Source organism: Candidatus Acidiferrales bacterium, from assembly GCA_035934015.1.
Classification (GTDB): Bacteria; Acidobacteriota; Terriglobia; order Acidiferrales; family UBA7541; genus DAHUXN01.
Genome location: DASYYH010000026.1, coordinates 115,343 through 173,013, shown reverse-complemented (window position 1 = coordinate 173,013; position 57,671 = coordinate 115,343). Strand labels below are relative to the sequence as shown.

Here is a 57,671-nt window from a genome sequence, read left to right as displayed (position 1 = left end):
AGAGGTCACTCCAGCCAGCGTCATTTGCGTCAGCTTGTAAAAAATCGGCAGGATTGACCGCACAGCCGGCGGATTCAGGCAAATGGGCCCGTTCTGCTTCGGACTCCAGACATCATAAAAGTCAATGCTGGCCGCCCACGACGGTCCCGCCATGCACACAAAACCGTTCGTACCTTTCACTGCTGTCTCCCAGCCTTTGGCCGTCAGCACTAAAACAGTCGCATCCTTTGAAATGTCCGGGGGAGCGGCGCTTCGCGCCAGTGCGATTGCCGCATTTCGATCCATTAGATACTGCCCAATCGGCAGCATCTTCGGATAGGGTCTCTCATCCTGCGCCCGCGTGACCACCGCCGTCGCTGCCAGTACGACCACCGCAACGGCCCCCGCTAGAATTTTCCCCATAGCTCTTCGTGCGATTTTTCTCGGCATCTTCAAGCGCTCCATAGTTGCCTCTTCCCTCACAGCAATGCTGTTCCTGCATCCAGTATCAACATACCGACTGGTCGGTACACTGTCAACACATTTCTCTGCCTCTCGCGATCAACTCATCTCAAACTTCTAGGCATTTGTATCGAGAAGTAATGACATCCCAACCTGCCTATCATGCCGTTGCTTTGCCAATCCAGAAGTGCCGTCGGGCCACCGTGGCACCGCAGAATTGAAGTAAGCGGATAGCGCGCCGCTTCTATTCCAGTGGAGTGATAGAGGGGCAAGCGAGAAATTCGCTGGGGAGCACCTAATTCTTCCCCTAGTTTGATTTTGGTGAAACAGCAGCAAAGCGTTCCACCAGTTTTGCCAGAGCATTGGGTGCCTCGTCAGCGACGTAATGTCCTGCGCCTTGAATCGTCTCCACGTCCACGTTCGTGCATCCATGCGCCCGCATCGCAGCGGCAATACGCGGCAAGAAGGTTTCGACGACGTCATGTTCGCCTGCGCCGATGACGAGCGGAATGTCCGTGCGCCCGGTTTGCGCGGCAAAAAACTTCGCATCTGCGGGAAACGCCCGATAGGTCTCAAACGCAGCCGGCAGGTGATCGGGATCCCTGTAAGCGTATGCGTAGTGGTCCACGTCGGCGTCGCTCAGCTCTCCAAGAAAATATCGGAAATACTCCGCTTGGCGGCCGCTCACCAACTTTTCCGCCACGTCACTCTGATTAAAGCGCACGTGCCACGCGCGATCGACAAGCTCCTGCCACGGGTCGAGGCCAGGAAACGCCGAATCCAGAATCATCACCCCACGCGCCGTCTCCCCATACCGGCGTGCAAACGCGTAGGCCACCATTCCTCCGACGTCGTGCCCGACGACATAGACGTGCCCCAAGCTCAGGCTAGCCACCAGCTGATGAAGATCTTCGGCAAGGTTCGCTGCATCGTAGCCATTGTCGGATGGCGCGGATTCGCCCACTCCCCGCAGGTCTACCGCGATCACCGTGAACCGCTGCGCTAAAAGAGGCATAACACGACGAAACTCGTACCAATCCTCGGGAAATCCATGCAGCAAGACAACCGCAGGGCCGCTTCCTCCGCGGACATAGTGGAGTTCCGTGCCATTCACCTTCGCAAACTTCGACTCAAAGCCACTTCCCAATGGCTCGTCAGGTGCTGTGGTGACAGGCTTCATGGGTTCATCATCGTTGACTCTTGGGAAGAACTTCCGTATATCGGCTACCAGAAGATCGGGTTGCTCAAGCGCCGCGAAGTGCCCGCCTCTGGGCATCCTCGTGTATTGCACAACGTTATAGCTCTGCTCGATCCAAGAGAGTGGCGTAGAGTACACTTCCTTCGGAAAATCCGCGAATGCCACAGGAGTTTTTAGATACGGAAGTGGCGCTGCTTCTCTTTCCTCGAGGCGATTCTCGCGGTATATCCGCATCGCGGAACCTATCGTACCGGTCACCCAGTAGAGCGTGACATCTGTCAGAAATGTGTCGCGGTCCACGGCGGTAAGAAAATCGCCGTTGTTATCCGTAAGGAATTGGAATTTATCGATCATCCAGGCCAGCCATCCAACCGGTGAGTCAGTCAGGGCATAGGCAAGAGTCTGGGGTTCACTGGATTGCAGGTTGAAAAAACTGCTTTCTTCCGATTGGAAATAGGAATAGCGCCTCCGCTCAAAGTCGCTCATTTTTGCAACCGCTTCTTGGTTCGGAGGATCTGCGTACAAAAGGTTCAGGTGCAGCCCGATCACGTGTTCGGGTGCCTGGCGAGCGATGTCGCGGGCTATCTCAGAGCCCCAATCGCCACCCTGAACACCGTAGCGGGAATAGCCTAAGCGATCCATGAGCGCGATAAGAGCACTCGCCATGCGCTTTGGGCCCCAGCCTCGCGCTGTCGTTGGTCCGGAAAATCCAAATCCGGGAAGCGAGGGGATGACCACGTCAAACGCCGGCGTGCTGGCGTTCTTCGGCTGTGTGAGCGGCTCGATCATTTTCAGAAATTCGAGGAACGAACCGGGCCATCCGTGAATCAGCAGCAGCGGAATTGCGTCGGCGCGGGGCGAACGCTCATGGATAAAATGAATTCGCTGCCCGTCAATCTCCGTCGTGAACTGATCGAAGCTGTTGATGCGCGCCTCTTGTGCGCGCCAGTTGAATTGTTTCTGCCAGTAGTCCGCCAATTCGCGCACTTTCTTGATATCCACTCCGTACTCCGAAGTTGTGCCGGGGAGCTGGTCGGGCCACCGGGTGGCTGCCAAGCGACGATCGAGATCCTCAAGAACGGAATCCGCAACATGCACCTTGAACGGCTGAATATCTGACGCTTGGGATTGCTGCTTCGCATTCGACGTTCTTGCATCCGTGTGAGCTGAGGCTTCCGTCGCCGGCGCTGGCTGCGATTGTGCGCTCGCTTGAGTCGTCACCAGCAGCAGAAGTGCCAATATCCCCGCTATGATTCTGCCGAAAGTTCTCCACGCAATCCTGGTCGGATGATCCGGGTCACGCAATATCTTGTCGGTGTCAATCACGCCGTCAAAGGCGCCGCTGGACCGTATCCATTGGTTGATCTTCTGTCGAACGGCTTCCTTCGCATCCGAGTAGTATCCGGGCATCGTGAAATTCGCTCCCTCAAGTGGAATCACCGTGCAACCGAAAAAAACGAGAATTGACAAGGCCGCCTCTCAGACGAGGAACTGCACCTCGAAGTAATTCAGTTGTCGTAAAAAGAGCTTATTTCTTCGGCCGCTCGCACACAAAGTTCGAGGCGTCATTCGGATCGCCGCTGCCTTTGTACTTCGCTGCCTGCGGATACGGGCACAGAGGCCGCGTCATCTTTGCATGCGTTTCGTCCTCGCCTTCAAACTTCGACGCAATAATTGTTGACGGCACCGTGCCCTTTTCCACCCACTGTTCCAAAGATGCGTCCACGCTGTGCTGCGGGTCGTCGAACTTCAGATCATAGAACGCGCCGAACGAATCCGGCCCCGGGCCTCCCAAGCAGTGTTGCATGCCCGGCACCATGTAGAGACGGACGAAAGAGTCGACATCCTTTTGCGCCATCTTCCTGACGACGCTCTCGTAATAGTTGATCGTGCTCAACGGCGTGATTGCCGGATCATTCCAGCCTTGATAGAGAATCAACTTTCCTCCACGGGCTTTGAATGGGTTGAGGTCGGGATCGGTAGCGTTCAGGATCTGCGCAAATCTCTCATTGGCTGCTTTCAGGTCCGCATCAACCTTGAACGTCTTGTAGTCCCAATCGGACTTCCCGAATACAAAGTCGGAAAAGAATCCGTTGGCGGAAGACGCAATGGTACTCTTCCCGGGCGCCGGGCCGGTGATCCAAACGTCCCAGCCGCCTGGACCCCCGCCTTGACTCTCTTCGCCGCCGGGCAGATAGCCGGGGTAAACTACGCGCCCTTTGGAATCGAGCATTCCCGCGTAGAGTTTCTTCAGCGCAGTGACCTGCGCGGCTGTCAGGCATTTATCGGAATCCCCTCCCTTGCACTGGATCGTCGCGGGATCGAAGTGACACTGCCGCGGATCGTTCAGAATGCCATCGTGCACCCCGTCCGCCACGTCGCACGCGGCGTTCACTGCCGCTGCAATCGTGGGAACCTTTGCCGGAGGAATGAAGCTGGCCGGATCCATTGTCAGGACCTGGGCGTCATAAGCAAAACTCACGAACAGAGCAGTGAGGTCGGTCACCGGAGCGCCGGCTAAGATCCCGTCATAATCCTCGGGATAACGCTGGGCTTCGATCAACGCCTCGCGCCCGCCGTTGGAACATCCGGCGAAGAATGAGTGCTCTGGAGGCTTGGAGTAATAAGCCGCGATTACTGTCTTGGCGACGCTCGTCATCTCATGAATTCCTCGATAGGCGTAATCGATAATCTTTTCCGGGTGCCCCAACGCCCAGCCCGCATCGAAGGGGGATGATCCCGTATGTCCCGTGTCAGTCGCCGTCGCGGTGTACCCCGCCTTCATCGACGTTGCGAGTTGCACAATGTCAATCTGTCCGGCGAATCCGCCACCGCCGATTCCTTGCAGCTTGCCATTCCATCCCGAGACCGGAAGCCAGACTTCGATTTTAATGTCGGAGTCTGAGGTCGGCTTCGCCTCGGCAACGACGCGGCAGAATGCCGGAAGACTCTTATAAAAAAGTGCGAGTTCGCTGCCGCTCTTCGGTGTCGGAGGGCCGTTGAACGTGCCCGCCGCAACCGTCTGCGCAAACGTAATCGTGGTGTTGGGAACCTCTGCCGCAGTCAGGCGTTCGCACGCGTCCTGGGCGACCGCTCGCCGTGCCGCACCCAGCACGGCAACCAAGGTAACGGTCGCCAATATGATGGTTGGGATTGTCTTTTTGTCCATCGGTGTTCTCCTTATGAATGCGTAATAAATAGGTATCTCAACGAGCCGCCAGCTTCGAGAGCCCGCAGCTCCTTTTCATGACTTGAATCGCACTAAGATCGGCCGTCAGCGAGAATGATCGCCCCCCATCGAGTCCGCCGGCGTGCCGTCGGACCACGTCAGTACCGCGATAACGAGTGTGCGCATCGGAGGCATCTTCTGAGCCGCCACGAAAGGCATCACATGGCAAAGGTTGTTCGAGGTGCCGTCAGCAAGGTATGATTTCTTGGACATCATGTAGCCCATGGCTCCCGGTTCCACAGGGAGCAGTTCTTTCTTCGCATACGCCGCCTGAATGCCGGCTATGCGCTCCTCTTCAGAATCGCCAGCTAGCGCCATTTGTGTTAGCTTGTAATAAGTGGGTAGAACGGACCGCACCGCGGCGGGATTGAGGCAATCCGCTCCTCTTATCTTCGGATTCCAAACCTCCGGAAAGTCAACGTGACCTGTCCAGCCTCGCTCGACTAGGCACACAAAACCGTTTGTACCCTTGACCGCCGTCTCCCAACCCTTGCGCGTCAGCACCAACACACTCGCATCTTTTGAAATCGCCTCCGGTGCCGCCGATCGCGCCAACGCGATTTCCGCGTCTCGGTTCATCAAATACTCGTCAATCGGCGCCATTTTCGGATATTTCTTCTTCAGATCCTCTGCCGATTGCGCGGTGGCTCCAGCCGCCGCCAATATCACCAGCACCAACACCGCCGCCACGATTCTTCCAGAAGTTCTCCCCGCAATTCCCCGCCGCACGTCCAAGATCTCCATGGCTTCGTCCTTCCCTCCTCTGGTTGTAAAGTGCCGAACCATCGAAAACATACCGACTGGTCGGTTTATTGTCAACTGGCTTTTCCCTCCCTTTCCATCCTTCCTCTTCTCATCCCTCCTCCAGTCGCCCCTCCGTTTTTTCCGAACTTCGCTCACCATCCGTGTTTTTCGCCCTAACCGATGCCCCAACAGCCTCCTAGTCCTTCGTACAGGTTTCCGCTTGGGCACGTCACACGCCCCCGATTCTTGTGCGCCACCCGTGCTGGCGCTACGCTCGAATTTGCGCCCGCGGGAAAGCTGGTTCTGCAACGCAGCCGCAACTTTTGTTGTTTCCGAGTGTTTGAATATTTGCAGGGCAAATTGCATGGCAAAGGATGCACTGAGGTGACAACGATGCGTAAATTCCGTTTCTTGCCGTGGTTTCTTTTGGCGTTTTTCGCGCTCGCGATTCCCCGTCCTTCGCTAGCGCAGGTCGCTGTCGGAATCTCTGTTCATATCGGCCCGCCGCCGCTGCGCGTTTACGCCCAGCCGCTCTGCCCCGGCCCGGACTATATCTGGACGCCCGGTTACTGGGCCTACGGCGACGATGGTTACTATTGGGTTCCCGGCGCTTGGGTGATGGCGCCTCGTCCGGGCTTCCTCTGGACTCCCGGCTATTGGGGTTTCGCTGGCGGCGTCTATGCTTGGCACGCCGGTTATTGGGGCCCGCACGTCGGCTTCTACGGCGGCATTAACTATGGCTTCGGTTACGGAGGCGTCGGCTTTGGCGGCGGCGAATGGCGCGGCGGACATTTCTTTTACAATACGGCCGTCTCCCGCGTGAACGTCAACATCATCCACAACACGTACATCAATCGCACCGTGATCGTTCACAACGACGACCGCGTAGCCTTCAATGGCGAGGGCGGCGTGCGCGCGTTTCCGAATCGCGAGGAGATGGCAGCCGAGCACGAACGGCACTTCGACGCCACTCGCGATCAGATGGATCATCGCGACATGGCCTCCCGCGACCGTGGCAACCACGACGATCGCGGGCAGCGTAACAACCAAGGGTGGGGACACCAAGACAACGGCCGTGGGCGACAAGATAACGGTCGCGCATTTCAGGACAATGGGCGTGGCCGTCAGGATAACGGTCGCGCATTCCAGGACAACAACCGCGGGCGTCAGGATAACGGTCGCGCGTACCAGGACAATGGCGGTGGCCGCCAGGGTAATGGCCGCGCACAGCAGGACAATGGGCGCGGTCGACAGGGTAATGGTCGCGCACAGCAAAACAATGGCGGTGGGCATCAGGATAACGGCCACGGACGGCCGCACAAGCCTGACAACCATACCCGTTCGCGCTAGCTCTTAACCTTTTTCCCGGATCGGCCCGGCCAGGGCTTTGCACTCGCCCTGGTCTGGCCTCCGGAAGTTCTCCCCGGCTCTCTTCCTGCCTTGACAACTCTCGTTCGTGAACCTAATCTCGCGCCCGCAATCATTTGAACAATTCCGCCGTTCCGAGGGCGACCATGCTGCGAAAAATCTCCGCACTCAGTCTCGTCCTGCTTTTTGTCCCATTGGCCGCATGTCAATTCGCCACCGCTCAAGCGCAAACTTCAGCCGCGCCCGCCACCACCAGCCTTGATTCTCTGAAATTTCTTGTCGGTAAATGGATCGGCGAAGGCACTGCCGAGACAGGACAGGGCGGAGGAGGCCATTGCTCTTTCGAGCCGGGCCTGCAGGGCAAAGTCTTAATCCGCAAAAACCATTCCGAATATCCAGCTGCGAAAGATCATCCCGCGATTGTGCACGACGATCTGATGATCATTTATGCCGACAACTCCAAACACCAGCTCCGCGCCTTTTATACCGACAACGAGGGCCACGTGATTCACTACACCGTATCCGCCGCGCCCGGCGGAAAAAGCGCCATATTCCTCGGCGACATCGAGCCTGGAGCTCCTCGCTATCGCCTTACATACACCATCACCACGCCCGGCCACATGACCATCGACTTCAAAATGGCTCCGCCCTCATCGCCCGGACAATTTCAGAAGTTCATCTCCGGCAAACTCCGCCTTTCCTCCTCCAACTGAACGCAATTCCTTTTGTGTGCCGTTCTCCACGATCTCCGCTCAGCCCCGGTTTCCCGTCATCCGCCGTCCCCTATGGCTCCTCGCTGCCTTTCCCTCGCCTCTACTCCCCAGCTGTGCTAGGGTAATTTGAGGGCATCATGCCGATGCAGGCTATAGCACTGAAAACGACACGCCAATTCGACGCAGCGTCCCAGGGGGACGAGTCGCTCACGACATCTTCGGGCAAAGCGATGGGCGCTCTTCCCGCATTTCTAATCGGGACACAAAAGCTCAGTGATTTCTCGCTAACCACCAACAAAATCAATCACTTGCCCTTTTCTAATCGGGACAGATTTCGACGCGTCTCGTTCGCGTTTGCGCGCGTCTTTATTGGCTCGCGATCAGAATTCATCGCTAATCACTCGCCACTCGCCACTAGCCACTGTCATTTTCTAATCGCCACACTTTCGAGATTAGAATCGCCCGTAACTCACACAAAACAAAACCTCGCCCAATTTCTAATCGCAACATTTCGCGTCATATTTCGTTGTCGCTGGCCAATCGCGGATTGCCCCATCCCTCTCCTTGGATCCCTCTATGACTGAATTCACCCCTCCCTTCGCCACTGTCGAAGAAGCCGCCGAGGAAATCCGCCAAGGGCGCATGGTCATCATCGTGGATGACGAAGATCGCGAAAACGAAGGCGACCTCGCCATGGCCGCCGAAAAAATTACGCCTGAAGCCGTGAACTTCATGGCCCGCGAAGGCCGCGGCCTCATTTGTCTCGCGCTCACTGAAGAACGCTGCGACGCCTTGAATCTCACGCCCATGTCTCAGCGCAACACTTCTCTCTTCGGCACGCCCTTCTGCGAATCCATCGACGCGCGCCGCGGCACCACCACCGGCATCAGCGCTTCCGATCGCGCCACGACAATTCTCACTGCCATCGATCCCAATGCGCGCCCCGAAGACCTCGCGCGTCCCGGCCATATTTTTCCTCTGCGCGCTCGTCGCGGCGGCGTCCTCGTTCGCGCCGGCCAGACGGAAGCCTCCGTTGATCTCGCACGCATCGCCGGTCTCGAGCCTTCCGGCGTCATCTGCGAAATCATGAACGACGATGGCACCATGGCGCGCGTTCCGCAGCTCATCGAATTCTGCCGCCACCACAATCTGAAATTGCTCACCATCGCTGAACTGATTCGCTACCGCATGCGCCACGAGCGTTACGTCAAGCGCATCGCGGAATCGCTTCTCCCTACGCGCTTCGGCGAATTTCGCATGCTCGCGTATTCCAGCGAAACCGACGACGAACAGCACGTCATCCTGGTTCGCGGCGAACTCTCCGGCGATCCGCCGCCGCTCGTGCGCGTCCATTCGCAATGCCTCACTGGCGACGTTTTCACCGCGCTCGCTTGCGATTGCCGCGAAATCATTGACCGTTCGCTCGAAGCCATCGCCCGCGAAAATCGCGGCGTCTTCGTTTATCTCCATCACACCGGCCGCGGCTTCCGCATCGATTCGCAGCCAGGAGAAAATGACGCTCTCCCGCGTATTCTTTTCCATTCACGCGGTGAACTTGATCAGGATTTGAATCGCCAGCGCCAGGTATGGCGCGAAAGCGGCGTCGGTTCGCAGATTCTGATTGATTTGGGATTGCGGCGGATTCGCGTGCTCACCAATCATCCGCGCAAACTCGCCGCGCTCGAAGGTTACGGCCTCGAAATCGCCGAGCAAGTTCCTCTCGCCCTGCGCAGCTCTTCAGCGTCTCATCAAGCTTTCTAATCCGATAAAAATCGCGCTGGGTTCAGGGGACGGCGGGCACAACGCGCCGCAGGCGAGACACCCCTCCCTTTTGCGTTTCTGCGGCGTCAGTGATTTTTCGCCCCAGGCCCTATCGTGATGTACGGCCGCATCTTGTCGAGTTTGCGTTTCGAAATTCGCGGAACCGCCAGCAGATCGTTGACGCTCTTGAACGGGCCGCTCTTCTCTCGAAAATTCAAAATCGCCTGCGCTGTCGCCGGCCCCACTCCCGGCAATTCTTCGAGTTGCTTCAGCGTCGCCGTATTCAAGTCAATCGGATGCGCCGGCAACTTCTTCTTCGCGGCGGCCGCTGTGAGTGTGGCAAGAAGCGCGGCACAACAAAACGTCGTAAGCCTGAACAGATGAGCGCGACCATGCGCACTACGCAACCTCACCACTTCATCCGTTCCAACACGTACCAACCAAAGAACAAAGCGAGAAGAACCGCCATCGCCAGTTCGTATCGAAGACGCGTTTTCGTGAACGGCTTGCCTTTGACCCACTGGCGCCATAGTAATCGCGCCCAACTCCAAGAAAGCTCCGCGGCGGCAAAACAAACTGCTGCACCCCAAATTAAAGCAATGTGTAGCGTTGTGCCGCGAGGGAATCGAGCCTGCAACGTCCAAAGCCAAAAAGCTAGGCCAAGCGAAACGAACCCTGCAAGAACGCGGTTTCGAACACGTGCGCCGTACAGTTCGTGCCCTTCGCGAAGAGTTAGAGGTTTGCTTCGCGGCGCGGGGGTAGCAGGCGAATTAGCTGGCCAGCTCATGGCCGTGAGTATCCCATACTTTTACGTCACCGAACAGTACAGCCTGCGGCTCGACTTGCGCACGATCGCCGACGATAACGATGCTGGCATTCGCGGAGTCGAAATACTTTCGCGCGGCGAGCAACACATCCTCGATTTGCAACGCGCGGATTTGTTCGCGGAACGTTTCGAGATAATCCTCCGGCAAGCGATCCAGATATTGCGTCGAAAGCTGGCCGAGCAAGCCGCCTTGCGTCGCGATGCCCAGCGAAAATACGCCGGACATGTAATTTCGCGCCGCGTCCAGCTCCGCTTCGGTCACGGGCAGAGCGCGCATGCGGTCGAGTTCATAAAACATTTCCGTCAGCGTCGCCGCGACCACTTCGCTGCGCACCGCCGCGTGCACGGAGAAATAGCCCTGATGCTTGAGCGGATGAAAACCGCTGCGCGGGCTGTACGTATAGCCCTTCTGCTCGCGGATATTCGCCACCAAGCGCGAATTGAATGCGCCGCCGTAAATCGTATTGGCAAGCAGTGCACGGCGCCAATCCGGGCTTTGCCGGTTGATGGCGAGATTGCCCACCAGCACCTCGGCCTGCACCGTTCCCGGCATGTGCACGACGTGAACGCGGCGGCCATGTGCGACCGGCGGAGCCGCGCCAGAAAATGCGGGCGCTTCGGCAGCGCGCCACGCACCGAAGGTTTTTTCGATCAGATCCATCATGCGATCGGACTCGAAGTCGCCTACAGCAATCAGCAGCGCATTCGACGGGACATAATTGGCGCGATAAAAATCCGCGAGCGCTTCGCGGCTATAGGATTCGACCTGCGCTTCCGTAGGCGCAATCACGGCATACGGATGCTCGCCGAAAAGCACGCGGCGAAAACGCTCTTCGGCGATAAATCCCGGCGTGGTGCGATCGATGCGCAATTCTTCCAGCCGCTCGCGGCGCTCGCGCTCGAATTCATTTTGCGGAAATGCGGCATTGCGCGCGAGATCCGCGACCATCGCGAGCAGCGGCTCGGCAAATTCGGACAATCCCGAAATCGAAATCGCGCTTGTGTCGGCGCCTGCCGAAGTGCCGAGGCTGGCGCCCATTCCTCGCAAATCTTCTTCGATTTGGCGGCTCGCTCGCGATTGGGTTCCCGTGCGAACCACGCGCGCGGCCATTTCCGCAAGACCTGGAGAACGATGGGCGACGAGCGAATTGCCGGAGCGAAAGAAAAGCTCCAGGCTGATTTTTGGAAACGCGTGTTGCTCGGCGAGCACGACCTGCATGCTGTTCGCGAGCGTGCGCGTCGCGCGGCGAGGCCATGCGACGGAGCGTTCCGCGCCGAGAGAGGGCACAGCGGAAGGAAAGGACGCTTGTGAACTCGCGCCGCTCATTATGCCACCTCCTGCACTTGCGGCTGTACAACCGGCTGGCGAAAGACAATCGAGCGATTTTCGGGCGTCAGATATTTTTGCGCCGCGGCGTGAATTTCAGCGGGAGTGACCGCGAGAAAGCTATCGAGCACCGTGTTGATGCGCTTCGCGTCGCCATCGAACAGCGCGAAGCACGCCAGCGCGTGCATCAATCCAAATCGCGGCACGCCCGCGCCGCCCGATTCCAGCATGGAATAAAAATCGGAGCGGCATTTTACTTTCACCTGCTCCAGCTCCTGCGCGTCCACGGCCTTCTCGCGAACCGCGCCGATGACCTCATCGAATGCGGCGACGGTCGCATCGGCGGAATATTCCGGTTTGTGGTAGATCACCGTGGTCTGCAAAGTCGGTCCGTTGTATTCGAAGACGTCCGGAAATCCCATGCCGCCATCCACGCCGACGGCGATCTGCTTTTCCAAAACGAGAGTGCGGTACATGCGTCCGGCGCGGCCGGCGTGCAGGATGCGGTCGAGCATCGAGGTCGCATACCAATCGCGTTCGTGGCGCTGCGGGACGTTGTAGCCGATAGCCATCGCGGGAAGCTGGCCGAATTTTTCTTCGACTTTTCCGCGGCGCTCCTCGCGCTGCGGCACTTCGCTCGTATCTGCCTTGGGCAAGAGCGTCTGGCGCGGAATATTTTCGAAATAGCGCCGCGCGAGAGCGAAGCCCTCCTTCGGGTCCACATCGCCGACCATCAGCAGAACAGCGTTGTTTGGCGCGTAGTACGTATGAAAAAACTGGCGGACATCGCCCAGCGTGGCGGCGTCGAGATCGGCAAAATCACCATAGAAATTATGCGCGTTGGGCCAATTGCGAAAAGCGATGGGCGGGAGATCGAGCCACGGAAAGCCACCGTAGGGCTGATTGAGGACGTTCACGCGGACTTCTTCTTTCACGACATCGCGCTGATTACGCAAATTGTCGTCATCAACTTTCAACGCGCGCATGCGATCCGCTTCGAGCCACAGCACGCGTTCGAGCGCGTTCGATGGCACGACTTCGAAATAATTCGTGATGTCGTAGTTCGTGGTTCCGTTCAAAACGCCACCGGAAGAATTGATCAGGCGGATGTGCTCCATTTTTCCGGCGTGCTCGGAGCCCTGAAACATCATGTGCTCGAACAAATGCGCGAAACCGCTGCGGCCGCGCGGTTCGAGACGAAATCCGATCTGATAATAAACACCGACAAGAACGATTGGTGCGGAGCGATCTGGCGAAATGACGACGCGAAGGCCGTTCGCGAGCGTTTCCGTTTCCACGGGAATCTGCAATTTGGACAAATTTCCTCCTTACCTTTTCGAAAGAACTCGATTGAGCTGCTGGAATGTTTGCTTCGGCCGCGCTGCGAGCACACGCGCCGAAAGGCGCGCGAGCGCCGCATAGGCTTGCTGATATTCCTTCGGGAACGCGGCAAGGGAATGCGCGTGGCGCGAGACGGTGGCGAAGTCGCCGCGCGAAATCGGCCCGGTCCAGGCGGCATGAGCGCCGAAACGCTCGAAATTGGCAAGCGTTTGATGAATCAACGGCAGAACAGCCATCTTGGCACGGCGGCGCGAAAATCCAAGGCTCATCAGGACGCGAATGGCTGTCTCGATCACGGTCAATAAATAGCCGGAAGCGAAATTTCCTGCCGCGTGGTACGCAGGCTTTGCGCTGGGCGCAAGCGCGATAGGCACGCCTCCGAGAGCATGCACGATTTTTCGAGCGGCGGCTTGCGCGCGGCGATGGCCCTGAATCACGAAGGCCACGCCGTCCAGCGGCGGCGCACCGCGGCCTCCGAACGTCTGCATAGGATGCATCGAGGCGGTCGCGGCTCCGGCACGCGCGAGAGGATCGAGGGTAGTGTTGTCCAGCGCGCCGCTGGTGTGAATTGCGACCTTGCCGCGGCATTCTTCCCTGCCAAATTGCGCGAGCTTCGCGGCGACGGCATGGATCTCATCGTCAGGCGTGGCGATCAGGATGATGTCCGCTTCAAAGACATGCCACGACAATCCGTGCTGGGGACGGCCGGCGCCGATTGCGCGAACGGCGGAGCGCGCGGAGGATTTCGAACGCGCCACGACAGCGGCAATCGTCCATCCCGAGTCGCGGAGTTTTCGGCCGAGTGCGCGCCCGACACGTCCCGCGCCCACGATCGCAATCGTCGAAGTCATGACATGATAGGATATCTTCTTCGCAATCTTTGTGCCTGGAAAAATCGACTTGCACATATTCGCGATCATTTTTTTCGCAGCGCTGGCGCTGGTGTGGATCGTTTCGACGGTGGTGACGTGCCGCGGAATGGCGAGCATTCCTTCGCTGGCGGATGCCGCGCCTTTCGACGGGCCGGATTTTCCTCGAATTTCGATTTTGCTGGCGGCGCGCGATGAAGCGGAAAAAATGCCGGCGGCGCTCGCTTTGCTGATGAAACTCGATTATCCGAATTATGAAGTGATTGCCGTGGACGACCGCTCGACGGACGCGACGGGAAAAATTCTGGATGAGTGTGCGGCGCGCGATGCGCGGTTAAAAGCGATCCACGTCGCGGAATTGCCGAAAGGATGGCTGGGAAAACCGCACGCGCTGGCATCGGCGTATGAAAAAGCCAACGGCGAATGGCTGATTTTCACGGATGCGGATGTGCATTTCGCGCCGGATTTGCTGCGGCGCGCGGTGACGTACATGACGCGCGAGCGGCTGGACCATTTGACGCTGCTCGTGCGGCTGGACCTGCGCGGATTCTGGGAGCCCGTGGCGCTGGGATATTTGGGCGTGATTTTTGCGATGGGAACGCATCCGTGGAAGACAAGCGATGCGAAATCGAAGGCGTACATGGGCGTGGGCGCGTTTCAAATGATCCGGCGCGCGACATACGAAGCGATTGGAACGCATCGGCGGCTGGCGATGGAAGTGGTGGACGACATGAAACTCGGAAAACTCGTGAAGATGGGCGGGTTCCGTTCGATGGCCGCGCCGAGCGAGCATTTGCTGAACGTGCGATGGCAGGAAGGATTTGGGAACATCGTCAAAGGGCTGACGAAAAATATGTTTGCGGGATTTTCGTTCAGCGCAGCGCAGGCGTTCTTCGGGGGAATTTGCGGAGTTTTTGTGCTGAGCATTGCTCCGGTGCTCGGCGTGATTTTCGCGCGAGGCGCAGCGCAGATTGCGGCGGCAGTTGCGGTGATTGCGGCGATGATCTTCGAGGCGCTGCTGATGCCGCGCGCGCGAGCGTCGAGATGGTTTGGAGTCACGCACGCGCTGGGCGCGCTGGTGATTGTGTATATTATTTTGCGGTCGATGATTGTGACGCTAGGACGCGGCGGAGTGGTGTGGCGCGGGACGTTTTATCCGCTGGAGGAATTGAGGAAGGGGCAGGTCTAGCAATACGTCTAATTGAGAAAACGGATGCATCGCACAAAAGACGTGCGAATAGGTAAAAACATTTCACAAAGCGTTTTTCCGGCATGGCTGAAGCCTGCCTGCGGCAGGCAGGCCAGCCCTGACGGAGCAACAGCGAGCAAACGAAGGGAGCGGTTTGTGAACCGCGCCCGGATGTGTGCACCACTACGACAAAGCAAAGCGGCGAATGAATGGGCCGAGGCCGAGCAGGCCGGTGCCGAGCAGCAGCAAGGAAGATGGCTCGGGCGTGGCAGTTGGTGTTCCTGTGATTTGGAAGGCACCCGCAGCGAGGGCGCTGTTGCAAGGGACCGGACTGCCATTTAAGAAATCGCAGCCAGGGCTTATAGCGAGCGCGGGGTTAATCCACCAAAGCCCTTCTTCTGCTGGGTTCGTTGTGGTGACTCCGAACCAGTACCGTTGGCCGTTATCTAGTATAACGACCGATGTAGAGGCTACTGTCTCGAGCATAATTCCAGAGGTTGCGGTAATCCCACTCCATGATTCCAGTACCGCACCTGGGGAATCGCTGCCAGAGTCACCGTACAAAAAGAGGGTGAACCCACTTGGAGTTCCGACTGGATTTCCCAAATTCCCTTGGGATTCGAGGAATCCAACAGTATCGAGCAAATAGTTTCCGCCGCTAACGGTGAACGAAAACGCATCAATGAAACTGTTTCCCGCGGAGATTGTTCCTACTCCGTAACCGCAGCATACTTGGCTTATGGGATTCGTGTTGTCGAAGATGGTGACGGGTCCGGCGATGCAAATGCCGGGAACGAAAAGAATAACCGTCGCGAGAACAATTCCAAAGGCTGCCTTGCGCATGGAGTTCCTCCTCAATAGCGTAGCTTGTGGCAAACCGACCCCGGGCTCCTGGAAGGGCCTAGGACTCATCTCACAAATGGCTGTTGGGCGACTTACCTACGCCCAAAACCATTTCTGAGAAAACTTCTAAGCCGGAAAGAGGAAATGACGGACAATACCCGCATTTCTGCTAGCAACTGAGATACCGTTCTGTTCTGTTCTGTTCTGTTCTGTTCTGTTCTGTTCTGAAAGGACTTAGCCGCTGGGAATGAAGGTGGAAAGTACCGAGATGCGCAATGCCTGATGCCGAATGCGCAGGCACTTGCGCAAGCGTCGAGGACTGGCGGGGTAAACCCGCCGCTACGAGAGCGTAAGGCCAATAAAGCCTACCGGCCCCTACAAAGGCAAAAACCGAAACAGACGCCCGCCTAACGAGGTCATTTTTTTCGGAGGCGGCGTCGGGGGAGCCGACGATTACGGCAAAGCGGCATCAAGATGCCGCACTCCAAAAGTGCAAAAGCAGATCCCTGTCTGCGGCAGGCAGGCTTCGCTGCGCGAAATGCGCTTCGCTCAGAATGACAAGCTCTGCGGTTTTGCGTTCTGCGTGGAAGTATCAGTCGGATGCGCGGGCCACCGGGCCTCGGCGGGGGCGAGGACGACGGGGCTTCGCCGTGCGTCTTGCGCGACTCAGAGAGTCGCGCCCTCCCTTCGTCAGGACATGCGGGCGGGGCAAGCCTCGCCCCTACGTAAACACAAAGACCCACGCTCAAAAGGCGAGCGTGGGGCACCCGCAAAAGCACACAGCGTGAGAGCCCGCGAGTTGCGATGAGGTTTCAAATGGAGCGGATACGAAAATTCGTCGAGGCGAGATCCCTGCCTACGGCAAGCAGGCTTCGACTTCGCAAAAAACGCTGCGCTCAGGATGACAAAAATACGCCTCAGGTGATTCGGAATGGGACGTAAGGAACACGATGCTTCGCGTTCACCAGTCTTGACTGAGGTCTTTCCAGTCGCGATTGACTGACTCAATCAACGCGATTTTTCTTTTGCGCAACCAGCCTTTGATCTGCTTTTCACGGCGAATGGCGCTTCGAACATCGGCAAACGTTTCGTAATACACGAGTCTGTTGATGTTGTATTTCGAGGTAAACCCTTTCGGCTGTTTTTGACGGTGCTGCCACACGCGACGCGGTAAATTGCCGGTAATTCCCGTGTACAGATTTAGCGACGCGCTGGACATCATGTATACCGAATAAATTTTGGCTGTCATTCTGAGGAGGCGGTTCCTGCCGACGAAGAATCTTGCCTTGATGCTTTTGTAATTACAAGGCAAGATCCTTCGCTACCGCTTAGGATGACACCGTGAAGACAAATACCGCGTAACGCCGCCGTCTATGGTTTGGCGCTTTCGGTACGAGGCGGCAGACGCGACTCAGAGAGTCGCGCGTTTCCTCCGTCAGGACAATCAAGAGGGGCAAGCCCCGCCCCTACGAGAACAACGTTAAACCCTGCAATGAAAAGTTAGGGCTTTGCGTTTTGTGCAGAGGCAGTGTTGCCGGGCAGCGAGGGGGCTTTGGAGTGCGCGGCGGGCGCTTGCGTTTCTGAGGCAGCAACTTCCGAAGCGGAGGCGGGGTCAAAGAGGGGACGGCACGCCCTTCGCAAAGTGCGCTCAGGATCAATCCGTCGCGGGAGGCACAGTGGGTTGGGCGGGCACGGATTCGAACAAAGGGCCGAGGTCGCGCTGCTTCATGAGGCGGATGCGGTCGCGAATCGTCGCGGCGCGCTCGAATTCGAATTTCTTCGCGGCTTCGCGCATCTGGTTTTCGAGCTGCGCGATGGCGGCCTGCAACTGCTCTTCACTCTGAATGTCGCCGAGGGCGGCGTCTTCCACGGGAACCGTGGAGTAATCCGCTTCGACAATCGCGGCGAGCTGCATATCGACGGACTTGTTGATGGATTGCGGCGTGATGTTGTTTTCGCGGTTGTAGGCCATCTGTTTCGCGCGGCGGCGACTGGTTTCGCCGATGGCCTGACGCATGGAGTCGGTCATGACGTCGGCGTAGAGAATCGCGCGAGCTTCGAGATGGCGCGCGCAGCGGCCGATGGTCTGAATGAGCGAGGTAGCGCTGCGAAGATAGCCTTCCTTGTCGGCGTCGAGAATGGCGACGAGCGAGACTTCGGGAAGATCGAGGCCTTCGCGGAGAAGATTGATGCCGATGAGGACATCGAATTCACCGCGGCGAAGATCGCGGAGAATGCGCACGCGTTCGAGAGTTTCGATTTCGGAATGCAGATAACGGCAGCGCACGCCGACCTCGCCGAAGTATTCGGCCAAATCCTCGGACATGCGTTTGGTGAGTGTGGTGACGAGAATGCGCTCGTTGCGTTCAGCGCGGACGCGGATTTCCTCGAGCAAATCATCGACCTGACCTTTGATCGGGCGGACTTCGATTTCGGGATCGACGAGGCCCGTGGGACGAATGACTTGTTCGGCGACAACGCCGCCGGATTTTGTGAGTTCGTACGGGCCGGGCGTGGCGGAAACGTAGACGGCCTGATTGACGCGATGCTCGAATTCCTCGAAGGTGAGCGGGCGATTATCGAGTGCGGAAGGCATGCGGAAGCCGTAGTCGACGAGATTCTGCTTGCGCGAGCGGTCGCCATGATACATGCCGCGCAACTGCGGAATCGTCTGATGCGATTCGTCGACGACGAGGAGATAGTCGCTGGGAACGTAATCGAGAAGCGTGGGCGGCGCTTCGCCGGGCAGACGGCCGGAAAGATGGCGAGAATAATTTTCGATGCCGTGGCAATAACCGATGGTGCGCATCATTTCAATGTCGAAACGCGTGCGCTGCTCGACGCGCTGCGCTTCGACAATTTTTCCCTGACGGGCGAGTTCGCCGCGCCACCATTCGAGTTCTTCGAGAATGCCTTGAATGGCGCGTTCGCGCTGCGCGGCGGGGAGAACGTAGTGCGTCTTGGGATAGATTGGCAGGCGCGTGATTTCTTCGCCTGAGGAGCGGATTTCTCCCGTCAGCGGATCGATGCGGCGAATGGCTTCGATTTCGCTGCCCCACATTTCGATGCGCACGGCGAAATCGTCATAGGGCGGATGGACTTCGATGGTGTCGCCGCGAACGCGGAATGTGCCACGGCGCAAATCTTCGCCGCGGTCGTAGAGGATTTCGACGAGTTTTCGAAGAATCGCGTCGCGGGAAATGGACTGGCCTTTTTCGAGCATGAGCATCATGCCGTAATAGGCTTCCGGCGAGCCGAGGCCGTAGATGCAGGAGACAGAGGCGACGATGATGACGTCGCGGCGCTCGAAAAGAGAACGCGTGGCGCTCATGCGCAGCTTGTCGAGCTCGTCATTGATAGTGGCTTCTTTTTCGATGTAGGTGTCGGAAGAAGGCAGATAGGCTTCGGGCTGATAGTAATCGTAGTAGCTGACGAAGTATTCGACGGCATTGCGCGGGAAAAATGACTTGAATTCGTGAAAGAGCTGGGCGGCGAGCGTCTTATTGTGCGCGAGAATGAGCGCCGGGCGATTGATCTGCTCGATGACCTTGGCCATCGTGAAGGTTTTGCCCGAACCTGTGACGCCGAGGAGGACCTGGTGCTTGTCGCCGTCGCGCACACCGTGAGTGATCTGGGCGATGGCTTCGGGCTGATCGCCGCGCGGCTCGTAAGTGCTGGAAAGCTTGAAATCCATGGTGTGGACGCTCTGCGCCGAATTTTGGAGGCGCGTAAAATCTCCATTATAGCGCAAACTGAGTGCTAATCTCTGGCCGCGACTGTTGCGCAGCAGACGCGCCTCAGCGACGGAGGTGTGGGAGCCAAAGCAAGTTGCCAGCAAACAATCAACCGTACATCGGATTCGAAGGGCCTATCGGCGCGGGCAAGACAACGCTGGCGCAACTGCTGGCGTTGAAACTTGGCGCGACACTGATTTTGGAAGATGTGGACGGAAATGCATTCCTGCCGGACTTCTATGCGGACCGCGAGCGCTGGGCGCTGGGAACGCAACTGACATTCTTGATTTCGCGGTATGAGCAACTGAAGACGATTCCGCCGGCGCGAACGAGGCCCGTGATTTCAGATTACACGCAGGCGAAGGACCCGATCTTCGCGCGAGCGCTGCTGCACGATCGCGAAGTGGAATTGTATGAGCGGCTAACGCTCGGGCTGGACGTGAGCGTGCCGCGGCCGGACGTGACTGTGTACGTCGACGCGCGGAATGATGTGCTGCTGGACCGCATTCGCCGAAGAAACCGGCCATACGAGGCAACGATCGATGGGAAATATCTGGATGCGCTACGCCGCGCGTATGCGCGCCATCATAACTCCACGGGAAATTTGCGAGTCTTGAGCTTCGACACTTCCGAACTCGATTTGCGCTCCGAAACGCAGCTCGAAGGTTTGTACAAGGGAATCATTACAGCAGCTTCCACGCGATAGACCTTCACGAAAACTTTTGCCAGCGCGCAGGATGCGCCGAACGAACTTTTCTCTGCGCTGAATGCGGCCAAAATGGATTCTTTCCTCGCCTATGAGCGCTGCGTGCCATGCAAGCGACGCGGCGGCGGAATTGTTAGAGTGATGAGAACAACTCAACATGGAAACTCGAAGCGATCGCGCGAACTGGAAAACTTTGCTGGCTTTCTCGATCATTTATTTCGTGTGGGGATCCACGTTTCTGGCAATTAGCATCGGCGTGCATGAAGTTCCGCCGTTGCTTTTCGCGGCGATGCGCTTTTTGGTGGCGGGGCTGGCGCTCTATGGCTGGATGATGGCGAGCGGCGAGCGAACGCCATCGGCACGCGAATGGATTTCGGCATCTCTGCTGGCGATCCCGATTTTTGTGGTTGATTACGGATTGCTCTTCTGGGCTGAGCAGCGCGTGCCTTCGGGAATCGCGGCGGTGATGCTGGCCACGATTCCGGCGTTCATGGCGCTTTCGGAAATTATTCTACTGCAAACGCAGAAACTGACGCTTCGGCTGGGGCTGGCGCTGGCCGTCGGGATTTTGGGAGTCGCGACGCTGGTGAGCCGGTCGCTGAATCTTGGCGGAGCGCCGATTGATAAAACGGGGGCAGCGGCGCTGATTGTGGCGGCGATCAGCTGGTCGGTGGCGTCGGCGCTCTCGCGCAAACTGCCGCTGCCTGCATCGAAGGCGATGAGCTCGGGAGTGCAGATGCTCGTGGGAGGAGTGCTGCTGGCGGTTGTTGCAGCCGCGCTCGGGGAATTTCACAATTTTCATCCGGGGAATGTTTCGCGCGGGGCGTGGCTGGCGCTGGCTTATTTGATCGTCGCGGGATCGATTGTCGGGTTTACGGCGTACGTCTGGCTGCTGCATCACGAATCGCCGACGAAGGTGGGAACTTATGCTTACGTGAACCCGGTCGTGGCAGTGCTGCTGGGATATTTTTTCGGCGGCGAAACGCTGGGATTGCGGACGATCGTGGGGACAGCATTCATTTTGATCAGCGTGGTGGCGATCCGGACGACGCGAACGAAAAAGCAACCGGCTGCTTTGCCGGCGGAAGATGCGGCGTAGTTCTGCGAGGAGTTACGGATTGGCCGATTGCGATACGAGCGTGATGTCGGATTGACTGTGCGTACCACCGGCGTAACGCATGCGATTCTGAGCCACGTCGGTCATGATGGTGAAATCCATTTGCGTCGCGCTGGACTGCGTGACACTGACGACCATCCCCGTGTGCAGCGAAATCGAAGTCAGGCCCTCGCCTGAGCCAGTCCACTTGCCGGAAGTTCGCAGGCCGTTCTGCCGAAAGACATCCGGCGTGCGGTCTTTGTCGGAGCCGGAGCTGACGATTTCGGATTTCGTGAGGATGACCGCGCATTCGTCCACTGATGGAGTTGGTGATTTCGCACCGGCAACAGGCGACGGTTCGACTGTGGCTTCGCGGCAAGGCTCGTTGCGCAGATAGCTTGAGTTTGTGCGCCAGGCCAGACCCTTGAGAGGCATGTTCTCGAGCGGCTGTTCGGAAGACCACTTTTCGCCGACGGCAATTCCCTTCTGCGGCAAAGAAGCACCCAAAGTCAACTGGCTGAGCCACTGGCTGACGATTGCGGCGCGGGATGGATCTGTTGTTGTGTCCTTGAGACCCGTCGCATCGCTGATTTTGCCATCGGGTTCAAGAGTGAATTCCAGAGACTGACCTTCGAGCCGCTTGAATTGATCTGCGACGGCGGCCGTATCAGGGTCGTAGGAATCGCTGCTGGTTGTGGCGACGGCCTTTTCATAAGTGGCGCGAATGCGGGCCTGGCCGAGAGTCGCGGTAGCGTTTGAAACGCTGAGGACGTCGATCCGCAGCGTGACGTTGACGGATTCTTCAATTTTTTGGGCGCCTTCGGGATTGACTATGGGGCCGGTGGATTGTGAATTCGTGTCCAAAGTCATCTGGACAGAGTAACGAAGGGTCTGGCCGGGAGAGAAATGCGGAACAAGGCGAATGCGCTTAGCGGATGCAGATTGGCGCGAGAAAATGGGAGGCGAAAAAAGGAGCAGCTCCAAAAGCACGAGAACGAACGGAAATGTGGGCCGTGAGCGAAGGTGATTCTTCATGGCGCGAGGCCGATACTGCGCTGTCCGCGGCGAAATTTGCGATGCGACGCGTTCATCGAGATGGCGGATGAAGTCCGGCGCGGGAGAGCTGGGGAGATTTCAAAGTGCCGGACAATTCGAAGACGTGTGCAGGATCGGGAGCTTTCAGATTTTTATTTTCGTCCTGGACATTGTCAACTGGGTGCAGCTCGAATTTCAATTGGCGCTGAAAATCGACGTAACCCGCGGCCTCGATTTGATTCTTCGAGCCAGTGAGAAGCAAGCGAGAAAACTGAACTTTGCCGCCGGAGCACGAGAAATCCGCGGAAGCTGCCGGAAAGAGCGTGGTTCCCGGGCGGCGCGCGCCAGCACTTATGGACTCGAGCAAATCCATTCCCGCGTAACCAGCATTGCTCATCTGCGCAGCGCCCTGGCAGGAGAGCGAACGCAAGAGCGCTTCGCGGCCAATGCCCTTTGCGGAAATGCGCAGGCTGCCCGAGGCGCTGCCCGAAAAAAGTTCGGCCAAAGAAAATGTATGAGCCGCGAGCTGGCTTAAATTCACGCCGCGGAATTTTGCATTCACTTCATACGTTGGCTGCGAGACGAGATTGAGAGCAATCGAGCCGAGCAATTTGCCACCGTAAAAACCGGTCTCCGCGTTGGTGAGACGGAGTTCGCGGCCGTCTACTGCGGCATCGGCGTGCAGTTGATGCAGGACGAAGGGAGCCAAATTGAATTGACCCAAAGCGAGCGTGCCGCGGGCGCGGAGCCACACGGGCATCGGCTGTGGCTGCGGCTGCGTGGCGAGAAACGGCAAGAGGCGCGTCAGAAAATTTTGCCGGCGCTGAGGGTTCAGCCAGCGATCCATCTCCGAGGCATTGAGTTCATTTGCCGCGAGAGCAAACTGCCACTCCTGATTTCGATTGGGACGCTCGAAGGTCCCATGCCAGTTCGCGCCAAAGGCATCCGCTGCGCCGACTTGAACTTTCCAGCCGGAAGACGATAAGTCAGCAGTTGCCGCCACGCGCGAGATTTCGCGATTGAGGAACGGAGCCTGAATTTTCAAGCCGTCCACGGCGATGACTCCCTGCGGAAAGCCGTGGCCCGGCCACTGCAAATGCGCTTGCGCAGGCCCCGCGATAATCCATCCGGGCGGCAAACTGAACCCTAACGCAGCGGCGGAAGCGGTGAGAATACGCACATCGGCAGTCTGGCCGTTGAGAGTCCACGCGGGTTGAGAATGAGAACCGCGCATCATGGAGCCAGCGAGTTCGAATTTGCCCAGACCCGTTCCCAGATAAATATTTACGGGATTGAGACTGGCTCCCGCTTTGGAGAAATTGAAAGATGCATCGCCAATTCGAATGGGAGCGGGCGCTGCGCCGCCATCGATTTCGGCTCCAGAAGTACGAATGAAGCCACTGCGAACGCGAGGAGGCCAGCCGGAAAGAGAAAGATCAAGTGAGGCCGCGCCCTGAAGCGTGATCTGATCCGCGACGCCAGGGTGAAAGCCGCGATACCAGGTGAGGACATCAGCGAGATCGACTCCGTCGGAGGAAATTCGGAGCTGGGTGTCTTTCACGGCGGCGCGAGCGGGATTCGCGCCGAGAACCCAAGTCAGATTTCCTGCGCCGTGAATGTTCGAGCGAGGCGCTTCCAGGACAGCCTGCGTGACACTAAGCTGAGAGCTGCCGGGCGTCCAATGTGCGTCGACATTCAGATTAACCGCCAGGTCATCAGGGCGCAGGGCCAAATCCCAACGATGCAAGCGACGCAATTGCGTGCGCGACGAAAAATTCCAATCCGTTCCCGTGGTCCGCGCAGCGAGCTGCAAAGAGAGAAGGCCGCGCACGCCGTAATCCCACCCCTTCACGAGCCTCAGAATGTCCGAGAGAGATGCGGCGTTCCAATCAAGCTCGAGCGCAGCGGGACGCAGGCGCGAAGAAGTGCCTCCAACGGTTCCGCGAAGACTGAGCAATCCAGCCTGCTGCACGACAACAGAGGAGCGAAAGGGCTGCGCTTCGAGGGCGATGTTCCACGTGCCTGGACTGAGCTGCTCGACGCTGCCCTTCACGTCCACAAAAGCGAAAGGCAATTTGTCATCGCTCTGCTTGAAATCGACGCGGCCCTCGGAGACGTCAATGCGCGAAATGCGCGCGGAGGCGTGTCCGCGCGCTGGCGAGAAGCCGCCGCGCGGGGCCGGGAGCCATGATTCGAGGTTCCACTGACCATCGGGGAGATGAACCAGATTGAGATGAGGCCGCACAAAGGAGAGTGCGCCGAACTCCATGTGGCCGCGAAGCAATTCGCTCCAGCGCGCGCCGACGGCCAGCTGATCTGCGCGGAGGAAATATTCGTTGCCGAAGCGCGGGTCTTCGGCGACGGTGATGTAATTCGCTTCGAGGCGCGGCCCTTCCAGCAGACTGAAGGAATAGTTGCTGACTTCGACGGGGCGTCCAAATGCGGCTTCGAGCCTGAGCGTCAAAGCGCGGTTCAGCCAGCCAGCTTCCAGAAGGAGCGAAAGGCCGAAATCGAGGATGAGGCATGCGGCGAACGCGAGGATGAGAATCCTGAACCAGCGAGGAATGCGGCGCGCATGAGCGGGCGCGACAGGCAGCAGCGGACGACTGCCGAAGCTTTTGGACTGGTTAGGACCGATTGTTGGGGCGAGCGCCATCAGCGAGCCTTGCCGTCGCCTGCATGTTCGGCGAGCAGCGCTTTTAAGGCCAGTCCTGCCGCGGCCTGCTCGGCCGATTTTTTGCTGCGTCCCTCTCCTTCGGCCAAAGAACGCCCATCGACGCGGACGGAAACGCGAAATATTTTCTGATGTTCAGGGCCCGACTCCTTGACGACGCGGTATTCCGCGGGCGGTATTCCGCGGCCTTGCAGCAATTCTTGCAAAGCAGATTTGTTGTCTTCATCGTCGAGCAAGGAATCCGTGAAGCGGGTGTCATGGAGAAGCGTTCGCTCGACGAATGCGGCGGCCGGTTCGAATCCCGCATCGCGGAAAATGGCACCGACGACAGCCTCATAAGCATCAGCGAGCAGATTTCGTTTTTTGCGGCCGCCCGTTTTTTCCTCGCCGGGGCCAAGGCGCAAGTGGTCACCAAGACGCAGTCTGTTTGCGGCGACCTCCGCACTGGCGGCGCTCACGAGGCGAGCACGCGCTTTCGAGAGACTCCCCTCTTCCCAATCCGGAAAGCGAAGTACGAGGACCTGGCTTACAGCCAAGCCAAGGACGCTATCCCCCAAGAATTCGAGGCGCTCATTGTGATGTTCCTCAGAGAGGAAGGTATGAGAACGATGAGTGAGCGCGCGCTCCAGCCATCCGATCTTGTGAAATCGGTGGCCAAGTCTGGCTTCGAGATCTTCCCTTTCCGGATCGGTCATTGGGTACCGTGTTTCGCTCGAAAAACCTCAGGGTTTGCGAGGTGCTGGCTGAGAGCCGGCTTTCGTCTTGGCCGCAGCGCCATTGCGCTTGCAAGTGTCCTGCAGGGTTGACGTCAGTGCGGCACAGGAATCATACGCCTTGGAAGCGTCGGCGAATTTTTGCAACTGATCGAGATCCAGACCGAGGATAAAGAAATCGGTCGGATCGCTATCGGTCGTGACTTGCGTTGCCTGCTGAAGTTCGTCAGACGACTGCTGATATTTGCCTTCGCGGAAATAGACCAGACCAAGACCGCTGTGGGCCTGGGAGACAGCGTCAGCCTTGCTCTGAGCAAACTGCTGATCGGTGACTTGTGCCGGCTTGGGCAGAGTGGGAAGGAGCTCGAGAGCATGCTTCTCATACTGCTCGGCCCTGGCGAGCCGGTCCGGAAAATCCGGAGCGTTAGCGTCAACCCGCGGCAAAACCCAGCCGACCGGGACGAGAACACTTACATCGTTAGGATTCAACTGGAGGGCAAGCGTAGAGGCGCTGAGCATTTTGGTTATGTCGCGCTTCTGGAAATAAAGATTCGTCAATCGGGAGGCCACCCAAGCGCGATAGTGGCTCTGCGGAAAATTCTTCAAAAAATCCTCGGAGGACTGAATTTCCTTGTCGAGGTCCGGTGTGGGAGACTGCATCATGTCGAATAACGCTTTGTAATCGGCCTCCTCTTTCGGATCCACCTTGGGCGCTTGCTGGGCAGGAGCCTGCTGCGCTTGCTGGCCAGCCGGGTGAAGCAGAGAGGGCGGCTGAGACTGCTGCCCGGATTGCTGACCCTGCTGCTGCGACTGTCCTTGCTGCGCAAACAGCGCGGGCGACAATGCCAGGCAAGCCAGCGTCGCGAATCCCATCAGAATTCCTGTCTTTCGTTTCATCGAAATGTCCTTTCCTTCCGTTTGCGCCGCGTCCCACAGCGATTTCTTCAGGAGCTATTGCTTTTGTGCCCCGGCCGGAGGCCGGTACGGCGAATCAATTCCCTGCTGCGCCGCAGCGCGCGCGGCTTCCGGCGCGCCATTGACGACCAATGCCGCTCGATACTCGTTCATGGCGCCATCTCGATCGCCTTGAACGTCATGCATTCGGCCGAGGTAAACATGCGACCATGCCAAAATGTCCGGACTGGGAGGCAGCTGCTTCGAGCCCGAATTCGGAGGCTGGATGAGCTTTTCAAAAATATCCTCAGCCTTTTGCCCCTGGTTTTGCAAGAGCGAAGCAAGAGCCAGCCCGTACAAAGCTCGCGGGAGGTTGGGATGCTGGTCGAGGACGCTCTGAAATGTGGCCGCTGCGCCAGAGGCATCCTGCAAAGCGATCTGGCGATCGCCGCGCATCAGCGCATTGTTGACAACGGCTTCTCCGACGGCGTTGGCGGATGCGCCCTCACCGCCGATTCCACCGGACTGAATTCGCTCGCCGGCGGGCGCGAATTGAACGCTCTGCAGGCGCTTCTGCTCCTGCGCCACTTTGATGGAGCGGATGAGATCCGGCATATAAAGGCGCATGGAGGACTGATCTTTCTCAAATACCGCCAATTGCTCGTAAACCGGCCGCACGAGAATGAAGCCAGTGCGGTCATTGGCGCTTAACAACGTTTCCAATGGAGCCGGCGCCAGTTTGCGCAGCTTCAACTCAACCGCACGAACAAGACACTCATCGAATAGCCCCACAAAATCATCTTGGTAGGCATATGGGAGCTGTGGCGCCCGGGCGGCAATGCTCAAGAGTGCGCGCCGCGTGGAAATGGCGGGTTGGTAGCTGAGAACGTCGGGATCCAGTAGAAAATGCAGGAAGGCATGGCGAATATCTTCCAGAGGAAGTACTGAGCCTTCTCCGACAACGACAATGTAATGGTTTCCCACGTTCCGAAAATCCACGCGCGGGCCGACCAACATCGAGGGAATCACGGTGAACGTGCGGCCTTGCTCAGGCGTGAGAATTTGACGGAGATAGACTGTGCTTTGAAGAACGATCTGCCGAAAAGGATCCGTGAGACGGTCCGCCTCACGCTCCATATCTGGTTCGGCGGCTGCCCACTCATGGTCAATCTGCGCTTCGGAGTAGAAATCGCGAAGGACGTCGGAAAAGCCGTCGATGGAAAGCACAGCGGGAGGCAATTCATCATGCGAAACCATGAAATGAAATTCCGGCGGAGGCCCGACAGCCAGAGCGAAAGACAGATACGGCGCGAGTGTTTCCTCAGGGTCGGCATGCTGATGCTGAGAATAAAACTGGCGAACGGCGACAGCGGCAGGGCCCTTTAATTGAAGCATGCGTGCCTGAATGTCGGTTTCGAGAGGACTTAAATTGAGATTGGTCGAATTGGCGCCAAAACCCGCGGCGTCCAGAGCGCACATGGTGGCGAACAGTTGCGGACTCAACTGCACGGTGATTGGATTGGGCGAGTTTTCCGTGGCCTCCGTCGTTTCCTGCGCGGAGGCTCGAACCGCAGAAGCAGCCCAAAGCAAACACAAAGCGATGGCGACGGAAACACACAGGACCAGATGCCGACTAGTTCCTCGACTCTTCATGTCCGTGGTTTCTCGACGTAAGGCGCAGTGCTGCAAAAACTTAACCCTCTCCTTCAGACTGATGCCGCACACCCGATGCAGGGGATCACTGATGTGAGATTCTCACTCTATAGGGCCGGGTTGGCTGAGTCAAGAAACGCTCCACCAGAAAAAACGGGCTGACAGAGGGCGTGGCATGAACCTGATGCAAAGTAGCCATCCGAGGAATTCAAGCATGGGCAGCACGAACGATCTTGAGCGGGAAGACCGCTGCCGGTGGCTCAGCCGCGAACGCGAACCTCACTAAATGTGACGATCACCTGACCGCCGGACGTCGGCCGGCCGAAATTGAGCTCAGGCCGAAACCGAGAAAAAATCAGGATCTGATCAATCTGGTGGCGAATGGCCGCGTCGTCCGGTCCGGAAAGAATCTTGTAGTCGCCCACTTGCCCTTCGGCATTGACCGTGGCCTCTACCTTGAGCATTCCGGAGGCCGAGCCTTTGCCATCGCCCAAAAGAGCAGGCAGAGGGAATGGCGCGAGACTCTCCAGACGCGCCGGTTGAATCAAATCCGTTGGGAGGTCGTTGGGAATATTCCCCATTGGCATGCCCACGATGAGGCTCTGAACCAGAAACACGAAGACAAATGCAGCAGTCAACAAACCACCGGTCGCGGGAACAGCCAGTGGCCGCAAAATATGCTCGAAGAACATGCGCGCACGGGAGAGAATCGGCCGACTGGCACTCTTATAAACCTGAAGGCGAGAAGCCTCGACGCGGATGCGCGTGGCGAGGTCCGCAGGTGGCATCATCGCCTTCGCACCCGCGAGCGCTTGCGCCAAGCGGCGATAGCTTTCCAGGTCCGCGCGGCAGGATGCACAATTTTCCAGGTGCACGCGAACATTCGCGTGCCGGTCCGTCGGACCTGCGCCATCCAAATAGCCCGCCAGATGCCGTGAAACTTCTCGGCAGGTCATTATGCGCCTCCACTTCCCCGATTCATTGCCATAGCAGCATAAGAACTCAGCGGCGACTCCGAAACGCCGCTCGCCGCCGAAAGCATGACTGCGCCTTCGCGCGGCAATTCGCTTCGAACTGCGGAAGCCGACGGCTCGTGCAACACCGGGTCCAGGATTTTTCTCAAAGCTCGGCGTCCGCGAAGAATGCGTGTCTTGACCGTGGCGACCGAGATTTCCAGGACTTCGGATACTTCCTCATAGGAAAGCCCCTCGAGATCACGCAGAATTACGGCACTGCGATAGACTTCCGGCAGCTCGGAGAGCGCATTGCGCACGACGGTCTGCAACTCATTCCTGGCGAAGCGATCAAACGGCGTCGCATCGGCGTCTGGCAATTCAGCAGCGGACTGATTATCGCTTGCCGAGAAATCAATGGACACTTCGTGCTTGCTGTGACGCTGCCACCAGCGGCGATGGTTCAGCGACTCGCGCACGGCAATGCGATAGAGCCACGTCTTCAACGAACTGCCCTGGCGGAAACCGCCAATGCCGCGGAAAACCTTGAGGAAGACCTCCTGAGTTACGTCGGCTGCATCGCTGCGATCGGCAATAATGCTGTAAATGACGTTGTAAACCGAGGCGTGGTAATAGGTGACAAGCCAATCGAAGGCAGTATCCGAGCCGGACCTCAGCTCGGTGAGTAGCTGCGTCTCATCTTGAATCCAGGATAGAGTCTGCGCCAAATCCGACATGCGTCGTGCCGCCTATCCAGGTCTACCCCAACCTGACAAATTTTCGGCCCGCTCGCCTGCCCGGCAGGTTCGCCGAAGCTCGCAGGAAAGCCTCTAATAACTTAGACACCGGACCGAGCCGTACTGTTTCCTAGAATAGCAGATTTTCGGCCTGTTCTGCACCTGCCCGAAGGGATTAGGACTTTGCTCCTCTGGATGCAGTTGCAGGGCGCACCGTGACGCACTGGGACGTGAGATTTAGCCCGTTTCTCGGAGCATCTTTCGTTGAAATGCGGGCTATCTCGGAATAGAGTTACGCGACATTTTATTCTTTATCCGTCGAGGAGATTTATGGGGCTTCTACGCGACGTAAGAATTGCTTGGATTGCGGTCTTGTCGGGGACCGTTGTTGCGGCACTTTCTGCAACGGTCGTAGTTCGAGCGGCACGGCAGGATCAGGTGCAACGTGCGTCTTCCGTGCAGTCTGCTTCGTCCAGTCACCTGGAAAATGCCTTTGCGGCAGGCTGGATGCTCATCGACACGAACGAGAATGGGATCGCCGACGCGATTGACGGGCACGTTGTCGTACCCGCGCAGCCGACTGCCGCGGAGAATACGGCTGCGGCAAACCTCGCAGCTCGACTTGGTTATGGAACTTCTGGACTGACGCTCCCGATTGTAGCCACGACTGGCAAGACTGATGGCAAAGGGCCGCGAATTTGGATCGGTAAGAATGCGATGCCACAGGAAACGTCGAGCACGCTCGCCCCGTTGATTTCTATGCTGGAAAAAGGCGAAGGCGGCGTTTTCCTGACGGGCGACAATCTCGCGATTGTGGGCTTCGATGATACCGGTTTGCTGGCTGCGGCGGATGCATATTCAGCGCGCGCGCCGTATCAGTGGAAAGTTCCCGGCGAAGAACTCGACGAGATCGCCAAGGCGGTGGGCGCGGCGGCGCACGGCGGCGCGACGCAATTGATTGGCGTCACTTATGCGCAGAACATTCCCGGAATTCGACGCGCGTTTCTCCATGCCGACGGCACGATTTCGACGGATGATTTGCGCGGGGCATTTTCCTCGCCACATCTTGCAGCAGTGCGGCAACTCATCGTCATTGGCGGGCCGACGGTTGTCTCGGTCGAAAATCCGAAGCCGATGGCGGCGCAGGCCAGCGCGACGGATACAGAAACAAAGTCAACAACGACGCGCGCGGCTGGCGCCGGGGCCGAGGCTTCATCTGCAGCCGCACAAGAAGGGACGGAAGAAAATCCTTCGGAGCCGTCGCGGCGACTGGACCTCGCAACGCTCTACACCGGCAAAGGGCTGTTCAACGCAGCGCCGAAAATTCCTGTTCCTGCGACACTCAATGCACATCTTTACGTTCCCGCTGGAGCAGAAGGCGTAGCGATGGCCAATCTGGCGGCGCGCATGGGGCTGGAGACGACGGGAATTACGCTCCCGATTGCGTCGCCGGCAACCGATGCGAAAGCAAAGGACGTGAAGACGCAAGCGGTTATCGCGGGCGCGTCTGCGCTTACCGATGCGGCATTGAAGAAACTGAGCGATGAGGACACTGTCGCATCGCAGGCGGAGACGAGCCTTGCGTCGGGCGAAGGCGAGGCGCGGGTTGTGGACGATGCATTTCCAAAACACGGAGCGGTGATTATCAAAGGCGATGATGAAGGCTCCGTTGCAGCACTTGACCTCATCTCCGGACGTTTTCCGAACCTTTGGGAGCCAGGGAAACAATATCTCTCGATCGAGAACATTCGCTATGGCCTGCACCGTTTTTTTTCGCTGCATTCGAGCGCGGGCCAAGCGAGCGCGGCGCTCTACCATCTAGATCGTTGGATGAAGCAAATCAACGAGGCGAGCAGCGGAACCGCGGGCATTCATGATGTGAAGGCAAATGTTTATGTCGATTTAGCGGATCCCGGACTGGCGGATTATGTTCGCAAGACGATCGAGCAACAACTGCATGTTTCTGACGCGGATGTGCAAACGGGCAGTCTGCACGCGGGGACACAATGTTGCGATGCAAATCCGGCGCTGCATTACGAAGGACCGGAGACTGTGTTCCATCAGGCCAAGCCGACATTCAGCGAGGATCTCGTAATTCCATGGGAGGGCAATCGCCTGCTGCATGCTGTGGAAGGCGCGGCGCGCAAGATTCAGCCGAGCCAGCCCGTTACGGTTGTAGCGCGCGTCAGCGAAGGGCCTGAGGAGCGCCAGAAATTAACGGCGGCGATTGAGGCAATTCTTGCGCTTGCGGGCGTCGCGCGCGGGCACATGCACGTCGAAGTGCTTTGCGCGTTCAAGCAAGGTTACAGCTGGCTGATGGACGAAATTGCCCCGGAGCTCGCGAACAAATCAGTTGCCAAGGTTCAAATCGATTTCGCGAAAGACGCGGACGCGTCGCACGTGCGAACGATGTATTCGCAAGCGCGCTGGGTGCAGGAGCTTTACCCAGTGGACGAGATGGTGGCCCGAAAGCTTAATCTGCCGCTGGCCAAAATTACCTTCGACGAATTTATATCAAAACCGGGAGATCCAACCTATCGCGTTCATGCATTCGACGCGGCCGGGCATGAAATGCTATCCCGCGACTTTCGCGTTGCGACTGTGATGCAGCCATACAACGGCGTGATGCCGCGCTACGAGGAAGTGCAGGTGGAAACGGGATGGGTTCATATACAAAGCGCCGCGCACGTTCTTTTGGATGAGCGCATCCCGACGGATATTGAAGAATTCTGGGACCACTACCAGAACGTGACGCTGCCGCGCATCTACCAATTCATCATGGCGCAGGCGCACGGCGACGTTCGCGCGGAATATCAGCCGCTCTTCGATACGCTGCGAATGGATTTCCACATGAGCGAACCGGACTACAATCTCGGGCTCGACCATGAGCGAATCTCCTCGCTCGAAGCTCTGCAAGAAGACACGTTTTATGCGACGGATAATTTTTTCGACATGATGGGCGACCTGGAAACCGGGCATCCCTTCGACTACGCAGGGCGCATCATTCCGATTGTTCATCCTTCGGAGGACGGCAAGGATGGGCGCGTACATATCGAATTTTATGGAAAGCCCGCCGCCAATCCGCTGGTGCGGCTGAGCTGGACGGACGCGCAAGGAGCGCGCCATGAGAAAGAAAGACACCTGCCTGCGTTAAGCGGCGCATTCGGGCCGAGACTGATTCAGGCTCGCGTAAAAGCTGGAGAGCAAGGCGTCGAGAGCCTGACATGGTCGCTGCCTGCCGATTACCTGCACGACGAATATCAGGACTGGGTGAAGCTCGCGCCGCGCGAACAAGTGGAACACACGATTTTTTCGGTTGAGCAGGCTGAAGCGCAATTGCACTGGCTGGAAGAGATGCATGCAGCGGGAATTTATCGCGATGCGCTTGCCTATGCACATCTTCAGAAGATGGCGATGGAATTTGAGTTGCCGCGCCCGCTCACTGCGAAAGTTGATAGTCCGGAGCCGCGCGCTTATGTGAGTTGGGAAATTCCCGGTCCAGCCGACCCGCGACCGATGATCATGCAGGCGAGCAAATCGCCTGAAACATCAGGAGGCGAATCTGCGAACGCGGCAGGAGGAGAGATTGTCCAGTGGGATGAACCCATCAGCCCGGCAGGGAACGCGAGAATCCTCGCGCGCCTCGCAGCTTATCCGGGCGTCAACGTTTATTGGATGGGGCGAAGCTACCTGGGACAAAACATCTGGGCGGCGGACATCATGCAGCCGTCGCCGTCGCGCCTGCGATCCTGGGCGAAAGAGACGACGCTCAAGGCCTCCATCATTTATTCCGGACGGCAACATGCCAACGAAGTGTCGAGCACGAGCCATGTAGACAAGTTGGGCGAGCTGCTCGTCTCCGATCCGCAGACGCGCGTGCTGCTCAAGCAGGTCAACGTGGTGCTGCATCCCATCGACAATCCCGACGGCGCTCAGTTGTCGGTCGAGCTTGCGAAAATCACGCCCGACAATCTGTTGCATCCCGGTTACCACGGCTCGCTCGGCGCGGACGTCACCCAAGGACAGGCGGAAAGGGACCCGATTTATCCGGAATCGCGCACGCGGCCACTGCTGCTGCAGACGTGGCTGCCGGACGCTTTTCTGAATCCGCATGGCTATCCTTCGCACGAATGGATTCAGCCATTTTCCGAATACAGCGCCTGGGTGCAGACGCGCGAAAGCGCGAATCCGGGACGCGCATGGTGGATTCCGCGAGGTTGGTTCACAAGCATGGGTTATTTGCGCGATCCGGCGCATCCGGAAAGCGAGCAGATTGCGTACGCATTGCGCGACCGCATCGTCGCCGCTGAGCGCAGCGTGCCCGGCCTGCTGCCGCTCGAAAATCGCATGAATGCGCGCTATGAACGCTATGGCCAGCGCTGGGATCCCGATTACATGACGCAGCCAATCGTTGACGGCATTCGCATTTATATGGCGCTCAAAGGTTCGCCTGCCCCGGCGCGGAGCGGCGCGGGCGAGCTTTATGGCGGGGCTTCACCGAACATTACCTGGGACACAGGCTATACCGAAGCGCCCGACGAAACCGCTCACGGCGACTACATGAGATTGCTCGCGTCGGCTGGACTAGCATTCGACGAAGTCCATTTGAAGTATCTTGCACAAGGAAAACTCCGAATTACGCACACGGAAAAAGAAGTTTCCGGCGGCATCTCGTGGCAAGTGATGCGCGAAAGGCCGATTTTGCCGTCGGTCGCGCCTCCAACAAAGGATTCGCCAGCGCCGAATTTGCACCGCTGAAAATTCGAGATGGCAAATGCGTGCGAACTGTGGCACTGCACACGTCAGCGAGTTTGACGCTGCGGGCAAGCGGATGCTATAAAAGCTAACAGAAGCTTTTTCCCGGTGGGGCCGTGGCGCAGTTGGGAGCGCGCCTCGATGGCATCGAGGAGGTCGTGGGTTCGAATCCCATCGGCTCCACCATTTGCATCATCCGTAACGAATTGGCCTGCTAACTTCCCGGTTCACCACGATGCTTAGAAACTGCGGCGCATTGCGCGGGCAGACCCACGATTCTTGCCGGGCTTTGTTCCAAACCTAGCTGAAACGCACCGCGACGGATATCACTTCTCATCGGCGCCAGCTGATGCACCGCCAGAATCGGCGGGTACAGCAAGCGAATTGAAGAGCAGCGGATACGTATTTTCCGGCTGGCCGCGGAACTGGCATCGGAAGCCAATCAGCACGATGCGCCCCTGGCCGAACGGCACAGAAACCGCCGCGACTTTGCCTTCCAGATGTTGCTCGCCAAGGAGCCAGCCGCTCAGCAGCGGACTGGTCTTGGGATAAACAGCGAGGATGCGAATTCCATCGTGCTCGCCGAGTTGTGTGAATGGATCGACTTTGCGCGTTTCGCTGCCGGTGAATCGCGGCGGGCCGGATGGATTCTTCGGATCCCAAACATCGAAAGCTTGCGAGTTCACGAAAAACGCGACGGAATCCTTTTGCATTCCTTGTGTCTCGGGCAGGTCCGGGTCGACGTCAATGCGCAGCAACGAGCCCGGCCCGTAGAATTGCGTCGGGCCGACATTTGCCAGGACATTGCGCACAGGCAAACCGAATTCTTGAATGAGCAACTGGGAAGCGCTGTCCAGAGCAACAATGCGGCCGCCCTGCTTGGCGAAATCCTCGAGTGCCGTCACGCCGGGCAGGCCCAAGCCACCGACGTACTCAGGCCGCTGCACGACTCCCTGCCGAATGCCCTCCCCGCCGAATGCTGGCATTGCGCCCGGCTGCCATCCATGCAGCATGCTCTGCTCGCTCTGCTGCGGCAGAATAATCACGTCAAATTTCTGGCGCAGATTCCCGGCGCGAATGTCGGCATCGTGCAAATCCGTGTACGGAATCGCATAACGATCGAGCAGCCAGCGCGTCCAGCCAGCGTCCATATTTGCTTGCCAGGAATCGTAAAGGCCAATGCGGCCAATCTTCGTTCCTGCCGGAGGAGCGAAATGATGTGCAGGCTCGTCGATTTTCGTTGGGTCCGCGGAAATCGAAATGGGTTGATCCACATGAACGACATCCACGCCCATTTGCATCGGCAGCGTCCAGCCGGTCATATCGTAGGGACGCTTCGGTGGACCGCCGGGATAGAGCCGCAAATCCGGATAGTGTTGCGGCTCCATCAAATCGATGAGATACGGACGGAACGGCTGCGCCGTAGGCATCACAATCGTGCCTGCCGGATACGTTACGCCATTCACCGCGAAATCCCGCGTCGCCTTTTCGATTTGCACGCCGCCCATTTGCAAGGCGAAGAGCATGTCTCCGGTCGCAGTGGCGTCATGTTGCTTTTGCGGGATGATGTAGGCGTATGGTCCGCCCTTTTCGCCGAGGGCGATTTCGTCGTGGCACATCTTCCAAAAATCGAAAAGCCACTGATCTTTGCGCCGCGCAGCGATGTCGAGCACAGCCATGTCGCCGGTGATCATGTAATCGACGGCGTCCTTCAGATGCCACCAGCCGCCGCGCCACGGATTGGGATAGTATATGCTCGGCTCGACCGCAGAGACGCCGTTCGAGAAAGTCTTCGGTAGAGATTGCGGCGGATAGTAGCCGGGCGTCGCGTAATCAAACAGCGCGGTCTCCGTTAAAATTCCGATCATGTTGTGATAATAGGGCGCGGTTCGCATACCGCCGTTCCACCACATATCGAATTCCTGGCGCGAAACGGCGCCGGGCTGATTTTCTTCCTCGAACCGCCGTGTCATTGCGTCTCCGACGAGATTCACGCCGCGAACCACTTCGGCGGGAATGTTCGGATTCATGGGATCGTCAAACGGAGGAACGAAAATTCGTGACGGAAACGGGCCGGACTGATGCTGGTTGTAAACGATTTGTGGGAACCATTCCTGATAGAGCTCTTTGGCCACGTCGCGGCTTTCAATCTGATTGAACATGTACCAGTCGCGATTGTTGTCGTGGCCGACGTATTTGTTCCAGAGCTGAATGGTGGGCGCAAGTTCGTACGGTGTATTGACGTTTTTCTCGTACCAGTGCGCGACGATATCGAGACCGTCGGGATTGATCACCGGACACTGTACCAAGATGACATTGTCGCGGATGCGCTGCATCTCCGGCGTCTCTTCGCTCACGACCATGTATGCCAGCTCAGGTGACTGTTGCGCGCCAGCGACTTCTGTCGCGTGCAAACCGCCATCGATCCACACAACAGCCTTGCCTTCGTCCGCGAGCTTCTGCGCCGTCGCTCCATCGAGTTTCCCGGAGGCAAGTTGCTGAACGATGGAGCGGTAATGATCCAACTGGCGAAGATTTTCTTCGCTGGAAATAATGGCGATGAACATCTGGCGGCCGTAGCCAGTCGGTCCGACATTTTGCAGACGGATGCGCGGGCTCACAGCGGCGAGCGCCTGATAGTATTTGGTCATCTGCTCGAAGTCGGCCAAGTGATAATCCGCGCCCGGAGCGAAACCAAAAACAGATTCCGGCGTTGGCACGGGAGGCGGAACGGCCTTCTTGGGCTTCGGCGCCGCGACGGCCAAGGCCGCGCACAGAAAGACTGATGCAAGGACGATGAAGCTCTTGCTGATTCTTCGCACAGGACTCTCCTCACGGATGGCGAATTCTAGTGCCGCTCGACTGGGATTGGCAAATTCCATTGTGTCGCTTTGCATTAGTCGGTGGAACGGCACAGAACTGCAAACGGTTACAAGAAAAATCGCAAATTTCAACAAACTACTTGAACCAGCTATAGCCGATCGAAATCATGACGCTGCCATTCAAACCTGGGTTCAGCGTTCCCAGACTTGCGTTGGAGTGATGAACTCCCTGAATCTCGATATCCCACGAATGCTTTGGGCGCGTAAAAATGCGGAAACCAAATGCGCCCTGCGACGTGAAATTGACTGCAGAGGTGTTCCCCGGCGGCACGTTGGACGTGGTGAAGAGTACACCGCCAGCGATCAATGCATAGGGCGTAAATTTGGGATGGCTCGTGAAGTTCCATTCGAGGATGATGGGCTTGAAACTTCCACCATACACCGTCCCTCCGGGCTGCATCACCAGATACAAAGGAAGCGCTTCGCCTGCATATTCGAAATTTCCGCGAAACCAGCCGCCGAGATGATCACCGGTGAGAACTTTCCCGAAGCGTACTCCAGCGATAAGGAATTGCGTGTTGACCGAGTGACCCGCGCCCGTCCCGCCAGCGATAAGAGGCTCGATTTCGAATGCTCCGTCCGTCAGAGCTTGCGAAGTCAGATCCTGAGCGAACGCAGCCGGAGCGACAAGCAATAGCCAGAGCGCAATGAGCCGAAGTGGCATCCGTCTTTCCGGTGCGCGAATTTGCGACGAAACGCGGGCGAAGAGTATTCCACGCAGATATATCGGTCAAGCCCTTATATCTCTCGGAATTCATTCTGCAAAATCCAACCAAGAACGCGAGGCTTTCAGCATAGAATGCCTAGGCCATGGCCAAAGTCACTTTTCTCGGTGCGGTTGGAGCTGTCACGGGATCAAAATATCTTGTCGAGGCGGGCGGAAAGCGGCTGCTCGTCGATTGCGGACTCTTCCAGGGTTCCCGGGAATTGAAACAGCGCAATTGGGACGCGCTGCCGATCCCTCCGGCAAGCATCGATTGGGCCGTTCTCACGCACGCACACATTGACCACACCGGCTATCTGCCGCGACTGGTTCGCGAAGGCTTTCGCGGACCGATTTATGCGAATGCCGCTACACGCGAACTCTGCGAGCTTATGCTTACGGATTCCGCACACTTGCAGGAAGAAGACGCAGCGTATGCAATGAAAAAAGGATATTCGCGGCATAAACCGGCGCTGCCGCTGTATACCGTCAACGACGCGCAGCAGGCGCTGACGCGTTTTCAGGAGATTCCGCGCAAGGACACTTTCACGATTAGTCCCCAATTCACGGTAAAGCCTTCCGACGCGGGACACATTCTCGGCTCATCGTCACTTCAGATCACGATTACAGAAAACGGGAAATCGTCCGTGGTGGTTTTTTCCGGCGACGTCGGCCGTTACAATCAACCCATCCTCAATGATCCGCAGCCAATCGCCAAAGCGGATTACATCCTCTGCGAATCGACTTACGGCGACCGAGATCATCCGACGGCTTCTCCGTATGATGCGATCGCCGACATTGTTAACCGCGTGGTGAAACGGGGCGGCCTGATCGTAATCCCGTCGTTCGCCGTGGGCCGGACGCAAACGCTCATGTATATTTTCCGGCAATTGGAAGAGCAGCAGCGAATTCCACGACTGCCCACGTTCGTTGATAGTCCGATGGCGATCAGCGTGACGGACCTATACGTTCGGCATACGGAAGACCATAGTTTGCAATTCGTGCAACTGGAACACACGGGAAATCATGACCCACTGAATACGCACGAAGTTCACATGACTCGAACCGTTCAGGATTCTAAAAAGATCAACAGCATGAATTCGCCGTGCATCATTATTTCCGCCAGCGGCATGTGCACCGGCGGGCGCATCCTGCACCATCTGGCGCAAAGATTGCCGGATGCGCGCAACGTCGTGATTCTCGCAGGTTATCAGGCGGAAGGCACGCTCGGACGCCAGTTGCTGGAAGGCGCGAAATTTGCGCGCATTCATGGCGAACAAATTCCCGTTCGCGCCGAGATTCAGGAAGTAAGCCAATTTTCGGCGCATGGTGACCGCGGCGAGCTGGTCCGATGGCTTTCCGGCTTCGCTGCGCCGCCAAGGCAGCTATTTCTTGTGCACGGCGAACCCGCAGCGGCGCAATCGTTTCGCGGTACGGTCCAGGAAAAACTTCACTGGCCGGTCACGATTCCGGGCCAAGGTGACTCTTTCGATCCGCTGGCCTGAGGCCATGGCAAATCGCATAGAGCGTTCAGCGAATGCGCCACGAAAAGACAAAAACGCCGCGCGCGCATCCGCTGCGGGCGCATTCAAAGTAATTTCATTCAAGTCGGCGAAGGTTTGGGAAGCGTGGCTCGCGGAAAATCACGCAGCTTCCGTGGGAGTCTGGCTGCGCTTCTTCAAAAAAAGCTCGGGAGTCGGTTCCATCACGCATGACGAGGCTCTGGATGAAGCGCTGTGCTACGGCTGGATCGATGGGCAAATCCAAAAACACGATGACAAGTCGTGGCTGCAGAAGTTCACACCGCGGCGCGCAAGGAGTATCTGGTCAAAGCGAAATATCGAACACGTCGCGCGGCTGACTAACGCAAAAAAGATGAAGCCGGCGGGACTGCGGCAGGTGGAGGCCGCGAAAGCCGATGGCCGATGGGAGATGGCCTACGACTCGCCGAGCAATATGCAAGTTCCGAAAGATTTTCTCGAACGGCTCGCCGAAAACAAAAAAGCAGAGACTTTTTTCAAGTCATTAACGAGAGCGAACACATACGCAATTGGATGGCGCCTGCAAACAGCGAAGAAGCCGGAAACGCGCGAGAAGCGCATAAAGGCCATCCTACAGATGCTGGCAAAAGGCCAGAAATTTCATCCCTGAGCGGGGCAGGATAGCTATTTGGCGATTCAGAAACGCTTTCGGCGAATGTGAAATTTATTTTGCGGGCCGGAAAACCTTTTTGCAGGTTTGATATTCCAACAGACTAAACGCACCACTCGGGGGTGGGGAGCGACCACCACAGGGCAACCGACCTGCTTCTCACCCCATTCTTCTCGTGGTATATTTTGACCGTGATGAACGCCAAAATGAAGCATGGCCTCCAGCTTGCAAGACTGTATGGCATCAACGTGCGCAGCGCGCATTCCCATGGCAAGGGAGTTTGGTATTGGAATCTGAGGAACTTTCCCGGTGCCTACTTCGACGCCAATGGAGTAGTCGTTTTCCAGACAGAGCAAGAGTATCGAAGCTGCCCCAATCTTACCGTCTACGACAATAACACTCAGGTGTTCTATGGCGGCATTAGAAATCTTCCAGGTTATACAGAACTAACCCCGCCCCCGACGGCACTCTAAAATTTTGGAGTGCGACCACTGCTGTTCTTAAGGGGGAGTTTCTCCAAGCGCTTCTCGGCCTCGGCGAGAGTGAATTCTTTTTTGCAGAATGTGAAGCGGAGCTGTTGCGCGCCGTCGGCGGGATCGTGGTAGAAACTCGAACCGGGCACGGCCGCGACGCCGATTTCCTTCACCAGATAACGGGCGAATTCGACATCGTTCGGGAACCCAAAATTCGAAATGTCGGTCATGATGTAATACGCGCCGCGCGGCTTGAAGCATCGAAAACCTGCATCGGTCAAGATTCCGAGCAAGCGGTCCCGCCGGACGAGATAATCCTGCGCGAGTTGCACGTAATACGCATCGGGAAACCGCAGCGCCACAGCGCCCGCTTCCTGCAATGGTGCGGCGGCGCCAACGGTCAAAAAATCGTGCACCTTGCGAATCGCGGAACTGACATCCGGTGGAGCGATGGCCCAGCCAACGCGCCATCCTGTGACGCTGTAGGTCTTGGAAAGCGCGTTGATTGTGATCGTGCGCTCACGCATGCCGTCGATCGCTGCGCCAGCGATATGCTTCGCTCCGTCATAAAGCATGTGCTCGTAAATTTCATCGGTGATTAAATACGCGTCATGCCGGATGCACAAATCGCGAATCGTTTCGAATTCCTGCCGCGTGAAAACTTTTCCCGTCGGATTATTCGGCGTATTGAGAATGATCGCCTTCGTTCTGCTTGAAAATGCGCGCGAAAGCTCATCGGGATCGAACGTCCACTCCGGCGCGCGTAGGCGAACGAAGCGAGGCGCAGCGCCGCTCAAAATCGCATCCGGCCCGTAATTTTCGTAGAACGGCTCGAAGACCACGACTTCATCGCCGGGATTAATGATGGCCATCATCGCCGCCATCATGGCTTCGGTCGAGCCGCAGCAAACGGTGATTTCGCGCTCCGGGTCGATGGCGATTCCGTGCTGGCGTTCGAACTTCTCCGCAATGGCGTTGCGCAGAGATTTCGCGCCCCAGGTGATGGCATATTGGTTCACGTCGCGCGCAATCGCGTCGCGCGCGGCGGCTTTGATTTCCTCCGGCGCAGCGAAATCGGGGAATCCCTGCGACAAATTCACGGCATTGTGCGCCATCGCGAGCCGCGTCATCTCGCGAATCACCGATTCGGTGAATTGCGCAGCCTTCGCCGAAAGACGCGCCTCGTTCGCCACTGCGCCCGTCGCGGGATTCATTGCTTGCCTCCGTACAACTGGTGATAGAAGGTCGCGTTGCGCGTCACGATTTCCACATATTCTCGCGTTTGCGTGAACGGAATCGATTCCACAAATTCCGGCAGCTCGGAATATGTTTGCCCCGTCTGCCACAGCGTCACGCGATCTTCTCCGGCATTGTACGCCGCCAGAGCCGCTTCCACGCTGCGAAAACTTTTCAGAAGGTCGCTCAGGTAGATGGTCCCCAGGCGCAGATTATAGGCCGGATCGAACAAACGCTCCTCCGAGTAGCGCACGCGGAGGTTATGCGCATAAATCTTTGCCGTCGGAGGAATCAACTGCATCAAGCCGTATGCATTTGCGGTTGAGTGCGCATCTTTTTCAAACGCGGATTCCTGGTGAATCAGCCCCGCAACAATCATGGGATCGAGGCGCGCGCGCCGCGAATCGCTGCGGATCTGCGACGCGTATGGCAAAGGGAAATAAAGCATCCACGCTTCGTGCGGCTCCTCTGCCAGCGGCCGCGATTCGAGAGATGGATAGATTGTCCGCAGAGCGACGATCGCTCCACCGTAATGTTCCGCGTTGGTGGCGGCGCGTGCGATGGCGAACTGCAGCGGCGCTGCGTGCGTTGCACTATAAGCCGCGTGCAGCTCAAGCAAGGCATCATCGTCGTCTGCGATCGTCTCGAGAGCAGTGGCGCGTTGCACCCGCGCGAAAGCGCCGGCTGGCTCCTGTGTACTTACGGGCGATACTGGCGATAGAGGCCGAATCCCGTCGAGGACTGGCAGCCAGGCTTCCTGACCCTTGCCGAGCGCATGAAGCTGGGCCTGCGCATGCGCGGCGAAATAATTGTTCGGGAACCGCTGGCACAATTTTTCGAAATACGACCGCGCGTCGGCGTTCTGTTTTGCCTGCTGCGCCAGGCGTCCCAGCCAATAAAGAGCATCGGGCGTATAACTCGACTGCGGGTGGTCGCGCAGGAATTTTTGGATGAGCACATCGGCACCGTCACGATGACCCATGTATGCGGCCCAAGCCACGCGCCACTGCGCATTGATGGCGTCATCGCTGGCCGGGAATTTATCGACGACTTGCTGGTAATACGTGGCTGCTTTATCGCGATTGAGTTTGACCCAGTAATAATTTCCGGCAGAAAAGAGCGCTCGTTCCGCCCATGGACTGGTTGGCGCGGCGGACTGCGCCTTGGCGAGGGCATTCGCTATTCCTGTATCGTCCTGCAAAGTCCAATAGGCCTGCAAAAGGTAATAATCCCGCTCAGCTTCGGTATTCGGCTCCTGCAACTGAATCGAGGCGAGCGCTGACGGGTCGGCTCCCAACTGCACCTTGCAGTCCGCGGCGCGCACTTGAGCCTGCTCATCATCGGGTCCGTCAGCAGACAAGACGCTGCCATAAGCCTCTTCCGCATCCTGCCAGCGATGCGCCTGGAAGAGTATGTCCGCGCGCTCGAGCATGTCGGCGGTCATCGGCTTCGGATATGCGCTGCCCAATTCGCTCGCGAGGAAAACGGCTTTCTGACCTGCCTCCTCCGCGCTCGCGCTCAATGGATAGTGGTCGTAAACCGTGAGGTAGTCGCCTGCCGCAGCGATTTTGTCACCGGCTTGCTCGTGCGCTTGTCCGCGAAGAAAGAGTAAATCGGGGTTTGTGTTGATGTCTTTCGCGGTTGCCAGCGCGTCGAGCGCTTTTTGCGGTTCGGTCAAAGAGATGGCAGTTTCCGCCAGCGCCTGAAGACCAAGGTCGCCAATCACGCTCTGCGGATACTCTTGGCGCAAGGTCTCGAGCTGATCGAGCGCGGCGGCGTTGTTATTCAGATTGCGGTCCACCTGCGCGCTCCAGAACAAAACATAATCGCCGAGCAGCGTCTCCCGCTTGGCAATATCCAGCCATTTCCGCGCGTCTTCGTATCGCCCGCCGTTGTAATCGAAGCCGCCGAGCTCGAGCGCTGCCCGCGCTCCCAGTTCTTCCTTGGCGTGCGCTGTGGCAAATGCGGCGAGCGTGCGATACGCCGAGCCGGGCTCTTTTTCGTTCTTTAGCTCGCGCGACAGCAATGACAGTTGCCTGGCCTCCGTGCCGAAGCGCGATGGCTTCGCGGCTTGAGGGCTAGCGGCAGGCTTTTTCGTTCCAGCTTGTTTTGCGGCTGGCTTTGCAGCCGGCTTCGCATTGGCCGCTTGCGCGCAAAGCGCCCGCGGCGCGAGCAAGAACAAAAAGCACGCGCACAGGGCAACGAATCTCATGTGGGCAGGATGCGAGATCCTCTCCGTCCATTTCAGCTTCGTCAATTTCATCGGGCGCGAATCACCGGCGTAGAACGGGTGAGGGATAGGGATATTCTCCGAGGGTTTCCGGGTCGCCGTCGCCCAAAATTTCCACCATCCAATGGCGGAAATAATCGACGGGCTGCTCGAGTATTTTTTGAAAGCGGCGATCATATTCTCTCCGCGCCTTGTCGAGTTCTCCGCGAAGCCGCACGCAAATGTCTTTATGCTCCTGGCCTTTGCGGACGTCCGCCGGTTTCAGCATTTTAATATCTTGCATGGATACTTTGGCTACGCGATTCGCCCGCTTGTGCAGTTCCTGTTCATCAGGCGGCAAATCCGCGATGCGAAATGCGACCGGCTCCGGTTCTGGCGCCTCTACAGGTTCGGATGCGACGTCCTCCTCAACGGTAGCCTCGATTTCCGCGGCTGGTTCTTCTTCCGCCTCGGTCACGGGCGCATGTGCAGTTGGAACTGGAATTTCCGGCGGAGGCAATTTCTGCTGTCGCGGGGCTGGCGCTTCGGCTACCGCTACGGTAGGCGCATCGTCTCCACTTTCTTCGTCGTCTATGTCGCGGCCGTGGTCCTTCATGGCATTCGAGATGAAATCCGACAGAACGGAAAGGCTCGCGGCCAATGAAGCTGAGGTTGCCCGCACACGCAGCATAGCGGGCAGAGTGTTGGTCGGCCTCACCGACGAACAGGCCGAGACGAGGTCAGCGAAGGCCTGTTGCAAGTCTTCGAGCGTCTTCTGCAAAGGCAGAAGATTGTCGCGAACGGCGCGCGAAACCGCCGCCTCCAAGGCGCGTTCCCGGGTTTTTTGAGCATCGCCCATGCGTGAGTGTGCCCTGTCCGCGATTATGGAAACGCTGGGAAAAAGTGTCAACACGCATTGCGGAAGCCGGTTCCTTCCCCACGACAGGAGACAGCAAGAATCCCGCCGTCAGATAGCAGGCGGGATCCTTTCCACAGTCATTGGCTTGCAGAAGCTCAGCGAGAAAATTACATCCCGCCGGCTCGCGGCTTGATGAGCTCATCGAGATAATCCGGCTTGCTGGAGTCTCTCACGAGATGCGGGTAGCGATCTCCGCCGCGATAATCCACGTCAACGGTTTTCAGGAAATCGTCGTTGACGCTTAACAGCAGATGAATCGGCTCTCCGCCATTCATGTTTGCCTTGACGGCATCCTCCAACAGCTCGGGCTTGAAAACACGGCCATTCACAGCAATGATTTTCATTCCCGCCGTAACTCCCGCTTTGTAGGCAGCTCCGCCAACGATCGAATCGCGAACCGCCCCGTCTGCTCCCAATTGCAGGCCGAGGGAGTATTCGTCGCCCGGATTGCCGCCGCGCAAGCCCTGCTCAGGAGGCTGGCTCGAAAGCTCTACCTTCCATCCGCCATTCTCGATTCCTCCCACAGGCGCCTCTGGAGAGAGAGACGTGAGCCGCTCGTGCAAGAACTTCGCCCAATCGTACGGCACGATTTGATTCAGCGACGCGACGACGCCGTCGAAAGTGTAAGTTTTCAGTTCGGGTCCGTTGTTTGGGCCGCCATGAAACAGATGGCAGAAATCGTCAATCGATTTTGCGCCATTGCTTTGCTGGTGGATGATCGTCGCGACCTCGAGCCAGAGCAAATCTCCCTCTGGATAGTAATCTGAGCCGCGGCGCCAGTTCGCCCAACCGCCGCCGCCGCGAACGCCCGGGATTGCCGTTGCCGTGTCCTGCAAATCGCGCCATGTGCGGCCGGGCGTGCCGGGACCAAGATTGGCCGCGATGCTGGCGAGATATTCGTGATATTGCTGGGGCGTCCAAAGGCCGCTGCGCGCCGCGAGCATCGGCCCAAGAAAATCCGTCAGGCCCTCATAGACCCACAGCAAATCATCCTGCATCGGCGTTTCGTATTCCGGCGTCGCCAAATCCGCTGGGCGGCGGAATTTGCCGTTCCACGAATGCATGAACTCGTGCGAGAGCAAGCCGCCGAGCATCATTTCGGCGTTCGGACCGATTAACGCTCGTTCCGGCAGGCGGCTGTCATTGCTTTCGTGATGCTCGAGGCCGAAGTGCGCCACGTGGTCGCTGAGCGTCAGCAGAAAATGGTAATCGCGATAGTGGCGCGAGCCGAACAACTTTCCCGATTCGGCCACCAGATTCGTCATTTTCTGGATCGCGTCCGGGCTGATATTCAGCGCCGCCTCGCTATCGGCCACAAGGTCGAGCTCATGATGAATCGGCTCGCCCGGAGGCGTGATGTTGATCGCGCGGTAATACTCGCCGGCAATCACCGGGGAATCCACGAGGCGATTCAGCGACACGGGCTGAAATGTGATTTCATCTCCCGCAGCGCTCTCCACCGGCAGCGGCGTGCCGTACTTCCATCCGCTCGGAACTTTGAGGCGCGCGTGGAACATGATGTCCTTTGCCGGTTCACCTGCAGGATACAAAACATTCTGGTTCCAGCTGATCACCACGAGCTTGTCCGTTGACGAAGGCGCGCCTGTCGCAAAACCTCCGCCGCTCGGTTCGAGATACATGAAATCCACATCAAGGCGTTCGATACCCTCGGGGACATTGACGTGAAACGTGAAAACGTCGAGCAAATCGCGCTGCCATGGAATCGCCTGGCCATTCGCGCTGAATTTCAGTCCCGTGAGGTTCGAGATCGGTCCATCGGGCCCGTGCTCGCCGGGAATCCACTTTGGAAAATAGAGCGTCAGAGGCCCGGGATGCACAGGCATGATCATGTGCGTCCGCACATAGCCCAGCGGGACGCTGGTCGCGTCCACGGTCAATTGAATTGCGCCGGCTTGCGCGAATGCCGCAGGTGCAGCCAGCAGAAAGATCAACGCAAAGAGAGACGCCAAGCGATAATTCGATCGAGTCATTAGAAATCTCCTTCTGGACGCATGATGAAAGCAAAATTCGTTCATTAGAGCTGTCGGAACCGCAAATCATACCGCGAGAAACACTTTCGTCAATCGAGGAATTGCAAATTCGAAAATTTGCGGAGTCATTTCAGCAGCAAAAACGCTTCGAAGGGAAAAGCCCTCAGACTTTCAGTTTTTCTTCGAGGCGGGATTTTATTTCCGGCCATTCTGAATCGATGATGCTGAAATAAATCGAGTGGCGAATTCTGCCGCTGGCAGTAATCATGTGATTGCGAAAGATGCCCTCTTGCCTCGCGCCGATGCGCAAAATCGCGTTGCGTGATTTTTCATTCAGCGAATCCGTTTTCAACTCCACGCGCATGCATCCAAGGACTTCAAACGCGTGGCGCAGCAACAAGTATTTGCACTCCGTATTCACCGCTGTGCGCTGCCACTGCCTTGCAACCCACGTCCAGCCAATCTCGACGCGGCGATGCATTCGCTCGATGCTGGCGTAACGCGTCGAGCCAATCACCTGACCCGATTTTTTTTCGATGATTGCGAATGGCAGCGAAACGCCACGCGCCTGGTCGGCAAGGGCGACCTCGACGTATGCCGCCATCTCTTGCGGCGTGCGGACAGGATCGGGAATCCATCGCCACAATTCTTCGTCGAGGCCAATGGCAGCGAGCGCGGCATGATGCGCACGCGAAAGAGGTTCCAGCCGGACGTGCCGTCCTTCGAGCGTCGCAGGAGCAATCATCATTTCTTTCGTCACGTCTTTCACTGGGGCTTCAGCCATCCATTCTCGCTTTCGTCTGTTTCGCGGCCCGCTGCGCCGCTTATCGTCGCACATTCTACGCGGCGACCCGTCTTCCGCGAAGAATTCCCTTCTTGTATCTCTCCTGCCATTTTGGACTGCCGCTTCGCATACGATGGTCGACAAATCTCGGTTCCGAGAGTTAAGATGTCCGCATCGAAAAGCTTTTCGCGGAGGTTTTGTTCATGCGCCGCACGGCTTTTTTCGTTGCATTTCTGGCATGCATCGTCGTTTCGGCCGGCGCCTATTCCCAGAGTCAACCTCAGCCGCCGCAACCCGGCCATCAGTCTGCGCAGCAAGTTTGGATCGGCTTCGTCACGGACACGCATTGCGGCACGCACTGCCAGGTCACCTCGAACATGACGCCGGATTTGAAGTGCGTCCGCCTGTGCGTGGAACGCGGCTCGAAGTATGGACTGTGGTCGGATAATAAAGTGTATGAACTCGATCCGCAATCGCTGGCTGCGAAATTTGCCGCCAAGAGCGTCAGGGTCACGGGGACAATGACACGCACAGCCGACGGCGGAAAGATTCTCGCTGCTTCTATCGTTCCCACGGAGACCGCACCGCCTCTTTTCAAGCCAGCAAGCCACTGACAAGCGCGACGAGTCAGTTCATGTTAAGACGTACGTCCTCATAAGGTAGCAACGAGCGGAGCGCGATCTTGCCTGATCGCCTGACGCATTAGAGGCTCGTTATGAACGGAATCAACTTCATCTGACGTTTCGGCTTTTCTCTCGACTATCCCCAGGATCGTCGGCGGATTTGGTGGAGGCGGGGGGAGTCGAACCCCCGTCCGAGAGACCTTGTAGCACGAAGACTACATGCTTAGCTCGTTCGCATGCGGCCATGCCTTGCGGCATTCCGCTGTTCGCCGCCCGCGCTCAGAGCGAGCAAGAAACGCGGCCAGCTAGCCCGATAGTCTCGCCGACGCATTACGGGCCGAAATGCGCCAGCCAGTCCACCTTGTGACGCCTCGTCCTCCCCGCGTGGGCGACAGGAAGGGAGACGCGCTACTTAGTTTTTAATTAAGCAGCGAGAGCCAACTGCGTATTGGCAGTTGTATTGTTTCACCCGATTGCGGGCAGGTGACGCCCGGCATGCCTTCGGGCCGCGACAGCCTCCGTCGAAACCGTTTCGCCCCCGAATTACGACTCTTCGCTATATTATCATGGTGCGGAAACACATGCCCGAGTTGGCATCACGAAGCATCACGGCATACTATGGTGGCCATGGAGACACTCACATACAAAGGCGTGGTGCATCCGTGGCACTGCGATCACATGGGACACATGAACGTGATGTGGTACACGGGAAAATTCGACGAAGCGACGTGGAATTTATTCGCCGAGCTCGGAATCACGCCGTCATATATGCGCGAGCAACACCGTGGCATGGCCGGCGTGCAGCAAAACACAACCTACAAAGAAGAACTGTTCGCGGGTGACGTAGTCGAAGTCAGATCGCGCGTACTCGAGGTGCGCGAAAAAGTGATTCGCTTTGTGCATGAGATGCGCAACATCGAAAAAAATACGGTGGCAGCCACCAGCGAATTGACTGCCGTGCACCTGGATCGGCGAACGCACAAGTCGTGTCCATTTCCGCCGGCAATTCGCGCTGCGGCAGAAGCGCGATTGCAGCGGGAATCCCGCGCCCGAAAGTGAGGCGTGTTGATTTGAGATCCCCGAAGAATTGTGGACTCGCCTAAATCTTCTTGCTCTTCTAGAGCACAACACGTCTCATCATCGTGGCGAAGCGGCGAACGCGGCGGTCATTATATTTTCTAAAGTGCAAGCGGCATTCGCGCCGACTCGCCTTTTCGCAATTTACTTCGCGGGCTTTTCGGCTGGCAGCGGATTATTGTTCACGTACTTGCAAACATCCTTGACCGCGTTGCTCAGCAAAATCGTAGACGTGGCGAACACCGCCGTCCCGCCCTTGCGATATAACGTAAACCGATAGCGTTCGGGCCAGCCCCGGGCGTCGAGCATGTAATCCGACTCTTTGGAATTGATCGTTATCGTCACATTGGGGCATTTTTCCTGAAGATATTTGACGATGTCGGCGGGAGATACCATCGACGCCGGAGACATCACCAGTTTCACCGGCGGCGCTGGCTTCGGCTTCGCATATCCCGCGCCGGAAATGAGCGCCAGCGATAACAGCGCAATGGCAGGCACGATTTTCGTTCTCATCGATTCTCTCCTCCGCGCCTTTCTGCGCGCGGTTTCCGCCCGACTCTCGCTCCAGAGTGCCACACACTCGCCGCAGGCCTCTCACTTTTTTCGACGGCCTGTGCGCAGGGAGGGTTGCACAAGCCGCACAGGAAATTGATTCTTTGGGCAAGAAGTGCGGAGGCGCAGCCCTTCGCGCGCCGCAACCGCAGCCCGTCTTGATGAACACGGTAGCGGCGAAGAAGTTGCGCGGCTGCGCTGCGGCTTTGCGGCGACGAAACGCGCACCGCGCGCAGGTTCTCCGGATTTTCGGGGAAAACGGGAAGTTTACTTCGCGGGGAGACACCAATCGAGCTTACAGAATTTATTTTAGGACGAGACTCATTCTTGACGCAAGTAGTTTCTTGTGTAAGCGAAAATCGTCTACGGTAAAAGTTTTTCCGGGGCCGGAAATCGCGCGATTTTTGCTGTATTCCTCGGCCGCGAATCCCGCCGCGGCGGGCCTCCGCCGGACGGCTTGGCTCTTGACTATCCCGGCCGGGTGAGCATAATTCCTCCAACGGAATGGACATCGAACACAGGCGCGAGCCGCGCCATCCTTTCTTCGCCTCGGTCGAGCTCCTCGAATCGGCTCAGGAAACGCGTATAAACGCCCGAACCGGCGATTTAAGCCTCCATGGCTGCTATGTCGACACCATGAATCCATTCCCCGGCGGGGCGAACGTGCGTATCACGATCACCCACATGGACGCAAAGTTCACCGCCGTCGGCACGGTTGCCCATTCCAAACCGAACATCGGAATGGGAATATCATTCACACAGATCGAACCAGATCAAAAAGCGATCCTGATGAAGTGGCTCTCTCAAGTCCATGGCGACTGACGCGGGGATGACTAGTACTCACCCTCAGGATTGTAGAAAATCACGACGTTCCATGCCGACGGATTGTGCAAGCAATTTCCACAATTCTGCTATCTCCGTGCCTAATGCATGCGTTCATCGTGCATTTACACCAGCTAAATATATGATTACGAACAGGATACGGAAACAGTACTTTGGCGCGCCAAGTGCTAGTGTCTTGTCTAAGGGGGTGTTCATAACTATGAACATTTCAATTAAGAAGATGCTTTACCCTGTCTTCGGCTGCTGCCTCTTGCTTCTGGCGGCAGGCGCGGCGCAGGCGCAGAGCGCAGTGTGCCCCAACGTCGGATCTGACTCCGGTTTAGGGCCTCTGTATTGCGGAGCAGAAATCAATGTGACGTCGGCGAGCGGTGGAGTGGCCACAGCCTTCAGCGTTACACTGACCGGCAATCCGGCTTACGACGGCATCGAGGATACGTCCATCGGTGTTACAAACAACACTGGCGCAACGTTGAATTCGATGACGCTGACGAGCACGGGCATTGCCTTTGGCTTTGACGGCGATGGCATTTGCACGTACACGGGCGCTTCGTATTGTTCGGGCACGACGTACGGTTACGAAGGGCCAAACATGACGTTCGCCTTCAGCAGTGGCAACTTGGTCGTCACCTTCACGGGTGGCTTGGGCATCGGAGCGACCACTTACTTCTCGCTTGAAGGTCCTCCGAGCGGTTTGACAGGCCCGGGCGGCATTGGTGGAACTCCAGAGCCGTCAACGCTCGTCCTTCTTGGCACCGGCATTGTGGGATTCTTTCTGCTTCGCCGTAACAGCTAAGAAGTTTTTTACCCTCAGCTCTCTAGGACTGCAAAGGCAGCTCCGCTGAATGAAGCAGGGCGGCCTTTGCAGCCAGCAGAGCCAACCGAAAACCACCGGCAAGCATTTCCCCTTGGCTTTCTTCTTTCTTTTTTCTTCCTCGTAAGTTTCGCGGCTCATTTCAACTCCTGTTCTGTGCAGCTGCAGCCAAATTCGCACCGGCATGCTCAGTCGCAGTTTGCTGGTGCGCTAATGCTCGTTTGCGGGTTTTCTGTTAGCCTTTTCCTGCATGGAAGAAACCCGCGGTTTCATTTGAAGCCGGGTTTCCGTGGCTTGCATTCAGTATTGGTACGATTTCGTATTCGCGGGAGATTCTCTTGATGAGTGAAACCATCGGAATGATCGGCCTCGGCAACATGGGATTCCCCATTGCAGAAAATATTCAGCGCGCGGGACATTCGCTGAAGGTCTACAACCGCACCGCGTCCAAGTCTGCCGCGCTCGTTGCCAGCGGCGCGAAATCCGTTTCGACTCCGGCCGAAGTGGCATCGAAAGGCGGCATCGTTGTGACCATGGTTTCCGATGATGCTGCGCTGGAGGCTCTTTGCACTGGCTCCGACTCTTTCGTCTCCAGATTGGGCGCCGGCGGAGTCCACATCTCCATGAGTACGATTGCTCCGGCGACCGCGCGAATGCTCGCTCGGCAGCACGAAAGCATGGGCGTCGCGTACATTGCTGCGCCGGTTTTCGGGCGGCCGGAAGCAGCAGCGGCACGCCAGCTTGCCGTTTGCGTATCTGGCCCGGCCGCGGCGAGAAAGAGAGTCGCGCCGATTCTGTCTCCTCTCAGCCGGAGCGTTTTCGAGTTCGGTGAAGACCCTGGCGCAGCGAATGTGGTGAAATTGTCCGGAAATTTTCTGCTCGCCGCTCTGATTGAGGCGCTGGCGGAAGCGTTCACGCTGGCTGAAAAAAATGGGATAGATCGCACTCGCGCGTTCGAAATGCTGGTCCCGACGTTGTTTCCCTGCCCGGTTTACGAAAGCTATGGCAAGCGCATCGCTGAACATTCTTATGAGCCAGCGGGATTTCGCCTTGCGCTTGGCTTGAAGGACATCCATCTCGTTCTGCGAACTGCGGCGGAATCCCAAACGCCGATGCCGACGGCAAGCCTGCTGCGTGACCGCTGGCTCTCCGCGATGGCCAAGAAACGCGAGAATCTGGACTGGGCCGCCGCCGCGCTGGGAGCCTCGGAAGATGCAGGGATCGCAGCTGGCTCCTAGCTCGCGCCAGCATTTCTGAATGTCTGTCCGAAGCGAACTGGGATTCTGCGTGGACTAGTGTGAGGCGACTTCGCCAACAATGTCGTACTTCACTTCGCCGCCCTTTTCTTTCTCAATGAAGAGATGAGCCTTGTCGGTGCGGCACTGGACCATTTGGTCGGCTGAGAATTCGTGCTTCTTCGAGTGGTTCGTAACTTTGTAAACGACGGAACCGACTTGCACCTGATACACGACTTCATCTTTCGCCGCGTGCTTCGAACCTTTTTGAACTTGCCCCGTATCGAACGAAAGCACCTTGCCGGGCTGATAGACACGCGGGCCGGCCAGCGCGGGAATTGCTGACATCAACGAAAATAGGAAAATCGCAAAGGGCTTCATGGTTCCTTTTTAGGGCAGTGACGGCCCCAGGTCAACCGGCGTGAGGTTTTCGTCTGCAAAGAGTACACAGCACTGCAAGAGGTCCGTGGTTCGGGAAATACTTCAGGAATATTTCTGTTATCCTCTGCGGCGTGAGGCGCGCCCGAATCTTCGGAGCGGTTTGTTGCTTTGCTGTAGCGTGCGCGTTGGCTCACACCTCTAACGCGCAACAGCCAGCGCAGCAAAGTCAGCCACAACAAAATCCGACCCAGCAGGCCGTTACGCCGCCGCAAGCGAACGAATCCTTGCGGACCGTTGTGCTCGACGCAGCGCATGGCGGCACGGATTCCGGCGCGCGCGGTCCAGGCGGCGTGGCGGAAAAAGACATCGTTCTCGAACTCGCGCAGGCAATAGCAAGCTCGCTTCGTGCGCAGGGATTTCAAGTCGTGATGACGCGCGAAAGCGACGCGGATCCGGCATTCGATGATCGCGCACAAACAGCGAATGCGCAGACGGACGCCATTTTTATCAGCCTGCACGTGGGTTCTTCCGGGCCGCCAGGAAGTCTGCGGACGTACACGTATTTGTTTCCGTCGCCGAACGTGGGAGCGAGCGACGTACAAGGGAATGCAGCTCAAACCGCCGCGCAGATGAGCGCAGCCTCGGGATTTCTATTGTGGCGCGAAGCTCAGAAACCTTATCTGACGCAGAGCGGGAAGCTTGGCGATTTGATTCAAGTCGAGCTCGCGGACAAATTCAAGGGATCGCCGAATGTTTCGCGGGGCGCACCGGTATATCAATTGCGCTCCATCGCTGAACCGGCTGTAGCACTCGAAATTTCCAACATAGCTATGGATCGCGCAAAACTGGAAGCGTTGATTCCCGATCTGGCCAGCGGAATCACACGCGCTGTGATGGCGTACAAAACGATTTATCCACCGGGTGGAAAATGAGTATGCGGCGCATTACGCTGATTCTGATCGCGCTCGCAGCCGCTGTGCTGGTCGGATTGGTTTACTTTCGAACGCTGCACCAACGTGCGGCGCGTTTGCAACACACACAGGCCACGGAAGAGCAGGAGCGGCGCGAGGTGATTGCGCCGCCGATCTCGACGCCGACGGACGTAAAGTCGAACGCTCAGTTGTTTTGGGTTTCCACGACGCAGCCGGATCAGCTCGCGCCCGTGACTGTGCAATTGCCGCTATCGGCTGATCCCGTCGAACGCGCCAAGCAATTGATCGAGGAACTCATCGCAAATCCGCCGTCGCCCGCGCAACGAACTCTGCCCACGGGAGCGACACTCCTCAATTTTTACATTTTGCCGGACGGCACTGCTGTGGCGGATTTTTCCGATGAGATGGCGTCAGAAATGCCTTCGGGAATTCTGAGCGAATGGATGGCGGTCAGTTCGCTGGCACAAACGCTGGGCGCAAACGTACCATCGATCACGCGTCTGAAAATTCTCATCCATGGGCAAGGAGCGGAGACGCTCGCCGGACACATCGACCTATCGGGTTTTTTCGAAGTGCGTCCGGCCATTATGACTCCGGCTGCGCCTTCGAATCCTCCGAGTCCGGCTCCCTCCGTGAATCCGCCAGCGAAGTCTGGAGCGCCACAGAAGCCAAAAAGTTTGTTATGAAGCTGCGCAGCACGGTTGACACTGTGCAGGTTGAGTTTCAAACTGTAGCGTCGCGATGGAGTAAGACGACCTGAGTTCATGCCAGGAGGGATTTTTGCGACCCGACGGACGCGCAGCAAGCGAATTGCGGTCGATTAAACTGACGCCGGACTTCGTCTCGACGGCCGAAGGAAGCGTGTTGATTGAGGCGGGGCGCACGCGCGTCGTGGCCACGGCGACGATTGAAGACGGCGTGCCACAATTTTTGCGCGGCCAGGAAAAAGGCTGGGTGACCAGCGAATACGGAATGCTGCCGCGCGCGACAGATAAGCGCACTCCTCGGGAAGCCGCTCGCGGGAAACAATCGGGACGAACGCAAGAAATTCAGCGATTGATCGGGAGAGCTTTGCGCGCCGTGACCGACCTTGAGGCGCTGGGTGAGCGCACGGTATGGATCGACTGCGATGTGATTGAGGCCGACGGCGGGACGCGAACGACGTCCATTTCTGGCGCATTTGTGGCTCTGGCTCTGGCGTTCGAGCGCATGAAGGCGGCAGGAATTCTGCCGGTCATCCCGCTCGTGGATTCCGTGGCCGCTGTCAGCGTGGGAATCGTAAAAGATGAATTGCTTCTTGACCTCGCGTACGAAGAAGATTCGCGCGCCCAGGTGGACATGAACGTGGTGATGACCGGCACGGGCCGGCTTGTCGAAGTGCAGGCGACAGCGGAGGGCCGTCCTTTCACAGATGGCGAGATGCAGTCGTTATTGCGTCTCGCAACGGCAGGAATACGCGATCTGACAAAGGTGCAGCGCGACCTGCTGCACATGGATTTCCGTGCGCACGCCCGTTAAATTACTCCTCGCATCAACGAACGCCGGAAAGCTGAGCGAATACCGCACACTGGCTATAGGGCGTGACATCGTGGTGGATTTGCTCCCACAATTTCAGAACATTCCCGGTTTTCCTGAGGACGCCCCAACATTCGCCGAAAACGCAGCCGGAAAAGCGCTGCACTACAGCAAACATTTCCGTGGGGATAGGGATGGAATCGTCTTCGCGGATGATTCGGGGCTGGTTGTTCCGTCATTGGGTGGCGCGCCGGGCGTGCATTCGGCGCGCTACGCAGGACCAAACGCGACAGATTCGGAGCGTGTGGCGAAACTGCTCGGCGAATTGCGCGGAAAGGACGGTGATACGCGCCTGGCGCACTTTGTCTGTGTTGTCGCAGCCGCAAGAGAGGGTCGGATGCTCGCCATTTTTTCCGATCTGGCCGAGGGCACGATCACCGAAGAACCCCGAGGGCGCAATGGATTTGGATACGATCCGGTTTTTTACTCCGCCGAACGCGCCAAGACCTTCGCGGAATTGAATGAAACAGAAAAAAATGAAATAAGCCATCGCGGCAAAGCGCTTCGCAAGCTGATGGAGTATGTCATTTCTCCGGGCCGCTCGCACCTCGGCTAGCTCCGGGAAACCCTTGTTAGCCCCCGACCCGGAAGTCTCTGTATGTATCCGCCCGCACTGTCCGTGAATCTAAGTCTTGTTGTCCAAAGCGCCCCAAAGTAGGAAAATGAGCATCTAGCCCGGAGGCCCCTCTCATGGCTACTCCGAAGGTACAGCCCGAATCTATCTATCCCTTGCAGGGACGTCTGGGGAGTGCGCGACGGCAGACGGATATGCTTTTCCGGATTCTCCGTCCCGAGGCTCTTTACGACCGGCCAATCCCCGAACGCCACAGGCTCGTTTTTTATTTAGGCCACCTGGAGGCCTTCGATTGGAATTTGATCGCGCGTGGCGCTTTCGATCATCTGAGCTTCCATCCTGAGTACGACAAACTTTTCGCCTTCGGAATCGATCCCGTCGATGGCCAGCTCCCGCACGACGTTCCCAGCGACTGGCCAACAATTGAAGATGTAGCTGCATACAATCGCGAAGTGCGCAACCGAATCGACTCTGCGCTGAATGCCCCGGCGAATTCGTTGCCGAAGTTTGTCGCCGACGGAACGCTGCTGAACGTTGCCATCGAGCATCGGCTGATGCATGCGGAAACGCTGGCATATTTGCTGCACCAATTGCCGTATGACCGGAAAATCGCGCCCGAAGTGAGCAGTTCGACTGTCGCGGCGCGAACAGTCGAGCCGCACATGGCTGGTATTCCCTCTGGGAAGGCAACACTGGGACTGCGGCGCTCCAGTGGCGCGTTCGGCTGGGACAACGAATTCGAAGAACACGCGATCGATGTGAACGCGTTTCGCATTGGCGCGTATCCGGTAACGAATCGAGAGTTTCTGGCATTCCTCAGCGCGGGCGGGTACGACGACGCGCGGCTATGGAGCCGCGAAGCGTGGGCATGGAAATCCGAAGCGCGAATCTCGCATCCGCTTCTCTGGCAGCGCGACGGCG

The 57,671-nt window shown here is 57.6% G+C and carries 47 protein-coding genes, 1 tRNA gene and 1 other RNA gene (2 of these 49 running past the window's edge); 21 read left to right on the top strand and 28 right to left on the bottom strand.

What is annotated here, in order from left to right:
- The 4 genes from VGR81_13075 to VGR81_13060 form a co-directional block, all read right to left on the bottom strand.
- Nucleotides 1-429: the 5' portion of a hypothetical protein gene (locus VGR81_13075; protein HEV2289870.1), read on the bottom strand. 333 nt of this gene lie to the left of the window's left edge; only the first 429 of its 762 coding nucleotides appear in the window; its start codon is at nt 427-429; its stop codon lies off the left edge, out of view.
- A gap of 319 nt (nt 430-748) precedes the next feature.
- Nucleotides 749-3,109 carry an alpha/beta fold hydrolase gene (locus VGR81_13070; GenBank protein HEV2289869.1) on the bottom strand — a complete coding sequence of 787 codons (2,361 nt, stop codon included), beginning with the start codon at nt 3,107-3,109 and terminating at the stop codon, nt 749-751.
- A 58-nt stretch (nt 3,110-3,167) separates the two neighbouring features.
- Entirely contained in the window at nt 3,168-4,808 is a 1,641-nt protein-coding gene (locus tag VGR81_13065; protein ID HEV2289868.1) for a tannase/feruloyl esterase family alpha/beta hydrolase, read from the bottom strand.
- Nucleotides 4,809-4,913: 105 nt separating this feature from the next.
- On the bottom strand, nt 4,914-5,612 hold the full coding sequence (locus tag VGR81_13060) for a hypothetical protein (GenBank protein HEV2289867.1): 699 nt from the start codon (nt 5,610-5,612) through the stop codon (nt 4,914-4,916).
- A gap of 393 nt (nt 5,613-6,005) precedes the next feature.
- On the opposite strand from VGR81_13060, the gene VGR81_13055 reads away from it, so the two are divergent.
- The 3 genes from VGR81_13055 to ribB all read left to right on the top strand — a co-directional run bounded on the left by VGR81_13055 (nt 6,006) and on the right by ribB (nt 9,454).
- Entirely contained in the window at nt 6,006-6,962 is a 957-nt protein-coding gene (locus VGR81_13055; protein HEV2289866.1) for a hypothetical protein, read from the top strand.
- Between the two features lie 164 nt (nt 6,963-7,126).
- Nucleotides 7,127-7,693 (top strand): hypothetical protein, encoded by a 567-nt coding sequence (locus VGR81_13050; protein HEV2289865.1) that lies wholly within the window; start codon nt 7,127-7,129, stop codon nt 7,691-7,693.
- Between the two features lie 576 nt (nt 7,694-8,269).
- Entirely contained in the window at nt 8,270-9,454 is a 1,185-nt protein-coding gene (gene ribB, locus VGR81_13045) for a 3,4-dihydroxy-2-butanone-4-phosphate synthase (GenBank protein ID HEV2289864.1), read from the top strand.
- 86 nt (nt 9,455-9,540) lie between these two features.
- Here ribB and VGR81_13040 read toward each other — a convergent pair whose 3' ends face one another.
- The 4 genes from VGR81_13040 to VGR81_13025 form a co-directional block, all read right to left on the bottom strand.
- Entirely contained in the window at nt 9,541-9,867 is a 327-nt protein-coding gene (locus tag VGR81_13040; GenBank protein HEV2289863.1) for a helix-hairpin-helix domain-containing protein, read from the bottom strand.
- A gap of 357 nt (nt 9,868-10,224) precedes the next feature.
- Nucleotides 10,225-11,607 carry a pitrilysin family protein gene (locus VGR81_13035; GenBank protein HEV2289862.1) on the bottom strand — a complete coding sequence of 461 codons (1,383 nt, stop codon included), beginning with the start codon at nt 11,605-11,607 and terminating at the stop codon, nt 10,225-10,227.
- Entirely contained in the window at nt 11,607-12,926 is a 1,320-nt protein-coding gene (locus VGR81_13030; GenBank protein HEV2289861.1) for a pitrilysin family protein, read from the bottom strand. The genes VGR81_13035 and VGR81_13030 overlap by 1 nt, the downstream gene beginning before the upstream one ends.
- Nucleotides 12,927-12,935: 9 nt before the next feature.
- A complete protein-coding gene (locus tag VGR81_13025; protein HEV2289860.1) occupies nt 12,936-13,799 on the bottom strand; it encodes a DUF2520 domain-containing protein in 864 nt (287 codons plus the stop codon).
- 31 nt (nt 13,800-13,830) lie between these two features.
- Between VGR81_13025 and VGR81_13020 the strand changes: the two genes are divergently transcribed.
- On the top strand, nt 13,831-15,006 hold the full coding sequence (locus VGR81_13020; GenBank protein HEV2289859.1) for a glycosyltransferase family 2 protein: 1,176 nt from the start codon (nt 13,831-13,833) through the stop codon (nt 15,004-15,006).
- A gap of 183 nt (nt 15,007-15,189) precedes the next feature.
- Here VGR81_13020 and VGR81_13015 read toward each other — a convergent pair whose 3' ends face one another.
- The 3 genes from VGR81_13015 to uvrB all read right to left on the bottom strand — a co-directional run bounded on the left by VGR81_13015 (nt 15,190) and on the right by uvrB (nt 19,543).
- Nucleotides 15,190-15,849 carry a PEP-CTERM sorting domain-containing protein gene (locus VGR81_13015; protein ID HEV2289858.1) on the bottom strand — a complete coding sequence of 220 codons (660 nt, stop codon included), beginning with the start codon at nt 15,847-15,849 and terminating at the stop codon, nt 15,190-15,192.
- Nucleotides 15,850-16,810: 961 nt separating this feature from the next.
- On the bottom strand, nt 16,811-17,098 hold the full coding sequence (locus tag VGR81_13010; GenBank protein HEV2289857.1) for a GIY-YIG nuclease family protein: 288 nt from the start codon (nt 17,096-17,098) through the stop codon (nt 16,811-16,813).
- Nucleotides 17,099-17,503: 405 nt separating this feature from the next.
- On the bottom strand, nt 17,504-19,543 hold the full coding sequence (gene uvrB / locus VGR81_13005; protein HEV2289856.1) for an excinuclease ABC subunit UvrB: 2,040 nt from the start codon (nt 19,541-19,543) through the stop codon (nt 17,504-17,506).
- Between the two features lie 134 nt (nt 19,544-19,677).
- On the opposite strand from uvrB, the gene VGR81_13000 reads away from it, so the two are divergent.
- On the top strand, nt 19,678-20,289 hold the full coding sequence (locus tag VGR81_13000) for a deoxynucleoside kinase (GenBank protein HEV2289855.1): 612 nt from the start codon (nt 19,678-19,680) through the stop codon (nt 20,287-20,289).
- 157 nt (nt 20,290-20,446) lie between these two features.
- Nucleotides 20,447-21,388, top strand: a complete 942-nt coding sequence (locus VGR81_12995) for an EamA family transporter (protein ID HEV2289854.1) — start codon at nt 20,447-20,449, stop codon at nt 21,386-21,388.
- 12 nt (nt 21,389-21,400) lie between these two features.
- Here VGR81_12995 and VGR81_12990 read toward each other — a convergent pair whose 3' ends face one another.
- The 7 genes from VGR81_12990 to VGR81_12960 all read right to left on the bottom strand — a co-directional run bounded on the left by VGR81_12990 (nt 21,401) and on the right by VGR81_12960 (nt 30,044).
- Entirely contained in the window at nt 21,401-22,420 is a 1,020-nt protein-coding gene (locus VGR81_12990) for a hypothetical protein (protein ID HEV2289853.1), read from the bottom strand.
- A 52-nt stretch (nt 22,421-22,472) separates the two neighbouring features.
- Nucleotides 22,473-25,076 carry an AsmA family protein gene (locus tag VGR81_12985; protein HEV2289852.1) on the bottom strand — a complete coding sequence of 868 codons (2,604 nt, stop codon included), beginning with the start codon at nt 25,074-25,076 and terminating at the stop codon, nt 22,473-22,475.
- Complete coding sequence (gene rnc / locus VGR81_12980; GenBank protein HEV2289851.1) at nt 25,076-25,789, bottom strand: ribonuclease III; 714 nt, start codon at nt 25,787-25,789, stop codon at nt 25,076-25,078. The genes VGR81_12985 and rnc overlap by 1 nt, the downstream gene beginning before the upstream one ends.
- 27 nt (nt 25,790-25,816) lie before the next feature.
- On the bottom strand, nt 25,817-26,704 hold the full coding sequence (locus VGR81_12975) for a hypothetical protein (protein HEV2289850.1): 888 nt from the start codon (nt 26,702-26,704) through the stop codon (nt 25,817-25,819).
- Nucleotides 26,705-26,758: 54 nt separating this feature from the next.
- Nucleotides 26,759-28,354: a tetratricopeptide repeat protein gene (locus VGR81_12970; GenBank protein HEV2289849.1), complete on the bottom strand. Its 1,596-nt coding sequence runs from the start codon at nt 28,352-28,354 to the stop codon at nt 26,759-26,761.
- A gap of 260 nt (nt 28,355-28,614) precedes the next feature.
- Nucleotides 28,615-29,310 carry a zf-HC2 domain-containing protein gene (locus VGR81_12965; GenBank protein ID HEV2289848.1) on the bottom strand — a complete coding sequence of 232 codons (696 nt, stop codon included), beginning with the start codon at nt 29,308-29,310 and terminating at the stop codon, nt 28,615-28,617.
- Nucleotides 29,310-30,044 (bottom strand): sigma-70 family RNA polymerase sigma factor, encoded by a 735-nt coding sequence (locus tag VGR81_12960; protein HEV2289847.1) that lies wholly within the window; start codon nt 30,042-30,044, stop codon nt 29,310-29,312. Before VGR81_12960 ends, VGR81_12965 begins: the two co-directional genes overlap by 1 nt.
- Nucleotides 30,045-30,374: 330 nt before the next feature.
- Between VGR81_12960 and VGR81_12955 the strand changes: the two genes are divergently transcribed.
- Complete coding sequence (locus VGR81_12955) at nt 30,375-34,802, top strand: M14 family metallopeptidase (protein HEV2289846.1); 4,428 nt, start codon at nt 30,375-30,377, stop codon at nt 34,800-34,802.
- Nucleotides 34,803-34,909: 107 nt separating this feature from the next.
- Nucleotides 34,910-34,985: transfer RNA gene (locus VGR81_12950), tRNA-Ala, on the top strand.
- Between the two features lie 140 nt (nt 34,986-35,125).
- Here the strand turns inward: VGR81_12950 and VGR81_12945 are convergent.
- Together VGR81_12945 and VGR81_12940 are read right to left on the bottom strand one after the other, a co-directional pair.
- On the bottom strand, nt 35,126-37,621 hold the full coding sequence (locus VGR81_12945; GenBank protein HEV2289845.1) for a M14 metallopeptidase family protein: 2,496 nt from the start codon (nt 37,619-37,621) through the stop codon (nt 35,126-35,128).
- Between the two features lie 136 nt (nt 37,622-37,757).
- Complete coding sequence (locus VGR81_12940) at nt 37,758-38,345, bottom strand: acyloxyacyl hydrolase (GenBank protein HEV2289844.1); 588 nt, start codon at nt 38,343-38,345, stop codon at nt 37,758-37,760.
- A 146-nt stretch (nt 38,346-38,491) separates the two neighbouring features.
- Between VGR81_12940 and VGR81_12935 the strand changes: the two genes are divergently transcribed.
- From VGR81_12935 to VGR81_12925, 3 genes are all read left to right on the top strand, one after another.
- Nucleotides 38,492-39,889: an MBL fold metallo-hydrolase gene (locus VGR81_12935; protein ID HEV2289843.1), complete on the top strand. Its 1,398-nt coding sequence runs from the start codon at nt 38,492-38,494 to the stop codon at nt 39,887-39,889.
- Nucleotides 39,890-39,893: 4 nt separating this feature from the next.
- Nucleotides 39,894-40,535, top strand: coding sequence for a YdeI/OmpD-associated family protein (locus VGR81_12930; GenBank protein ID HEV2289842.1), 642 nt, complete (start codon nt 39,894-39,896; stop codon nt 40,533-40,535).
- A 206-nt stretch (nt 40,536-40,741) separates the two neighbouring features.
- The gene (locus VGR81_12925; protein ID HEV2289841.1) at nt 40,742-41,008 is read left to right on the top strand and encodes a hypothetical protein; all 267 of its coding nucleotides are present in this window, start codon (nt 40,742-40,744) and stop codon (nt 41,006-41,008) included.
- Here the strand turns inward: VGR81_12925 and VGR81_12920 are convergent.
- The 5 genes from VGR81_12920 to VGR81_12900 form a co-directional block, all read right to left on the bottom strand.
- Nucleotides 41,005-42,222, bottom strand: a complete 1,218-nt coding sequence (locus VGR81_12920; protein HEV2289840.1) for an aminotransferase class I/II-fold pyridoxal phosphate-dependent enzyme — start codon at nt 42,220-42,222, stop codon at nt 41,005-41,007. The genes VGR81_12925 and VGR81_12920 overlap by 4 nt on opposite strands.
- Nucleotides 42,219-44,456 (bottom strand): transglycosylase SLT domain-containing protein, encoded by a 2,238-nt coding sequence (locus VGR81_12915; protein HEV2289839.1) that lies wholly within the window; start codon nt 44,454-44,456, stop codon nt 42,219-42,221. The genes VGR81_12920 and VGR81_12915 overlap by 4 nt, the downstream gene beginning before the upstream one ends.
- 61 nt (nt 44,457-44,517) lie before the next feature.
- On the bottom strand, nt 44,518-45,312 hold the full coding sequence (locus VGR81_12910) for a hypothetical protein (protein ID HEV2289838.1): 795 nt from the start codon (nt 45,310-45,312) through the stop codon (nt 44,518-44,520).
- 167 nt (nt 45,313-45,479) lie between these two features.
- Nucleotides 45,480-47,363 carry a hypothetical protein gene (locus tag VGR81_12905; protein HEV2289837.1) on the bottom strand — a complete coding sequence of 628 codons (1,884 nt, stop codon included), beginning with the start codon at nt 47,361-47,363 and terminating at the stop codon, nt 45,480-45,482.
- A 163-nt stretch (nt 47,364-47,526) separates the two neighbouring features.
- Nucleotides 47,527-48,147: a GNAT family protein gene (locus VGR81_12900; GenBank protein HEV2289836.1), complete on the bottom strand. Its 621-nt coding sequence runs from the start codon at nt 48,145-48,147 to the stop codon at nt 47,527-47,529.
- 203 nt (nt 48,148-48,350) lie between these two features.
- Between VGR81_12900 and VGR81_12895 the strand changes: the two genes are divergently transcribed.
- A complete protein-coding gene (locus VGR81_12895) occupies nt 48,351-48,761 on the top strand; it encodes a hypothetical protein (protein ID HEV2289835.1) in 411 nt (136 codons plus the stop codon).
- Nucleotides 48,762-48,931: 170 nt separating this feature from the next.
- Here the strand turns inward: VGR81_12895 and ssrA are convergent.
- Nucleotides 48,932-49,310, bottom strand: a transfer-messenger RNA (tmRNA) gene (ssrA, locus tag VGR81_12890).
- 87 nt (nt 49,311-49,397) lie between these two features.
- Here ssrA and VGR81_12885 point away from each other — a divergent pair.
- A complete protein-coding gene (locus VGR81_12885; protein ID HEV2289834.1) occupies nt 49,398-49,829 on the top strand; it encodes a thioesterase family protein in 432 nt (143 codons plus the stop codon).
- 162 nt (nt 49,830-49,991) lie between these two features.
- Here VGR81_12885 and VGR81_12880 read toward each other — a convergent pair whose 3' ends face one another.
- On the bottom strand, nt 49,992-50,360 hold the full coding sequence (locus VGR81_12880; GenBank protein HEV2289833.1) for a hypothetical protein: 369 nt from the start codon (nt 50,358-50,360) through the stop codon (nt 49,992-49,994).
- Nucleotides 50,361-50,903: 543 nt separating this feature from the next.
- Between VGR81_12880 and VGR81_12875 the strand changes: the two genes are divergently transcribed.
- From VGR81_12875 to VGR81_12865, 3 genes are all read left to right on the top strand, one after another.
- On the top strand, nt 50,904-51,221 hold the full coding sequence (locus VGR81_12875; GenBank protein HEV2289832.1) for a PilZ domain-containing protein: 318 nt from the start codon (nt 50,904-50,906) through the stop codon (nt 51,219-51,221).
- A gap of 220 nt (nt 51,222-51,441) precedes the next feature.
- On the top strand, nt 51,442-52,035 hold the full coding sequence (locus VGR81_12870; GenBank protein ID HEV2289831.1) for a PEP-CTERM sorting domain-containing protein: 594 nt from the start codon (nt 51,442-51,444) through the stop codon (nt 52,033-52,035).
- A 359-nt stretch (nt 52,036-52,394) separates the two neighbouring features.
- Entirely contained in the window at nt 52,395-53,291 is an 897-nt protein-coding gene (locus VGR81_12865) for an NAD(P)-dependent oxidoreductase (GenBank protein ID HEV2289830.1), read from the top strand.
- 54 nt (nt 53,292-53,345) lie between these two features.
- Here the strand turns inward: VGR81_12865 and VGR81_12860 are convergent, their stop codons facing one another.
- Nucleotides 53,346-53,669, bottom strand: coding sequence for a hypothetical protein (locus tag VGR81_12860; protein HEV2289829.1), 324 nt, complete (start codon nt 53,667-53,669; stop codon nt 53,346-53,348).
- 185 nt (nt 53,670-53,854) lie between these two features.
- Between VGR81_12860 and VGR81_12855 the strand changes: the two genes are divergently transcribed.
- From VGR81_12855 to VGR81_12835, 5 genes are all read left to right on the top strand, one after another.
- Entirely contained in the window at nt 53,855-54,601 is a 747-nt protein-coding gene (locus VGR81_12855; GenBank protein HEV2289828.1) for an N-acetylmuramoyl-L-alanine amidase, read from the top strand.
- 2 nt (nt 54,602-54,603) lie between these two features.
- Nucleotides 54,604-55,287 (top strand): GerMN domain-containing protein, encoded by a 684-nt coding sequence (locus VGR81_12850; protein HEV2289827.1) that lies wholly within the window; start codon nt 54,604-54,606, stop codon nt 55,285-55,287.
- Nucleotides 55,288-55,381: 94 nt separating this feature from the next.
- A complete protein-coding gene (rph, locus tag VGR81_12845) occupies nt 55,382-56,119 on the top strand; it encodes a ribonuclease PH (GenBank protein HEV2289826.1) in 738 nt (245 codons plus the stop codon).
- The gene (rdgB, locus tag VGR81_12840) at nt 56,103-56,732 is read left to right on the top strand and encodes an RdgB/HAM1 family non-canonical purine NTP pyrophosphatase (protein ID HEV2289825.1); all 630 of its coding nucleotides are present in this window, start codon (nt 56,103-56,105) and stop codon (nt 56,730-56,732) included. The genes rph and rdgB overlap by 17 nt, the downstream gene beginning before the upstream one ends.
- A gap of 134 nt (nt 56,733-56,866) precedes the next feature.
- Nucleotides 56,867-57,671 carry the 5' portion of an SUMF1/EgtB/PvdO family nonheme iron enzyme gene (locus tag VGR81_12835; protein HEV2289824.1) on the top strand. Its footprint extends 521 nt past the window's final position, so only the first 805 of its 1,326 coding nucleotides appear in the window; its start codon is at nt 56,867-56,869; the stop codon falls past the right edge of the window.

Excerpts from the sequence above, each read along its gene's own strand:
- VGR81_12900 (HEV2289836.1), bottom strand. The coding sequence starts at position 48,147 with ATGGCTGAAGCCCCAGTGAAAGACGTGACGAAAGAAATGATGATTGCT.
- VGR81_13035 (HEV2289862.1), bottom strand. The coding sequence starts at position 11,607 with ATGAGCGGCGCGAGTTCACAAGCGTCCTTTCCTTCCGCTGTGCCCTCT.
- VGR81_12935 (HEV2289843.1), top strand. The coding sequence starts at position 38,492 with ATGGCCAAAGTCACTTTTCTCGGTGCGGTTGGAGCTGTCACGGGATCA.
- VGR81_13015 (HEV2289858.1), bottom strand. The coding sequence starts at position 15,849 with ATGCGCAAGGCAGCCTTTGGAATTGTTCTCGCGACGGTTATTCTTTTC.
- VGR81_12880 (HEV2289833.1), bottom strand. The coding sequence starts at position 50,360 with ATGAGAACGAAAATCGTGCCTGCCATTGCGCTGTTATCGCTGGCGCTC.
- VGR81_12885 (HEV2289834.1), top strand. The coding sequence starts at position 49,398 with ATGGAGACACTCACATACAAAGGCGTGGTGCATCCGTGGCACTGCGAT.
- VGR81_12955 (HEV2289846.1), top strand. The coding sequence starts at position 30,375 with ATGGGGCTTCTACGCGACGTAAGAATTGCTTGGATTGCGGTCTTGTCG.
- VGR81_13050 (HEV2289865.1), top strand. The coding sequence starts at position 7,127 with ATGCTGCGAAAAATCTCCGCACTCAGTCTCGTCCTGCTTTTTGTCCCA.
- VGR81_12930 (HEV2289842.1), top strand. The coding sequence starts at position 39,894 with ATGGCAAATCGCATAGAGCGTTCAGCGAATGCGCCACGAAAAGACAAA.
- VGR81_12940 (HEV2289844.1), bottom strand. The coding sequence starts at position 38,345 with ATGCCACTTCGGCTCATTGCGCTCTGGCTATTGCTTGTCGCTCCGGCT.
- VGR81_12990 (HEV2289853.1), bottom strand. The coding sequence starts at position 22,420 with ATGAAGAATCACCTTCGCTCACGGCCCACATTTCCGTTCGTTCTCGTG.
- VGR81_12910 (HEV2289838.1), bottom strand. The coding sequence starts at position 45,312 with ATGGGCGATGCTCAAAAAACCCGGGAACGCGCCTTGGAGGCGGCGGTT.
- VGR81_12970 (HEV2289849.1), bottom strand. The coding sequence starts at position 28,354 with ATGAAGAGTCGAGGAACTAGTCGGCATCTGGTCCTGTGTGTTTCCGTC.
- VGR81_12860 (HEV2289829.1), bottom strand. The coding sequence starts at position 53,669 with ATGAAGCCCTTTGCGATTTTCCTATTTTCGTTGATGTCAGCAATTCCC.
- VGR81_12975 (HEV2289850.1), bottom strand. The coding sequence starts at position 26,704 with ATGAAACGAAAGACAGGAATTCTGATGGGATTCGCGACGCTGGCTTGC.
- rnc (HEV2289851.1), bottom strand. The coding sequence starts at position 25,789 with ATGACCGATCCGGAAAGGGAAGATCTCGAAGCCAGACTTGGCCACCGA.
- VGR81_12895 (HEV2289835.1), top strand. The coding sequence starts at position 48,351 with ATGCGCCGCACGGCTTTTTTCGTTGCATTTCTGGCATGCATCGTCGTT.
- VGR81_12850 (HEV2289827.1), top strand. The coding sequence starts at position 54,604 with ATGCGGCGCATTACGCTGATTCTGATCGCGCTCGCAGCCGCTGTGCTG.
- VGR81_12905 (HEV2289837.1), bottom strand. The coding sequence starts at position 47,363 with ATGACTCGATCGAATTATCGCTTGGCGTCTCTCTTTGCGTTGATCTTT.
- VGR81_12865 (HEV2289830.1), top strand. The coding sequence starts at position 52,395 with ATGAGTGAAACCATCGGAATGATCGGCCTCGGCAACATGGGATTCCCC.
- VGR81_12920 (HEV2289840.1), bottom strand. The coding sequence starts at position 42,222 with ATGAATCCCGCGACGGGCGCAGTGGCGAACGAGGCGCGTCTTTCGGCG.
- ribB (HEV2289864.1), top strand. The coding sequence starts at position 8,270 with ATGACTGAATTCACCCCTCCCTTCGCCACTGTCGAAGAAGCCGCCGAG.
- VGR81_12960 (HEV2289847.1), bottom strand. The coding sequence starts at position 30,044 with ATGTCGGATTTGGCGCAGACTCTATCCTGGATTCAAGATGAGACGCAG.
- VGR81_12915 (HEV2289839.1), bottom strand. The coding sequence starts at position 44,456 with ATGAGATTCGTTGCCCTGTGCGCGTGCTTTTTGTTCTTGCTCGCGCCG.
- uvrB (HEV2289856.1), bottom strand. The coding sequence starts at position 19,543 with ATGGATTTCAAGCTTTCCAGCACTTACGAGCCGCGCGGCGATCAGCCC.
- VGR81_13065 (HEV2289868.1), bottom strand. The coding sequence starts at position 4,808 with ATGGACAAAAAGACAATCCCAACCATCATATTGGCGACCGTTACCTTG.
- VGR81_12965 (HEV2289848.1), bottom strand. The coding sequence starts at position 29,310 with ATGACCTGCCGAGAAGTTTCACGGCATCTGGCGGGCTATTTGGATGGC.
- VGR81_13025 (HEV2289860.1), bottom strand. The coding sequence starts at position 13,799 with ATGACTTCGACGATTGCGATCGTGGGCGCGGGACGTGTCGGGCGCGCA.
- VGR81_13010 (HEV2289857.1), bottom strand. The coding sequence starts at position 17,098 with ATGACAGCCAAAATTTATTCGGTATACATGATGTCCAGCGCGTCGCTA.
- VGR81_13055 (HEV2289866.1), top strand. The coding sequence starts at position 6,006 with ATGCGTAAATTCCGTTTCTTGCCGTGGTTTCTTTTGGCGTTTTTCGCG.
- VGR81_12925 (HEV2289841.1), top strand. The coding sequence starts at position 40,742 with ATGAAGCATGGCCTCCAGCTTGCAAGACTGTATGGCATCAACGTGCGC.
- VGR81_13060 (HEV2289867.1), bottom strand. The coding sequence starts at position 5,612 with ATGGAGATCTTGGACGTGCGGCGGGGAATTGCGGGGAGAACTTCTGGA.
- VGR81_12985 (HEV2289852.1), bottom strand. The coding sequence starts at position 25,076 with ATGGCGCTCGCCCCAACAATCGGTCCTAACCAGTCCAAAAGCTTCGGC.
- VGR81_12870 (HEV2289831.1), top strand. The coding sequence starts at position 51,442 with ATGAACATTTCAATTAAGAAGATGCTTTACCCTGTCTTCGGCTGCTGC.
- VGR81_12875 (HEV2289832.1), top strand. The coding sequence starts at position 50,904 with ATGGACATCGAACACAGGCGCGAGCCGCGCCATCCTTTCTTCGCCTCG.
- VGR81_12995 (HEV2289854.1), top strand. The coding sequence starts at position 20,447 with ATGGAAACTCGAAGCGATCGCGCGAACTGGAAAACTTTGCTGGCTTTC.